Genomic DNA, 57,671 nt, shown 5'->3' on the forward strand with positions numbered 1-57,671 from the left:
ATGTAAGGTACAAAACGTATTACGATAGCATCAAAGATATTTTTAATGAAGATTGAAAATGGCCGAATAGAATTTATAAATTTTAATATAAACTCATTTTACCTGTGGCTAAAGAACAAAAAGTAAATCTTCATCAGCTCAAAAACTAACCAAATATTTACCTAAAATTTAAAAAGATGAGTAAACACCTAACATTTAAAGCCATGCTATTATTAACCTGCTTATCCGCAATATGGCTATCTTGCAAAAAAGATCGGGAATCAGTTGTGACAGAGCGCGTAAAGGCCTGGGAGACTTTAATAGATGGTAATTCTTTTGCCAGTTACGGTAATTTTGAAGCAAAATGGAATTATAACTATCCTTGGGGAACTGATCATAATGGCTCTGCTCGCATGGCAGGTAGCAGTACAAACCATAGCCAGATTGCACTAAGTAGTGGAGAAATGACAATCACTGCCACTCGATTAGCAAGTTCACCAGGCAACAGTACAGCAAATGGCTTTACCAATGTAGCCATCTGGTATAATTCAGGCGCATGCCATGCTAAACAACAGGTATTAATTAATGATCAGTTTCCAAGCTATACCATCTCTGGAGATTTTGCCGTTCCTACAGCGAGAGGAACCTGGCCTGCTTTCTGGATTACGGGAGTAAATTCATGGCCACCAGAAAGTGATATCATGGAATTTAAAGGAAATTCTACCAATTGGCAAAATACTTACGATGGTGCTTGGGAAAATAAACTGACAAATGTATCCAACGCCGGATCTTATCATAATTATAAATGCTGGTACAATAAAATAAGTGCGACTGATGTAGAATGTCATTATTATATTGACAACAACTGGGTCGCCAGACATGTCTTAAGTAATGCGGTTAACAAACCTATGTGGCTCATTATTAATATGCAAATGGAGGGTGACAGTGGTTCGCCAGGTCCGACCGGGAATACCTTATACCGTATTAAGAATGTATATATGGGCAGGGAAAGAGCCTTTTAAGAAAATAAAATATGGAGGTATCCTTAAGCTACCTCCATTTCAATAAATAATAAAGACTTCAGAAATGAAACCCATCATTTGCTGTATGCTTTGCTGCATAATATTTCTGCAATGCAAGAAAGATGTAATTGCACTGCCCCTACAAGATTTTAACCTTGTCCTGGAGAAAATTAATTTATTAAGGCAATCGGGCTGTACCTGTGGAGGTGATTACATGCCGCCTGTGGCTCCCTTATCTTTAAACAGTCAACTGGAGAGTGCGGCCATGGCACATGCAAAGGATATGGATCAACGAAATTATTTCGAACATATATCGCCTGAAGGTATTACTCCTCAAGAACGTGCCTTTAAAGCGGGCTATAAGGGTAATGTTGAAGGTGAAAACTTAGGCAAAGGATATGTTAATGCAGACGAAGTAATTAACGCCTGGAAAAAAAGCGCGAGCCATTGCAAAGCGATGATGGATGCCAATAGTAATGAAGCTGGTATTGGCTTCAGCGAGAATTACTGGGCGATATCATTTGGCGCTTCATTATAAAATTTAAGCTATTTTATCTGTTTGATGAATTACAATATCTGTTGTTAGTTCACTTGATTTGGCCACAAAATCTAAAAGATATTCTTGTTGATTATGGAAATCCAAGCCGGCCTCATCAGCCCACTCTTCATGGAAAATAAATAGATTACGACTAGTATCTTCATGTAAATCATACTGCACGCAGGCGATCTCTTTTCTTGATTGTACAACCATATTAAGCAGTATCTTGCTTAATTCTTCTTTTGTTTCCGGTTTGCTTTTAATAATAGCAGTCAGGTAAATGCTCATATATTTCAGTATTTAAAAATAAGTGTGCTAAATGTAACCTAAAAATTCTGATCTCTACATCATTTTCACCTTATCAAAGCATGATTTATCATTAAAACAAAAAAGCCTTAACTTTTTCAAGTTAAGGCTTTTTTTGCGGAATGGACGGGACTCGAACCCGCGACCTCCTGCGTGACAGGCAGGCATTCTAACCAGCTGAACTACCACTCCTTTTGTTTACTTTTTAAAAGTTTAAACCTCTTTCCCCTTTCGAGGTTGCAAATATAGAGACAAATTCTTTAATTGCAAACTTTATTTTAAAATAATCGTAACCAATTAACCTACAGCACCTTCCTGCATTTTTTCTGCATTCTCGGCAAATTGCAGCGCATCAATAATTTCCTGAATATCTCCGTCCATAATAGAAGGGAGGTTATACATGGTTAAACCAATCCGGTGCTCGGTAACCCTACCCTGTGGATAGTTATACGTTCTGATTTTAGCAGAACGGTCACCTGTTGAAACCATTGTTTTACGTTTCGCCGCTATATCACCATTCTTTTTCTGTAATTCAATATCATACAACTTACTTCTAAGCATTTCCATCGCAATTACGCGGTTACCTAACTGCGAACGTTCCTGTTGACAAACGACTACAATACCTGAAGGCTTGTGCGTTAACTGAACTTTCGTTTCTACCTTATTTACGTTTTGTCCACCGGCACCACCAGAACGGGAGGTTTGTAATTCAATATCTGCCGGGTTAATATATAAATCAATCTCTTCTGCTTCAGGTAAAACAGCAACAGATGCTGCAGAGGTATGAACCCGGCCTTGTGTTTCGGTATCAGGAACACGTTGTACACGGTGTACACCACTTTCATACTTCAGCTGGCCATACACATCATCACCATTTACTTTCAAAATCACCTCTTTGTACCCACCGGCAGTACCTTCTGTTACATCAACGGTTTCCACTTTCCAGCCTTTGGTTTCGAAATAGCGGGTATACATCCGGTATAAATCACCGGCAAAAAGGGCAGCTTCATCACCACCGGTACCACCACGAATCTCAAAAACAGCATTTTTAGCATCTTCAGGATCTTTAGGAATCAGCATTAAACGGATATTGCTTTCCATTTCTTCCTGCTGCTTCAACAACATATCCAGCTCTTCCTTTGCCATTTCACGCATTTCAGCATCCTTCTCAACGGACAAGATCTCTTTGTTGGCATCAATATTACTCATCACATTTTTGTAGATTTTATATTCATCTACAATCTTGCCCAAGTCTTTATATTCTTTATTTAAAGCCGCAAAACGTTTCATATCCTGAATCACATCCGGATTACTTAACGATTCCTCTACGTCTTCCCAACGCAGCTTTATAGCTTCTAATTTATCTAACATATTTATTCTTGTTGAAATTCCCCGAACCCGGTATAAATCCAAAAATTCAGGAAATGCAAAAATAAGGAAAAAAGCTGAATTAGCCTTGAAACCTAAAGCTTCAACTCAATTAAAGGTTTTCAAAAAGAAAGATTCTTATCGTTTACCTGTAAAATATTCAAGCTTAAGGTCTATCCCATCAAAAACAGCGTAAGAATTATAGTTAATCCACTCGCCAATATTTACATAACGACTTTCGTTTCCCAGATCTAAATCCAGTGGTAAATGCCTGTGGCCAAAAATAAAGTAATCGAAGTGCTTTTTCTGCAATTGTTCTTTCGCATAAATGGCTAACCATTCCTTGTCTTCGCCCATAAAAACCTCTTTCTCGGTTTGTGCTGCTCTGCTGCCCTGGCTCCATGCACTGGCCATACCAATACCTAAATTCGGATGTAAACGGGCAAAGAGCCACTGACAAAGCCTGCTTCTGAAAATTTTCCTTAAAAATTTATACTTCGCATCTCCGGGGCCTAAACCATCACCATGGTGCAGATAAAACCTTTTTTCATTACGTTCAATGACCAGCTCATCGCTGATAATTTCCATTCCGATTTCCTTTGTGAAATAATCGCGCACCCACATATCATGATTACCTTTAAAGAAATAAATTTTAATCCCCTTATCTGCCATTGCAGCCAGCTTTCCCTGAATACGAATGAACCCCTTTGGAATCACCTTCGCATATTCAAACCAGAAATCAAAAATGTCGCCCATTAAAAATAATTCGCCGCAATCAGGCTCGATAAAATTTAACCAGCTTACAATACGTGCTTCCCGGGCACGGCTTTCAGCATAATCTGGAGTACCCAAATGAAAATCAGATGCGAAATAAATTTTTTTATCCATGTCTGAGCCAAAGGTAAAGGAAAAAGAGGTGAAAGTTCAAAGCAGGAGGTTCAAAAGAAAAAACTTAAGAACTAAAGCAGAAAGGATTATAAAGAGACCTGAGTCATGGATGTTTAACGATAGACGACAAATGATCAATATATCCAAAAATCTCTGAAATCATCCCGCAGAAAATCAGTGAAATCCTGCAATCTGTGTAATCATACTGAAGGCAAAAACATATATTAGTAAATAAATTGTTGGTACTATGAAAAATAAACTTTTATTAGGCTTATTTGCGCTAAGCCTTTTAGCTTGTAATCAAGGTAAAAAACCAATAGATAAAATAACACGAATGAAATATCCGGATACCAGAAAAGATAGCACAACCGATCAATACTTTGGTAAAACCATTGCCGATCCTTATCGATGGCTTGAAAATGATACATCTGCGGAAACCAAAGCCTGGGTTATTGCAGAAAATAAAGTAACCCAAAATTACCTGAATCAAATTCCTTATCGTGCTGACATTAAAAAGCGGCTCACCGAAATCTGGAACTATCCAAAGGAAAGTGCACCAATGAAAGTTGGAGAATACTATTTCTTTGGGAAAAACAATGGTTTGCAAAATCAAAGTGTTTGGTACATCAAAAAAGGCCTGGAAGGAAAAGAGGAAGTATTTCTTGACCCGAACAAACTTACAACAGATGGCACAGCTGCAGTTTCTTTACTCGGATTCTCACATGATAAAAAATATGTTGCCTATTCTATAGCGCAGGCCGGATCAGACTGGAGCAGTATTTACGTAATGGATATCGCCACTAAAGCTAAATTAAGTGACGAACTGAAATGGACCAAATTTTCGGGTGCGGCCTGGAAAGGTGATGGATTTTATTACAGCAGATTCGATGCACCTGCAAAAGGGACAGATTTATCCGCCACAAATAAGTTTCAGAAGATTTACTACCACAAACTGGGTGCGCAACAAAAAGATGATCAGTTAATTTTTGAAGATAAAACCAACCCAAACTTATATTTCGGTGCAGATGTAACAGAAGATGAGCGCTTCTTAATTATCTCTGCAAGTGCCGGAACATCCGGAAATGCATTGTATTATCAGGATTTAAAGGAAGTAAACAATAAAATATTGCCATTGGTTAAGGGTTACGACCATAACCATGACATTATTGATAATAACGGAGATCAGCTATTGCTCTATACGGATTTAGACGCAGAACATAAGCGGGTGGTATTAATTGATCCTAAAAATCCCGATCCTAAAAACTGGAAAAAGATTATTCCTGAGTCAGAGCTTCCACTGGAAGCAGTATCAAGCGGCGGTGGTTTTCTATGGGCTTCTTATCTGAAAGATGCCAGCACCCACATTGTTCAGTTTGCTTTAAACGGCGCTAAAATTGGCGAAGTTAAACTTCCGGAAATTGGCACCGCTGTTGGTTTTGGTGGCTATAAAGAAGATAAAGAATTCTTTTATACCTTCACTAACTTTACAACACCGGGAACCATTTACCGCTATGACATTGCAAAAGCGACATCTTCACTTTACAAAAAATCCGAACTAAAATTAAACACCGACAATTATGAAACCAGTCAGGTTTTCTATCCCTCAAAAGACGGCACAAAAGTTCCGATGTTTATCGTCCATAAAAAGGGAATTAAGCTTGATGGCAATAACCCCGTTTACCTGTATGCCTATGGTGGTTTTCAGGTGAGTTTAACGCCATCTTTCAGCTTATCACGGATGTTGTTTTTAGAGAAAGGCGGGATTTATGTACAACCCAGTTTACGCGGCGGAAGTGAATACGGAGAAGCATGGCATAGAAACGGTATGTTAGCCAAAAAACAAAATGTGTTTGACGATTTTATTGCCGCAGCAGAATACCTGGTCAAAGAAAAATATACCAATCCGGCCAAAATCGCGATTTCTGGCGGTTCAAATGGCGGCTTGCTGGTTGGCGCCTGTATGACACAAAGGCCAGAACTTTTTAAAGTTGCACTACCAGCTGTTGGTGTTTTAGATATGCTACGCTACCACAAATTTACTGTGGGTTGGGGATGGGCAGTAGAATACGGCACCAGCGATAAGAAAGAAGATTTTGATTATTTGATTAAGTATTCGCCACTACACAACGTGAAACCAGGTGTAAACTATCCGGCAACACTCATCACTACAGCAGACCATGATGACCGCGTTGTACCTGCACATTCATTTAAATTTGCGGCAACCTTGCAGGAAAAATATAAAGGTGAAAACCCAATACTGATCAGAATTGAAACCAAAGCTGGCCATGGCGCAGGAAAACCAACCACTAAGTTGATTGGGGAAGCTGCTGATGTGTGGAGCTTTGTTTTTCAGAATTTAGGAATGAACTGGTAATGATCCTTACCACAGCAGTGCAATACGCATCGGATATCCTGATGTAAACTGTGCTGTTGTGGCAACGTTATTTTATGACATTAACCTGGGGAAACCAGCTATATACTCAACACCCAGACAACCTTTTCTAATCACCATTTCAACCCTATCTTCGGGCTTTATACGCTTTAACTTAAGGTATAGGTAATAAAAGCCAGAGACTTCCTTCTTACCCAGGTTATCAAATATTACAAAATAACTTGTCCTTCTTCCTACAGTTCGCATTGACTTTTCTATAATCTGCGTTTCTATACTGTGCTTTTCTTTTAACCATAATCGGTTTATAAAAAGCATCAATATATCAATGAACCAGAATTTCAATAAAATTGTTAAAAAAATAACCTGACAAATATAGCCCCAAATGGTACCCGCTAAACTGGTATCCCTGGTAAATCCTAATCCGAAACAGAAATAAGCGATTAAAATTGGAACGATGAAGAGGTAAGTCAAAATATTGATCTTCATACTGAATTTAGGTTCTCTCAATATAATATGCAAATCCAACACTAAAAGAGATAACAACGGGATTAACAATATCCATCTCCAGGCGCTATGACCTGAATAAAGACCATAGATGCACAAAGGAGTAAATGTGGCAGGCATTTGCCAGCTTCTGCTGCAAAACAGAAAAAGGAAGAACCATAGCGCAGCAAAAGGTAAAGCAATGAAAAAATAATCGAGCATCGTTAATCAAAGTTTTAGGAAAGATATCATTTATTTTGAATTTTAACACCTCTGAAAACTTACTTCATTGAATACCAGATTTTAGACCTGTCGATAGCAGTGATACCGATCTATGAATAATCAATTAACAACCTTATAAAGTAAAGCCACTCCATTTCCCTACTAAACCTATAGACCAATTATAATTTGCTTTAAACTAAACAAAACCCTTAACTTTTGTTTTTAATTCATTCAAAGCATATAAAATACTGAATACAAAAAGATTACAGAATTATCTAGAATATTTCTAAATAGGGATGTTCATAAAAGTTTATTTTGTAACTTTGCGTAAATTTTTTTTGAATGATCTCTACTGATATAGCCATAATTGGCGCTGGTCCGGTTGGTTTATTTGCCATTTTTGAAGCCGGTTTATTAAAAATGCGTTGCCATTTAATTGACTACTTACCACAGGTTGGTGGTCAGCTTTCTGAAATTTATCCTAAAAAGCCAATTTATGACATCCCGGGTTATCCCTCGGTTCTGGCTCAGGAATTAATTGATAATTTGATGGAACAGGCCAAACCTTTTCATCCTACTTTTACTCTGGGTGAACGTATAGAAGGTTTGGAAAAGCGTGGCGAAGCTGATTTCGTTTTAACGACTAACATGGGTACTGTTATTGAATCCAAAGTGGTTGTTATTGCAGGTGGTTTAGGTTGTTTTGAGCCCCGCAAACCTGCCGTAGAAAATTTAGAGAATTTTGAAAACGGTAAAGGTGTTAACTATATGATCCTTGATCCGGAGAAATACCGCAATCAGAAAATGGTAATTGCCGGTGGTGGCGATTCGGCCTTAGACTGGACGATCTATCTGGCTGAAGTTTGTTCAGAACTGACCCTGGTTCACCGAAGCGAAAGTTTCCGTGGCGCACCAGATTCAGTCGCCAAAGTGATGTCTCTTGCTGAAAGTGGAAAAATTAACCTGATCCTGAATAGCAATTTACAGGCTGTACAGGGAACGGATAAATTAGAACAGGTGGAGATTGTTCAGAACCGCACAATGGAAAAAACTGTAGTAGCCGCCGACCATTTAATTCCTTTGTTTGGTTTAAGTCCGAAGTTAGGCCCGATTGAAGGATGGAACCTAAACATTAGTAAAAGTGCTATTGAGGTAAATGTAGACGATTATTCAACCAACATTCCTGGTATTTATGCCATTGGCGATATTAACACTTACACCAACAAACTAAAATTAATCCTGAGTGGTTTCCATGAGGCTGCATTGATGAGCCACAGTGCTTATTCATACATGAACCCAGGCGTGAAATACACGATGAAATATACTACTGTAAACGGCGTTTCAGAATTTTAAGGATTTTTTAATTTGTGTTCATAAGCTCTGTAGTTTTAGTTAAGTTTGCGTTAATAAGTGAGCGAAATGGAAAACAACATAACAATATACATGCAGGAGCCGGATGGCTCTGTTACAGAACATGAAGCACCAACTGATATGGGCTTAAGTTTAATGGAATTTTTGAAAGCTTCAGAATATGATATTCTGGCAACTTGTGGTGGTATGGCTTTATGTGCGACCTGCTGCGTAGATGTTTTAGAAGGCGAAGAAAAGCTTAATGAAATGACTGATGACGAATATGCAATGCTGGATACTTTACCAGATTTATTGCCAAATTCGAGATTAGCCTGTCAGTTACAGTTAAACAACAACATGGATGGTTTGAAGGTGAAACTTCATGGTGTGAGCTAGAAAAGCTTATTAAAATATTAGGGGCGATATGTTAAGTATCGCCCTTTTTTGTTGGTTTCAATTTAGATTATAAATTTTAAAAAACCTGAGGTTTGTGCAGCAATATGCAATTAATTTATCGCTACCGTTTTTCTTTCTACATTCCAGCCATATACTTCTACAGCCAAATTATCCTGCGCTCCGGTATATTCTACTGTAATGGTTTTATGCTCGCCCGGAAGAATGCTCACATAATTATCATCATAAAATGCCGGGAGAATGCGTTTACCACTCTGCTTATCGATTAGTGCAATTCGATTAAAAAAGGCAACCGGATTATCATTTTTATTGCTCAACGTTACCTCAACTTTGTTGTTTGACTTTTTCGCGGCCATGACATCTAATGGAGTAGCTTTCAATTTTTGCAAGCCACTGTATTCGCCGTTTTTGTCTGCCAGCCAGTAAATATTTTCACTTAAGATACGCTGTTTCTGATCCAGGATTCTAAGCGAAACAAATACACCTTCTTTCTGATCCAGTTTCTTTAAAAAATCATTTAAAGAGAAAAACTTACGAACTGATGAAGCACCGATGCTGTTAAAAGCCTGCGTGATGAAGTGCTCTTTTCCGTCCATATCATATGCTTTTGCCTGAACCATTAAATTATTCAGACCTGTAAAGCCATTATTAACCAAGGTAACCATGCTATCAACAGGATTCATCATTACGTGTAATGGCTCACTTCCTTTTCTTAAACCATATAAACAGGCATTTGGATCAAGATAATAATCATACATCTGGCCACGAAGCGCTGTCCATGGATTTTGTGTTTTCCAGATAATTGACCCGGTATACCAATCCCACATCTTGTTAGAAAATCCTTCCATTAAGGCACGGTATTGATCATAATTAACCAACTGTGCTTTCATGGCGAAATCTTTTACATCTTTAGCCTTTCCGTATGGATTGATGTATTGTTCATAAGCAATGTATTTATGGTAATCCCAAACCGAATCTGGCTTGTTCTTAAATTGTGGTGCTACCATATTTTTTGCGGGGATAAACCTTTCTAATGATTCATAATCGCCCACACCCACTGATCCCACTTCAGAATTATATGGAAATGTTTTAGTACTCCAAAAGCTTTTCGGATCCTGGATGCCGTATGGTCCATCTCCATTCCCACCCAAGTCATTAAACGACATTTCATCACTATTAGAAAAATCGAAAAATAGGCGGGTGCCATCTAAACGAGGTAAAATATCGTTTTTAACCGGGTTTAAAATATCTTCTGGCGGCGTGATTTCGTTTCCACCGCACCAAAATGCTAAGGAAGCGTGGTTGCGAATCATTTTCACCTGATCTTCAATCGCATCTAATACCAACGGATGATTATCCGGATAGTTTCTCCGCGTCCATTGGTCTTCTTTTTTCATCGGATCAACCCAACGGCCATTACAATCGCCACTGAACCAGAAATCCTGGAAAACCAACAATCCATATTTATCACATGCGTTATAAAATTCTGGTCGTTCGAGGATCGCACCTCCCCAAATCCGGATCAAATTCAGATTCATATCTTTATGGTACCTGATTTCAGCATCATAACGGACATCACTAAAACGAAGCATGGCATCAGAAATAATCCAGTTGCCGCCTTTAATAAAGATTTTCTGGCCATTTACATAGGCACCCATACTTTTGGTATGTGCATTCCAGATGTTATCAATCTGCCTGATTCCTACCTTTAAACTTTCCTGATCATAAACCTGGTTTGCGGAAAGGAACTGAATTTTAAGATCGTAAAGATTTTGTGCGCCATAACCACTTGGCCACCAAAGCTTCGGGTTTTCTATAGACAAATCTGCAAAGTTTACGGTTGTACTTTTACTAGCCGGCAATGAGATAGATTTGCTAATGGTTTTACCCGCAACCTGGTATTGCAAAACGCCGGTGACTACTTTATTGGTTGGGTTATCTATCTCTACCGATACTTTTAGTGTGGCTGGTTTTTGAGTACCTGCTGGCAATCTTTTACCCGGAACCAAAGTAACGATATGCGGATTTTTAATATTAATCGCCTTGGTTTTCTCAATGGTTACCTTATCCCAAATTCCGGTATTTCGATCACGAATGGGTTGAATCCAATCCCACCCAGCGGTGTACTGTGTGGTTAATCCTTTTGCAATGGTACCATCACCACCTTGTCCGCCGTTGGGGTTTCCTGGAAAATCAGGTGGATAAACCAACACGGCCAATCTGTTTTTTCCTGTTGACGATAAGAATTTTGTGATGTTGTATTCTGCCCGGATGTGCATCCCCTCGTGTGTTTTAGGGTTTAGTTTTTTACCGTTCAGATAAAACTCCGCCTTGTAATTTATTCCGCGAAACTGCAGCCACACTTGTTCATTAGCTACAGCCTTTTCCGAAAAATCTTTAACAAACCAATACGTGTAATGATCATTTCCGGTTTTATAAACATCCTCAATTCTTTCATTGTTCATGCCATAAAATGGATCGGGCACTTTTTTATTATTTAATAAAGTAGTTAGTACTGTTCCCGGAACTGTAGCAGGCATCCAGCTGTTAAGCGAAAAATTTGTGTCCGACAATTGCTGACCGCTCACTTTAACTTCTTTAATGTTATTGCACAACCAGCCAGTGTTTAATTCGTAGCGTTGTTGTGCCTGAGCACAAAAATTGGCAACAAACAAAAAAAATAAAAGCACTCTTCTCATATCCTGTATACTATTGAATGTTTGATTGTAGGATGAACATCGGCATATTGCTAACATTCATCCAACTAATAATTTATTTTCCCGAAACCGGTCTGTCACTTGCTGATATACCCCATAATTTAGAGGGTTGATTTCCCATATAAATTGTCATGTAACCACCCTCTACAATGGTTTTATGTAGGATAAATGATTTGGTATATGGCTTCCCATTTAATAGGATTCGCTGAATATATTTGTTTTCGCTGCTGTTATCAATTACGTTTATATCAAACGTTTTTTTGTTGGGCAAATTAATCGTGGCATTCTTAACCAGAGGCGTACCAAAAACATAGGCACCATTGGCCGGATTTACCGGATAAAATCCTAGGGCAGAAAATACGTACCAGGCACTCATTTGTCCAACATCTTCATTACCACATAATCCATCTGGTTTGGAAGTATAGAAGTCGTGATCAATTTTACGGATTAAATCTGCGGTTTTCCATGGCTGACCAGCATAAGCATATAAATATGGAATATGGTGCCCAGGCTCATTACCTTGTGCATAATTACCAATCAATCCGGAAATGTCTGGCGAGCTTTCCTTGCCTAAATCAGCAGGAACAATAAACAGGGAATCCAGTTTGTTTACAAAAGGCTTATCGCCACCGAAAAGATAAATTAAACCTTCTACATCCTGTGGCACCAACCAGGTATATTGCCATGCATTTCCTTCCGTGTAATCATCCTCACGGTGTTTGGCTGCAACCGGACTAAATGGTGATTTCCATTTCCCATCAGCCAATTTACCCCTCATAAACTGCACATCCTGATCAAAGTATTGCGCATACAAACCAGCTCTTTTACTGAAATACTGATAATCATCCGTTTTGCCTAACGATTTTGCAAACATGGCAATACAATAATCATCAATGGCATATTCTAATGCTTTGGCAACAGATTCATTTACTTTATCTGCCGGGATATATTTCAATTTCTGAATGTAATCAATGCCATCAGTTTTCTGCATGGCAGATTGTTTCACAGCTTCGTAAGCCAGATTGACATCAAAACCACGGTAACCTTTTAAATAAGCATCAACCACTACCGGTACGGCATGGTAACCCACCATGGTATTGGTTTCATTGCCCATTAAATGCCAAACAGGCAACTTTCCTTGTTCTTTGTAAATGGCCAGCATGGTGTTCACCACATCATTCACTTTATCCTGATGAAGGATAGTATAAAGTGGATTGGCTGCCCGATAGGTATCCCAAAGCGAAAAGGTAGTCAGGTTGTTGAAACCAGCCGCATGATGAATTTTCTTATCTGTACCTAAATAATCTTTATTCACATCATTAAACAATGATGGTGCAACCATCGTATGATAAAGTGCGGTATAAAAGACTTTTTTAGTGTTTGCTGAAGCATCAATTTTTACTTTTGACAATTCTTTTTCCCACTTTGCATCAGCTGCTTTTACGGTAGATGCAAAATCCCACCCTGTCAATTCAGTTTTTAAATTTAATAGCGCATTCTCCGTACTTACCGGCGATAAGGCTACTTTAATCTGCAATTGATTTTGCTTAACTGATGCAAAATCAATTACCGCCTTAATTTTTTCACCACTTACATCAGTCCCTTTTGCAAGTTTATCATCGCTATAGATAGAAAACTTCTGTAAAGGTTGAGAAAGCTTAATCACGAAATACAACCGCTGATCGTTGGCCCAGCCTTTAGAGTTTCTATGTCCTACAATTGTAGTGGCATCCAGTTGTTTAAATGAAGCGTTAACAGGCTTATCCCACCCAATCCCTTCAATCAAATCAATAATAACATGAGGGGTTGCTGTTTTTTTAGGAAAGGTATATTGATGGAAACCAACACGTTCGGTGGCCGTTAATTCTGCTTTAATTTTGTACTTATCCAGCAATACGCTATAATAACCTGCTTTTGCCACTTCATTTTCATGTGAAAACGTGGAAAGATATCCTTTATCTTCCTCACCCTTTTTACCTTTTTGCAGAATGGTTTCTCCGGAGGCTGGCATAATGGAAATATCTCCAAGATCACCAATTCCGGTACCACTTAAGTGGGTATGTGAAAACCCCGTGATGGTATTGCTCACATAGTTATAGCCACTGCACCAATCCCAACCTTCAAAAACATTATCTGGCCCCAGCTGTACTGCCCCAAACGGGACATTGGCACCAACAAAAACGTGACCATGCTTAGCAGAACCAATAATGGGATCAACAAACTGTGTTAAATGGGCAGTTTTCTGGGCATGCACATTTGCAGATAAAAGGAGTGCGGTAAATAAAACAGGTGTAAGTTTCTTAAAATTCATGGTTTATTATTCGGTATTTGATAAATCGTTTTACTAAATTAGATAATAATAGCTCGTTATGTTAAAATATTTTTCAATAATGACAGGATTAATCTAGTGAGGCCGTTTCTTTAATGGGTTTACCAATTACTTTGTAATTCCCATCGCCCTTTAAAATCGCTAACATCTGGGGCTGATTACCAAACAAAGCCTTAGCCGCCATCAACTCCTTATCATATTGAAAACTTTGCTCGATTCTCCCCCTTTCATAAAAATAGCGGCTCACAATTTGTGTTTCCAAAACTCTTTTGATCTCTGATTTATGCGTGGCTACGTCTGTTTTTTTAGAGATGGTCAGTTTATACTTCAAATTTTCAAGGTCAGCTTTAACTTCTGCCGATTTATTTTCCTTCTCAGCTTCCTGCCGTAAATCAGACAGCAACCTTTCGGTTTTGCTTTGATAGGTCAGGTCTTTATCTGCTAAGGTATTCACAAAAGCAGTATAATCGGCATCAGATAGCTGAAAAGTTTTTGCAGATTCGAGCTTGGGGTTAGTTTTCCGGTATTGATTGGCATAGTTGAAAAATAAATTTTTACTAATCATGGAGATGGTTACCGGGCTTAGTTTATCGGCATTAACCACCACATCCGGATAGATGCCATTACCACTGTATACATTTCTGCCGGCTTTGGTTTGAAACATCATCATGGTTGAATCAGCAAAACGCTCTGCCACGCCATCGGCATTTTTATGCGTATAATCCAGTTTTTGAATACACCTGCCGGATGGGGTATAATATTTAGCAACCGTTACTTTTACCAGACTGTTGTAGGGCAGATTAAAGGTTTGTTGAACCAGGCCCTTTCCATAACTCCGCTGCCCCACCACAATTGCCCGATCAAGATCCTGCAGCGAACCGGCTACAATTTCTGATGCAGATGCAGAGTTTGCATTGACCAGCACTACTAATGGAACATCAAGAGCAACCGGAGGATATTGGGTTTTATAGGCAATTGTTTTTTCAAGATTTTTGCCCTTCTGGGTAACAATGAGCTGATCTTTTTGCACGAACAGGTTCACAATCTTAACGGCTTCCTGTAATATTCCGCCACCATTATTCCGGAGGTCAAGAATAATTCCCTTTGGATTTTCCTTATTGATATTCAAAAGGGCATCCTTTACTTCCTGACCAGAATTTTCTAAAAACTTATCCAGTTTGATATACCCCACACCATCGCCTACCATACCTGAATAGGATACATTTGGCTGTTTGATTTCCTCGCGAATAATTTTCTTCTGGAGTTCCTTACCTTCCCTAAACAAAACCAGGTCTACCGGAGTACCTTTAGGCCCGCGCAATAACTGGCTGATTTCAGCCCTTTCCTTCCCCTTAACTTCAACTCCGTTTATTTTTACGATCTGATCACCGGCCTTTACTTCACCTTTATTAGCCGGGTAGCCTTCGCTTACTTCATTCACGAAAAGTTTGCCCGCAATCAAAACGGTACTGGCACCAATGCCGCCATATTGGGTACTGACATATTTAAGCTTATAATCTTCAATTTCAGATTCCGGCACATATTCAGTATAAGGATCAAGGCTATCCAGCATGGCATCAATACCGGTTTTCATCAGTTGTGGTGCATTGGTATCGTCAACATAATTGATATTGATTTCCTTATAAAGGGACGCGAAAATATCGAGATTTTTAGAAACCAGGAATAAGTCTTCTTTAAATGAAAATGATAAAATCGCCATACAACACCCTGCGGCTAAAAAAGCATATTTTATTTTTTTCATCCTTGCTAATATTATAATGGTGACACGAATAAAGATTGCTAAACAGAGATTTGACTGTATCTTAATACAACATGAAGTGCATTGAAAAACAATTCCTGACCGTACAGGTGTAAATGTACAAAAAGAGATAAATATTAAAAATACTTATTCAGGTCCAGCGTAAATAAAGCGTTACGAAATGAAAGGTAAATTTTTAAAGAAGGATTACAATCTGTTTCCTTTAGTATCAGCAAGGGCTTTCTGAATGGTAAATTCAATGTAAGTGCGGTCGCGTTTTACCAGGCGCATTAAATCCTGCACCAGTTCATCTTCCTTGCCAGGTGTAAATTCCAATGGCTCATTAGCTAAGTCGCGGTACTTTCTCAAGAACTTTGTTTTTACTTTAAATGCGGTTTCAGCGGTAAGTTGAAAATTAGCCATAGCAGATTTTATTTGATGCAAAAGTAAAAAATATTTGCGCACTATAATATCTTTTTACCAATGAGTAATAAAAAAAGAGAGCTATACAATATCTGGCATGATAATTTTGTTAAAAATTCGTTATTTATCCAATAAAAAACACGCAAAAATTTAAAGACAATGAAAAAATTTATTCTCCCTATTGTTTTCCTGACCCTGGGTTGGGCAACATCGCAAGCACAAACATTTAATCTTGGTGTTAAAGCCGGTGTAAATTTAGCCAAACTTAATGCTGATTTTGCCAGTGAAGAAAATCGCTTAGGCTATCAGGTAGGTGCCTGGGCCCGTATTGGCGGCGCAAGTTTTTATGTACAGCCCGAAGCTTATATTGGTAGTAAAGGCAATAAATTCATCAGCTTTACCAATAATAACAATAATGAAGTAACTGCAGAAGGTAAAGTGAGATTTACTACACTGGATGTGCCAGTTTTATTAGGCACCAAGTTTGGGGCTAAAAACCTAAATTTCAGGGTGATGGCCGGACCTGTAATTTCATTTATTTTGGATGAAAACTCGAGTTTTAGCTCGGCTTACCAGCAAGCTACTGATTTTGACAACTATAAAAATCAGGCCCTTGGCTTACAGGCGGGTGCCGGTGTTGATATAGGTGCCATTTCAGTTGATTTACGTTATGAAGCAGGTCTTTCCAACATTAGTAAAAGTGAAAAATACAGCCAGAAACCGAACTTATTTCAGTTGAGTTTAGGATTTAAGATCTTGTAATCTATTTATTTAAACCTCAACAGGCAACCCGTTATGTTGCTCGTTGAGGTTTAATGTCGGCGCAGTTAAATTATTGATTAGCCGTATTATCTATTAATGGCCTTGTTGCGGCTGTTGCCGATGTTATGGTGATATCACCTCTTGCACCAACAGTGTACGTTCTGCCTCCAAGGAAAGGTACAACTCCATTAGTTGTGCCGTTTCGGGAAATGATATTGATTCCTGATGCTGAATATCTTACATATAACTCATAACTCCCGATAGGAACAGGCACAAATACTGAACCTGCTTTATAAGCTATACCAGTTGCGACAACCGTTTCTAAACCCGATACAGCATTTTTAATAACCAGGGTCATGGGGGAGTTCCCGTTTGGAATAGCATTTACAAAACGAACATAAGCGACCATGTTGCTTGCATTGTTAGGTGGTAAAACATCTTCCAGAATAAATGATTCTGCCGTTTTTGTCGCGCTATTATAAATGCCACCGGTGTAAAGAGAATAATATTTTCCTTTTTCCAGATTGGAATTAACTTCTGATATGGTAACATTGGCATTAGCTGTGGCAGTAGAAGGGATTATTCCGTTTATCTTATAAGTTGCTGGATTAATAACACTGTAATTTGAAGCTGGGTAAACAGCGCCATATGCCGTTCCCGCTGTACTTTCCGAACCGGTATTGCTCAGGATCCCGGAAACCTTTACACCATTGGCATAAAAGTTTACAGAAGGGGAACCGGCTGTAAAATTAAAATATTTGATTCGCGCAACTTCAGTAGCTTCAATTGGTATATCAATTACCTGTATGCTATTGTCTTTTTTACAAGAGAAACTTATGAACGGAATTAGCAGAACCGCTAAATGACCTATATTTTTTATTTTCATGATTAGCTGATTAAGGTTGAATAATCCAGGTTTCTTTGGTATGATAATCAGTGGCTAAACCACCTATAACACTCAATGCCTGCCTGTTCCATACGTATTCAGAATTATAACGGGGCCTGATTCTATATGCTGGTTTACCAACATTTTCCGAATATAGTGTTACCGGAAAAACATAGCCTAAATAGATCTGTTTTCCGGTTAAGGGATCGGTGTCTGTATAATGATATCTTCTTAGATCCATCCAGGTTTCCAAATGACCCCATCCCCATTGCGCAATATATTTCTGACACATAATTTGTGTTAGTGTTAAATCGGCAGCATTTGCAGGAACAATAGATGGCGTATTCATATATGCGGCTTTCTCGGTGCTGGTAATTTGTGTTGGAGATTGATTATCCTCAAGATTCCTTGCATTAACGAAATCTATATGGGATGAGATACCATTCTTTAACGCCGCCAGGGCAGTTACTTTGTCTCCTTTTTTAAATGCAGCTTCTGCTTTAATGAACTGAAGTTGAGCATAGGTCATCACAGGTAATTTACATTTATCAGAGAAAATATACCTTCCCTGGGTATTTGCTGCCGGTGCTGAAATGGAAGCAAGATTCCACAAGTTATTGGGTAGCTGGCTGGATGTAAAAGCACCGGTTCCTGCTCCTGTCACAATACCTCTGTATACACCATCAGGAGAAGGCGAAAGCATTCTGCTCATCCTTGGATCCACTACACCCGCAAACTGGGTTCCGTTCATCAGGTTCACAATGAAAGAGGTTTGTCTGTATGTTTGCATATTGCCCCTGGTTGGTCCTAAAAAGTTTCTGTCATCATTACCGGTAATGCCGGGATATCCCATTAAAGCATCATCATTATTACTGGCGAATGACTTATCAACAGCGGCGATGACATCATCTGGTTTATAGCTGGATTTATTGCTGAAATGATTCAAGTTTAGCGCAAGCATGGCATAGGCCAGTTTTGTCCACTTCGCTCTGTCGCCTTTGTAAAGAATATCGGTTTTTCCCAAAAACGCAGCATCTACTGCTCCATCCGTTCTTGCCAAATTTGCGATGGCAGCATTCAGTAAACGCTGAACTTCCTGATAAGCATATTCCTGACTATCATAGTCAAAAACATTTCTGGTAGGATCTATAGCCTGTTTAATGATAATCTCACCATGAATATCGGTCAGGGTTTGCCAGCCCCAGGCTTTTAAAATCTGCCCGACACCTAATAAATCCCAACGTTGTTCAGCCTCTGCCTTGGTATTCATATCAATCAGATTCTGACCAAAGCTCCAATATACATCCCGCCACAATTGTGCACCATTATCTGACACCGGGTCATAGCCCTGGAGATCCCATGTAGTACCAGAAGTTGTTGAAGTCCAGTTTTGTGTATATCTTCCAATAAACCGTCCGTCATACTGTGGAGCTGTTACCATCCAGTGAATCATTGGTGACAGATACAAATTTGCTGTTACAGTTTGCGGAGCATTGGGGTTGGTATTTACATCCAGGTATTTTTTACAGCTACTAACTGAAAGTAGAATTCCGGTTAGCAATACTAAATATATCTTTTTCATATTTTCTATATTATAATCCAATCTTAATTCCAAAGTTTAAACCAATTGGCATTGGAAAGTTACCATAATCAATACCTGATGCCCCGGAACCACCAACAGCTGCAGTATTGCCATTAACTACAGGATCAAGGCCTGTATAATTTGTGATTAAGAATAAATCCGTCCCTGTGGCAAAAACACTTGCGCTTTTGATAAAATTTTGCTTTTTAAATAAGGTTTGTGGTAACTTATAACTGAAGGTGACATCTCTTAGCCTTATCCAATTGATATCTTTTTCAATAAATAATTCCTCACTTGCATTAGAATAAAAAGAGTTTTGATAATAGGGCACAAATGCAATATTATTCACTGTTGGATTGGCTGTATTTTCTCTACCATCCTGCAATACGCCCGGAATGATTCTTGGGGTCAGTCTGTTTAATGTAGTATTGCTTAAACCAATCGTTGTTAGAAAGTGCTGGGTAGCATTTAATACATCGCCGCCTTTTCTGATATCAAGTAAGAAGGATAGCGACATGTTTTTATAGGTGAACGTATTTGTTAAGCCGATGGTAAAGTCTGGCTGCCTGTCATAACCACCTTCAACAAAAACGGTAGAACGCACCGGAATTCCGGTAGTTGGATTTATTAACAATTGCCCCTGGTTATTCCGAAGGTAAAATAGTCCCGTTAATGATCTTGTTGAATTTCCCGGGGTATTCCCGTTACGCACGTTCGCATATAGCCATGTATCAGAAACGTAAGATTCTGGTAATTCATTCGGAAGTGAAAGTACTTTTCCACGCGCAGATTCAAAGTTTGCCAAAACATCCCAATTAAAATTGCTGGTTTTTACTGGCGTTCCTCGTAATGTAAGTTCTATACCTTGATTTCTCGTTGATCCACCGTTAAGATTTAAGAGTATAAAGCCCGTGGCATAACTGCTTCTGATATCGTTTACGATCTGATCAGTTGTTTCTTTACGATACACCGTCACATCCAGGCCTAAACGGTTATTCAGAAATCCCAGCTCTGCTCCAAATTCATATGATTTTGCAAATTCGGGTTTAAGCCCCGGATTAGGACCTGTGAAGCCATAACCATAGCCCCCGTTAGAGGTTGTCTTATTTTCCAGGCTCGGAACATAAGCATATGGTCTTGCGTCTTTACCAACATTAGCATAAGCAGCTCTCAACTTTCCATAATAGAAAATATTTTTAAGCCCCTTAAAAGCCGGAACATCAGTAAAAACAAAACTACCCTGAACTGATGGGTACCAGAAGGAATAACGATCTATAGGAATAGTGGAAGTACGGTCATTTCTAACAGTTCCGGTCAGGAATAAATAATTTTTATAATCAAAAGTTGCCCTGGCAAAAAAGCTCACTAAACGACGTTGTGTAATTGTTGTTCTTACCAATTTAGTTCCCACATTATTTAAAGAGTTAAAATTAGGATCTAAGAAGCCTTCTCCATAACCCGCATCTACATTAGATTTCAGGTTTTGCAATGAATTGCCCAAAGTTGCATCAAAGGAAATATCGCCGGTTAGCTTTTGTTTATTTAAATTAATCAGGTTTTGAAGGTTGATATTCCTTGTTACGTCATTGGCTACATCTATCGTTCCGCCTCTGCTAAAGCCTGAAGCACTTTCCGGATGACGTACAATTAAGTTTTGGTTGGTATAAGAATCCATACCAATATTGGTTTTAATGTTCGCCCACGAAAATGGGGTTATGGTTAAGCCAAGGTTTGAAATAATCCTGCTGGTTTTAGAATTAATAATATTTTTATTCACATTGAAATAGGGATTATCAATTTCAGCATTGCCAGCAGATCCGTAAGCCAATAACCTTCTTGTGCCTGCCGGTGTAAGGTAGTTAGAAGCCTGATCAGTTTGCGGCCAGGCCAGCAGGCCAAGTAAAGGCCCGATACTCCCTTTTAAGGGTTGGTCATTTACCGCATAACTGTAATTCATAGATAAATCTGTCTTTAACCAGCTATTTACAGTGCCTTGTGATGCTCCTGTTAAGTTAATTCTCTGATAAGCGGAATTTGGCACCACACCTTCCTGATCTGTATATGCACTTGAAATCCGGTAATTCATTTTTTCAGAGCCACCCTCAAATGATAAATTATGCCTTTGCGTAAACCCAGTTTGAAAGAAATCCTTTACATTATCATAAAACTGCGTTCCTTCAGCGTAAGCCGGACCGAAATATTGATAGATATTATTTAATGTAGATACTGATCCAGGAGCGCCACTCCCACCTAATCCATATTCTTTCTGAATTTCAGGATAAGCTCTCGTTGTCTCCACCCTGAAACTATTACTATAATTGATTGCACCACTACCAGCCTTTGCCCTCTTTGTAGTAATGACAATTGCACCGTTAGCCGCATCAATTCCATAAAGCGCAGCAGCTTCAGGACCTTTTAAAACCACTAAACTTTCAATGTCTTCCGGATTGATATCTGCAGAACGATTAGTAAAATCAACCCCTCTGTTACTAAATGATGTGTTTGAACTTGCATCTGAAACAAAGGCTGAAGTACTTAACGTTTTGTTATCAATTGGTAAACCGTCAACAATCATTAATGGTTGATTATTCCCGCTGATAGAACTTACTCCGCGAATGGTTATGGAGGATGATGCCCCCGGAACACCTGAAGAGCTTGTTACCTCAACACCCGCAACACGTCCCTGTAAAGCATTGATAAAATTTTCGCGTTGCGTTTCGGCTATTACAGCACCTGAAACAGTTTGTTGGGATGTACCTAATTCGCGTTTTTTCACTGTATTACCCAAAGCAGTTACCACAACTTCATCAAGACCCTTAGCATCAGAAACTAAAGAAACATTGATGATTTTGTTTGTACCGACATTTCGTTCAACGGCCTTATATCCGATATAGGAAAATGCAAGAACATCGGTTTCCAACGCTTTAATCGTGTAATTCCCGTCGCCATTGGTTTGTGCAACGGTTGTGGTTCCTTTTACCCGGATGGAAACACCGGGGATTGGACCATCTGTAGAGGAGACTTTACCCGTGATGGTAATTTGTTGTGCAATGGCATGTGCCAGCAACAAAAAAGTACCCATAATGGTGAGTAGTAGTTTTTTTTTCATAAACTGCCTGGTTTGAAATGAAATGAGTTTAGTTTGATATAGTTGTTTGCCAATATTTTCAAACACGCATAATCACGCATATTTTTCCAATATTTAGCTAATATCATAAATGTTTTTCATTTAAAAAACAAATAGTCAAGATTTTAACATTCTAATCCCAATATATTATTGCAACAAACCGCAAAAACACGCAATACAAATAAATCTTATATTTACTTCCGTAAAAAATACCTCAGTATGCTTAAAAAAGAACGCCACGATTTTATTATGCGCCAGATCAACCTGCATAACCGTGTACTTACTTCCGATCTGGTTCAATTGCTTAACGTATCTGAAGATACCATCAGGCGAGACCTACAGGAACTTTCAGATGAAGGCTTGCTTTTTAAAGTTCATGGTGGCGCACTATCTAAATCTTACCATAGTTCTTTCGATGACAGTACGGTTTATGCCAGAGACAGTAAAATCATTATTGCTAAAAAAGCAACCGGGCTGATCACAGACGGAATGGTGGTTTTAACCGGCGGCGGCACCACCATTTTAGAGTTTGTAAAGCAGCTTCCGCAAAACATAGCGGCTACTTTTTTTACCATCAGCCCCCTGGTGGCGATAGAGTTGGCTAAATACGACAATATAGAAGTGATACTGATTGGTGGTTTATTTTCTAAAAATTCGCAGGTTACTTATGGCGGACAGGTGATTACCCAACTTGCTGAACTCAAAGCAGACTTATGCCTGATGGGTACGAGTGCCATTCATCCCGAAGAGGGACTGACAGACACTTACTGGGAAATTAACCAGCTTAAAAAAGCCATGCTGGCATCCTCAAAAAAGACTGCAGTATTGTGTATTTCAGAGAAACTGGACATTGCGCTGCGTTTAAGGGTATGCCCGATTGAAAGCATCAGCTACCTTATTACCGAACTGGATCAGGATCATGAGTCATTAACAAGATACCAGAACAGAGAAGTGCATATTTTATAGAAATGGAGCCCCGAAGATTCTGAGCCCCATTTGTGTTAAAAACCTGGATCTGCAGGTGTATTCGGATTGTTATCTCTTTCCTGGAAGGGATAAGGAAAAAAGTTACGCTTCCGGTTCGCGACTGGCTGGTTAAATCTCCTCATATCTTCAATTTTTAAGCCTGAAGCATATAATTCAATGGAACGGTGTTTATAAATTAAATCCATCAACTGCTGTTGTGTATAAGTTCCGCTCAGCGATGGCAATGCTGCCGTTACACCAAAAACATCTGTCGTTTTGGTAACGACTTTATTCAGTTCGGCCAAAGCATTTGACAAATCCGGCTGCCGGGCGTAGGCCTCTGCCTTAATTAATGTCATTTCTCCAGGCAGATAAATTGGAAAAGGCGTTGTTGTACTGGCTGCAAAGCCATTCATCCGGATGGTTGCCACCTGACTTCCAGCAAAAATAGTATAGAATGGGATTCTTTTATCTCCGGCATCAGGCACATCAGCACCTGTCAGACCCAAATTTACATTGGATGGCTGAAAAACATTATTCGAAGAAATAATGGTAAATAAAATATTTGGTGATGTGGCATCAAAGTTAAAAGAAGATGCTTTTGTTAAATCTACTTCATTTGCTTCCGATAAAGCCAGTGAATAATTACCGGAAAACAAGGCATATCTTGCCTTTAATGCATGCAAGGTATTTACGATATTGATATTGGGTACATTTGAATTAAAGCCGCTTGAAATTGGATTAGCGGTTATGGTGTTTAAAGCGTTATCTATTACAGCAATGGCTTTAGTGAAACCAGTTGCCCTTGTAATAAATGCGACATTTTTCCCTGTTCCATCGGGTATTTTTTCCCAGTATTGAGATAAATTGCCAATAGCAAGTGCCTTAAAAATGCTCGAGTAGGCAATCAGGCCGGATGCATATCCTTTATCACCAAGGTTGCCTGCATTGGTAATCACTAAATCAGCGTCATAAACAATCTTATTTGCGCTTGTCCACAGGTTAAATAAAATGGTATTCGTACCATCCACAGCTGCTCCGCCTGTACTTAACTGTAATTCAGGAATATTTCCAGAGTTCAGTAAGGAAAGTTCATTGGTAACAAAACCATTGGCGGCAACAGCATTAAACATCACCCCTGTTCTGTTTAAGCTATAAACCCTTTGCAAACCAATGGCCACAGCCGTCAGACCTTGCTGATTAGTGAGTGCTACAGCTGTTTTTGCCCTGGATGGATCCTGATACTCTTTGGTACAGGAAGCTAAACCCATTGCCCAAGTGAAAGCAAGGCAAGTGATATATTTTGAGGTAGTGAATTTTAAACTTTTCATAAATTTTTCCTTTGCCGATTAAAATTTAACTTGTAAACCTAAACTAAAGGTTCTTGGAATGGGAACCGATCCAAAATCGATATTTCTTAAAATAGTAGACTGACCGCCTGAGTTCACTTCAGGATCATATCCTTTGTAATGATCCCATGAAACCAGGTTTCTTCCGCTTAAAGTAATGGTCAGATCGCGCAGGTATTTAACTTTACCTACATTATAGCTTAAAGAAACTTCTCTTAACTTCACAAAAGATCCATCATCAATCCGCCATTCTTCCGTAGCGTACACACCGGCCACATAACCTCTCGGCAACTGGCCGAGTTGTTCCGCTTCTGCCACTTTACCACTTCCTACACCCTGGCGTGTTCTCCAGTCGGCATTCCAAACGTCACCCCCCTGAACAGCATCTAACTGCACATGAAGATTAAACTTTTTATAAGAGAAATCATTCACAAAGGAAGCCGTGTAATCAGGATTCGGGTTACCCAGCACTTTACGCAAGGTTGTTCCGGTAGGCAAACCATCGGTGCCACGCTGCGGTGTAAAGGTGGTTGCCGAATTCTGTATTCCACGCTCCAGCTGCGGAATTCCGGCAGCGTTGGTTAATAAGCTGCCATCCGGATTCCGGGCAAAGAAAGTTCCATAAAACACACCGATTGCTTCACCATCAATAATGGCCACGGGCGCACCAGGATTGGTTGAGAATAACCTTAAACCACCAACATTAAGTGCCTGGTTTCTGTTTCTATTAAAAACTACGGTGGTATTCCAGCTAAAATCTTTTGATTTTATTGGCGTTCCATTCAACACCAGTTCAATTCCCTTATTCCTCAGCGATCCGATGTTATCCAGAAAACTAGAAAATCCGGTAGATGGAGCGGTAACGCTGGCGATTAACAAATCACTTACCTTTTTATTGTACCAGTTAAACTGCAACCCAAGTCTGTTTTTAAAAAAAGATAAGTCGGTACCCAACTCCAGTTCACGCTGACGCTCTGGTTTAACATTTTCATTAGCCAAAGTCGCGCTCGAAAACAAGGATGCCCGACCTAAAAAAGACTGTGTTGAATAGGCATTGATCCTGTCGTAAGCACCAATACCTGTTAAATTACCCGATTCTCCATAGGCAGCCCGGATTTTAAAAGTATCCCACCAGGAGGAAACACCCAGATTTTTCCAGTAATCAGCTGATGACAACACATAACTTGCGTTGCCTTTGAAATAAGTTTGTGTCCGGTTATCGGCACCAAATACGGTAGATTGATCAACACGAACAGCTCCTGTTAAGAAAAAGTGATCCCTGTATTTAAAAGTCTGCTGTAAATATCCTCCTGTTACAGAAAGCTGTGTTCTGCCATCCACACTAGGCAGTTGGGTTGCCGCAGCATTAACCGTTTCAATTAAAGGAGCTAAACCCCTACCATTTACCAATTGATATCGCGTTTGCTCATACTGAAAGGAATATCCCAATTGAGTTGTTGAAGCAATTTTATCACTGATTTTAGCCTGATAAGTGGCATTGATATCATTGTTAAACTGAAAGGCATTATTACTCGCCGCACTGGCATAACCGTTTAGCGTACCATCCAGTGTTGCGCCGCCACCATAAAAATCGGGGTTTACGTTATAAGCAAACGGCGGAATATAAGTAGAACCATTTGAACCAGAGTTATCTACACCAACCAGGAAATTTAACGTTAGGTTTTTTACCGGATTAAGTTTCAGATTGGCACTTGAAATGATTCTGTTGGTTTCCTGGCGTTGCTTAATATCTTCAATTACGGAAACCGGATTTACCCGGCCACGCTCTCCAACCGCCAGCAGATTGCCATTGGCATCTCTTGCAAAAATATCATGGAAGTTACCAATAATGGTCACCGAATTCATCGGAGAAAAAAAAGAGTTACCGTCGGGTTTCTCCTTGGCCGCACTCCTGATGTAATTCATACCTACACTTAACGATGCCCAATCGGTGATCTTCTGATCTACGTTTGCCCGCAGGTTGTACCTTGAAAAATCGGTGTTTTTAATGATCCCCTGATTGGTGAAATAACTTGCTGAAGTATAAAACTTAGTATTATCTGTTCCTCCGCTGATAGAAACTGTATTGTCGGTGCCGTATCCGGTCTGGAAAATATAATCCTGATAATTATATCGGGTAACCGGGGTCGTGTTTGTTAATAAGGCTGCCGTAGTAGCCGGAGGCGTTACCACCGTTTGAATGACATCCTGTGTGAATGAATTTACTGAACCACCAAATTTAACCGGCGACTGGTTCACGTCAATCTGTTTCCGCAGTTCACTCATGGTTAGGCTGGTATTAAAAGTAACCTGCGCTTTCCCGCTTGCACCCCTTTTGGTGAAAATCTGAATTACGCCTGAGTTGGCTCTTGAACCATAAATTGCCGCAGCGGCAGCACCGTTTAAAACTTCAATCCGGTCAATATCCGCTGGATTAATATCGACCATTCTGTTTTGGCCTATGCTTCCCACTACGTTTCCGCCATCATAATTTGACGAAGTATTGGTCACTCTGGTAGTGGAGTTGTTCACGATTACACCATCAATAATATATAGCGGTTCTGAAGATGAGTTCACGGAACTAATTCCCCTTAACCTCACTGACATTCCACCAGCAGGGTCTCCCGAATTCTGACTGATTTGTGCACCTGCGGTCTTCCCTTGTAAAGAAGACAGTACATTGCCGCTCGGCGCTTTATTTAAGTCATCACCTTTTACCGTACTAACATAACTGCCCAGTTCCTTTCTGGTTGTTCCGGCAGAGGTACCGGTAACAATAACTTCATCCAAACCAACGGCATCTCCGCTTAATACGCCATTTAACTGGATGGTATTATTTTCACCAAGTGTGAGGGATTGTACAGCAGATTTATAACCTACAAAAGAGAAAGATAGCTGATAACTCCCTGGTGCCAGGTCTACGGAAAAAGTATAGGCTCCGCTCCCGTTTGTACTTGTGGCCAGGTTAGTATTTTGTATTTTAACCACCGCCCCGGGAATGGGGGTGTTATTGGCACCATCAGTTACTTTTCCACTAATGGTATACCGTTTGTTTTGCGCCCGTACCGGATCGGTACAATAGAGCAGGAGAAATGGAATCATCAAAATCATAAATAACTTCGATAACCATTGAAGGTAAATTTTTTCCATAAAATTAGGTTAGGGTCTGGATTTTAAACAAATTTAGTAAAATCACTTACAAAGCCAATTTTTATTCCTTGTAATCAGTCTTCCTGAAGAAATCAATTAAATCCAGCTATTGGGGTAAACTGATTTTACCCATGCACACGGAAGGAACTCCTTTTCTGTGGCCAAAATCAATAGGTTTACCACTAAGCGTTTCATTTGCCAGAACGGCAAACAATACGGCTTCCTTTGCATCTGGATTTATATTTAAATCGGCAGTGGTTCCAAAACTGAAATCAGGCAATTTATCACGTAATAAATTAACCAGCAATGGGTTATGCATCCCGCCACCGCTCATTAAAACCTTTGCCTTTACCTCCCTGACAAAACACTTTTGAATCGCATGAGCAATGGTTTCGGCAGAAAAGTGACAGAGTGTAGCCATTACATCTTCTTTTTTAAGATTTGCAGTTCCGGAGGCTTTTTGTGCATTCAGCAGATAATCCAGGTTAAACAACTCTGGTCCGGTGGTTTTAGGGAAAGTGGCCTCAAAAAATTCATTGTTCAGCAAGGCGGAAAGCAAATCCTGGTTTAAATTCCCCGATAAACTTATTGCAGCATGTTGATCATAAAACCGATTGAAATGCTGTTGCATAAACTGATCCATCAGGGTATTACCCGGCCCCACATCGGTAGAAAAAACTTCATCTGCCTGCAAGCTTCCCGGGAGGTAGGTGAAATTGGCAATGCCCCCGATATTCAGCATGATTCGGTCTTCTGCCTTTTTAGAAAAGATTAAATAATCGCCATATACCGCCAATGGAGCTCCCTCACCCCCTGCCGCCAGGTGTTTCTGCCTGAAATCAGATAAGGTAATAATCCCGGTTTTTACGGCAATATGATCACCATCACCAATCTGTAAGGTACCGTTTGGATAATCATTCATTTGATGCAATGATTTTGGTGCATGAAAAATGGTTTGTCCGTGACTGGCGATGAAATCGATCTCTTCATTTTGATAACCCCATTCCTTCAACGCATCATTAATCAACCCGGCATGGGTATCGGCAATCAACTCATTCATCAGGCAAACCAACTGCAGATCCACTTCCTTTTTAGAAAATACCGCCTTAACCTTTGCCCGGAAATCAGGTGTAAAATCTCCGGTTTTAAATTCCAACACCTCAATATCCGTATCCGCACCGCTTCCACTTACTTTACAAAGTGCAATATCCAAACCATCCATAGAGGTACCGCTCATTAAACCAATAATCAGTCTTTCGGCTTTATTTGCTTTCAGATAGAGGTTTTGAATTTGATTATTCATATTCAGGCTTGATTGTTAAAATTGATAGCGCTTAGTTTTTGTACATCGGGCATTTAATCAATAAAAGTAAATAACCTTTATTAAAAACTGCACATAACTCGCTATCTTTACTGCTCCGTACATTAAAAACCATATAAAAAAAATGGCTAGATTAAATCTACTGGAGGAGACACGTTTCGAGAAACTACCCGTAAGCGTGTTCGAAAATCCAAAAATTGCTTCAGTTAATGTGGCGCACCGAATCGCCAACCTCATTAAATCCAAACAAGCAAGCAACACACCTGCAGTACTGGGCTTAGCAACAGGTGTTACCCCAATTGCAGTTTATGCCGAACTGGTCAGACTGCATCAAGAAGAGGGTTTAAGTTTTAAAAATGTGATTACTTTTAACCTGGATGAGTACTATCCAATGGCGCCAACTGCAGCGCAGAGTTATGTTACGTTTATGAATGAGAATCTTTTCGATCACATCGATATCGACAAGAACAATGTTCATATTCCTGACGGTACCCTGGCACTGGAAGATATTCCGGCCTTTTGCCTGGATTATGAAAAGAAAATTGGTGATTTAGGCGGTTTGGATATCCAGATACTTGGAATTGGCCGTACTGGCCACATTGGATTTAACGAACCCGGATCGGCACCAAATTCAGGTACCCGATTGGTGACTTTGGATGATCTGACACGCAGAGATGCTGCACGTGATTTCGGTGGAAAAACCTTTGTACCCACCAAAGCCATTACCATGGGTATCGGCACCATTTTTAAAGCAAGGGAAATTATCCTGATGGCATGGAGCCGTAAAAAAGCATCCATCATTAAAAAAGCTGTAGAAGGAGAAATCTCTGGCGAGGTTCCGGCAACCTATCTGCAATTGTCGGATCATGTTGAGTTTATCCTGGATACCCCTGCGGCCTCAGAATTGACTCGTTTTGATACGCCATGGTTGGTTAAAGATTGCATCTGGACTGACGCATTGATCCGTAAAGCTGTAATCTGGTTGGCCAATACCTTAGGTAAACCGGTATTAAAGTTAACAGAAGATGATTACAACAATAATGGTATGGCGCAACTGGCTACTGAAAAGGGTCCGGTTTACAACATCAACATTCATATTTTCAATAAATTACAACATACCATTACCGGCTGGCCAGGCGGAAAGCCTAATGCTGATGATTCTCAACGTCCGGAAAGAGCTGAACCAGCGAAAAAACGGGTGATTATATTTTCTCCGCATCCTGATGATGACGTAATTTCGATGGGTGGTACCTTCATCCGGTTAGTTGATCAGCAACATGATGTGCATGTAGCTTATCAAACTTCTGGAAATACCGCCGTTTGGGATGATGATGCCTTGCGTTTTGTAGAATTTAATGTAGATTTTACAGAGAAAATGGGCATGGATAACACTCACCTGAAAGATCTTTACCATAAAATGAGGACTTTCATTGAGGCTAAACAACCCAACCAGGTAGATACTCCTGAAATTCAAACCGTTAAAGGATTAATTAGAAAAGGTGAAGCCATTGCCGGTGCGCGTTATTGTGGTTTGGAAGATGATCACATTCATTTCCAGGCACTTCCTTTTTATGAAAGCGGAAAGAACCAGAAAAATCCGGTTACCGACGCAGATATTGATTTAACCATTCAACTTTTACAAAAGGTAAAACCACAGCAGGTTTTTGCTGCCGGTGATTTTGAAGATCCGCATGGAACGCACATTGTTTGCTTCAATATTATTCTTGCGGCTTTAACCCGCCTTCGTGAAACGGAAGAATGGGCTAAAGATTGCTGGTTATGGATGTATCGTGGTGCATGGCATGAATTTGAAACCCATGAAATTGAAATGGCTGTACCCATTTCTCCTCAGGAATTGGAGCGCAAAAGGAATGCGATCTTTAAGCACCAGAGTCAGAAAGACCGGGCTGTTTTTCCGGGCGACGATTCAAGGGAATTCTGGCAACGTGCAGAAGACCGCAACCGTGAAACGGCTAAAGCCTATGATGAACTCGGCCTGGCTGAATATGAAGCCATGGAAGCTTTCGTCAGGTGGAAGTTTCAGGACTAAATAAATTAAGATTTAAGAGGCTGTCTCATAAATACAAAATGTCTTCCTGAGGCTGTCGAAGGACTTTTAAAAAAGCCGTTCAGCGCGTTTCTACAAGTTCAACGTGACAAGATTCAAAGATAAATTGATTTATGACACAGCCCCTTTTTGTTTATTAAACTAAATTGAAAAGAAGTTCTTCCAAACCCACATCCCGCCCATACTTCGCAAGTTGGCACTAACGGTAAATTTCATCATTACCCGCATAGTCCAGCCATTTAAAACCTGCAACATTTTGGGAAGCTTCGCCGGAAGAGGTAGCATAGAGGGCAAATAGAGATCCTACAAATCCGCCTGCCACTTTAGTACTCAGATACTTCCCGTCAACATCACCCAATAGCAGTTTCCATTTATTAGGTTGTGTAGCATATTGAAAATTACATTTATCGCCATTTGTTTCAATCTGCAGGTATACTTTATTATTTCCACTGATTTCAACCTGTTTAATTAGCGTTGCCTTTTTTTGATCCTGGTCGCCTTTTAAAACCTGCAATACTGATTTGCCATCTACAACTGATCGGCATAAATAGTAAAAATGATATTCATTCTGAAAAATCATTATCCCGGCTTTTTCGTTAGCTGTTTTGGCTTTAAATACCATCTCCGTACTGGCTTTGGCTTTGATGTGTTGCAATCGTTTACCAATAAAGGCAGGATTAGCTTTTCCCATACAGGTTTCGGGCAGTAGATTCATCGTTAAACCATCAGTTTTACTAAGCTTAAACCAGCTTGTATCTAAAGTTCTTAGAAAAAGTAAGGCAGGATCAAGCTTGTCTTTAAATTCTATTCTGTAAGAGAAATTGCCACTTTGAGGTCTTGCGTCTTTTTGCTTGACTTCTTTGAAGCCAGCCGAATAACTATATTTTATTTCCTTGTTATCCGGATTAATGACAGGCCATCCGTTTTCCCATTTTACAGGTGCAATAAAAGTTTCCCGCCCGGTATTGTAATAATCGCCCTCATATGGCCGGACCGCTAAGAAAACAGCATAGGTATTTCCATCCGGACCTTCTACAAGTTCTGCATGACCAGCCGAAGTAACAGGATTTTTCCTGTTCGGATCTAAGTTCCGCTGTGTTAAAATCGGATTATTTTCATAAGGCAGATATGGCCCCGATACGGATCTACCTCTTAATACCACTTGTGAATGATTTACTGATGTTCCTCCCTCCGCAGCACAGAGGTAATACCATTCTCCTCTTTTAAAAATATGTGGTCCTTCAATCCAAACCGGTTTTTTACTGATATCAACACCGCCATTAACCAGTTGTATTTCTTCACCCCGAACGCTTAAGGTTTCAGGATCAAATTCATACATCCTGATTGTTCTGTGGCCACTGTACAAAGGTTTATTATCCGGCGCATCACTGTTGTAAATAATATAAGCTTTATCACGATCGAAAAATAAAGATGGATCGATTCCCTTCACCTGAGGCAGCCAAACAGGATCGCTCCATGGCCCCGCAGGGTTTTTAGCCGTGACCACAAAATTACCCTTTCCATCTATCAAAGTGCAGGTAACGTAAAATAATCCATTATGATAATGAATTGCTGGCGCGAATAATCCCCTGGAAACACGATTGTCCATAAAATTCATCTGACCAGGGCGATCGATTACATTTCCAATCTGCTTCCAGTTTTTTAAATCCTGACTATGAAACACAGGAATACCTGGAAAATACGAGAAAGTTGAGTTGACCAGATAGTAATCTGATCCAACTCTAGTTACACTGGGATCGGGATAAAAACCTGATAATATGGGGTTGTTAAACTTAATTTGTGCAACGCCCCGGAACGTTATGCCTATTAAAAAAAGGAAAATCAGCTTTCTCATATTTATTTATACCTGGTTAAATTGTTGAAGATATACATAATGGCATGAAAATGCAACCGATTGCAATATGATTTTTTTTCTTATTTTGCCTCTACAATTTATGGCATGTTAAAAGTACGGTATAAGGTGCTTTTTACATAAATTCACAGTTGTAACCAATATTTTAATTTTACCTGTTAAATAAAGCACAAAAATTTTTACTGAACAAGCAGCAATACCAATTATATTAAACCAAAATCAAAACGATAGAAATGAAAATGATTGAAACCATGCGTTGGTATGGACCAGATGACATTGTAAGTTTAACAGACATTAAACAGGCGGGCTGCAGTGGTGTGGTTACGGCACTACACCACATTCCGGTAGGTGAAATCTGGACTGTTGAAGAAATTCAGAAAAGAAAGGCTGAAATTGAAGAGACCGGTATGACCTGGAGTGTTGTGGAGAGCTTACCGGTACATGAAGACATTAAAAAAAGAGCCGGGAAGTACCAAACCTGGATCAACAATTATAAAATAAGCCTGGAGAACCTTTCCTCCTGCGGCATCAGGGTGATTACCTATAATTTTATGCCGGTATTGGACTGGATGCGCACCAACCTCAGGTACGAAACTGAAACCGGGGCCCTGGCTTTACGATTTGAAAAATCAGCATTCATCGCTTTCGATTTATTTTTACTGAAAAGGCCAAATGCAACTGCAGATTATACTGAAGATGAAATAAAAAAGGCTACTCATTATTTCGACAAATTAACCGATACACAAAAAAATGAACTCACTGCAAATTGTTTGCAGGGCTTACCAGGCAGCAAGGATCATTTCACACCTGAACAAGTTTTAGCATTATTAGATGGCTTTAAAGGAATTACCTCCGATATCTTAAAACAAAACCTGGTTCAGTTTCTGAAAGAGATTACGCCGGTTGCAGACGAACACGGTATGCAAATGGCCATCCACCCGGATGATCCTCCTTATCCCATTTTAGGTTTACCCAGAATTATGAGTACAGAAAAAGATGCACAATACCTGATCGACCAGGTACCGGCTAAATCAAATGGGCTTTGTTTCTGCAGTGGTTCATTTGGTGCAAGACCAGATAATGATCTCCCGGGGATGATCAAAAGATTAGGTTCAAGAATCCATTTTCTCCATTTAAGAAGTACAAAAAGGGATGAAGACGGTAATTTTTATGAAGCCAATCACCTGGAGGGCGATGCCGATATGTTTACAGTCGTTCGTGAAGCAGTAAAACTGATGCATGCTGAAAACAGAACAATACCAATGCGTCCGGATCATGGACACCAGATGCTTGATGACCTTAGCAAACAACCTTATCCAGGATATTCTGCCATAGGTAGGCTCAAAGGCCTGGCCGAAATCAGAGGCCTTGAAATGGGCATCAGCAAAAGCTTATTCAATTAAGCATCAGGAAGGCAATTTAGTACTAGATTGCCTTTCTACCACCGTTGGATTTAACACAATATGCGCTGTATTTTCATAAGGATTTTCCTGATGAATCATCTTTAGAAACATTTTTGCACATTCCTGTCCCATTTGCGAGGCATGCTGATCAATGGTAGATAAGTTTGGCGTGATATAGGCCGAAAATGCTTCATTCGCAAAACCAATCACCCCGATTTCAGGCGGTGTCTGATCAATCTCCTTCAGTTTTTTAATTACACCCAATGCCGTAAAATCATCTCCGGCAACAATGGCATCCGGTCTATTTTCAAACCGCATTAATTTTCCGGCACCAAACCTGCCGTCTTTAATGGATAATCCGCCAAAATGAATATACTCTTCCAAAACAGGCAGATGATTGTCCTGTAATGCCGCTTTATACCCCTTCAGCCTGTCGTTAAAAATTTTAATCTGATGAATAGTGGTTATGAAAGCAATGTTCCGGTATCCCTGATCAATTAAATGCTGGGTGGCCATATAACCCGCCCTAAAATCATCAAGGGTAATAGTAGGCACATTCAAATCTTCGTTTACACGGTCGAAAAGAATCAGGGGCTTGTTTTGTTTTACAATTTCCTTAAAGTGAGATACATCACTCGTTTCCAGAGACAATGAAGCCATAATGCCATCTACCTGAGCCTCAAGCAATGTTTTTACGCCATTAATTTCATTTTCAATCGATTCATTTGATTGATAAATGATTACCCGGTAACCACTGTCTTTTAAGCCGTCCTCAATACAGTGGATAATGGAGGCAAAAAAATGAGCCTGCACACTAGGCACAATGACACCAATAATATGTGTTTTGCCTGATTTTAGTGCCGAAGCCAGCTTATTAGGACTATAATTCAGCTTTTCTGCCGTTTCAATTACGGCCTTACGGGTGGCTTCACTTATTGCCGGAAAACCACTTAAAGCCCTCGAAACCGTAGAAACAGTAATGTTTAAAGCTTTGGCAATATCGTATATAGTTGTTTTCTTACTCAATTTTTAATGTAATGAGGGCTACCAATTTATCATATTCTATTTTTCAACCGATTGTTCCGCCAATTTAACAATTAAACCTTAATGATGATATTCTTTTTATACATGAAATACAGGAGTACATAGAAACCAAGCACATAACTTATGGCCCAGGCCAATGATGCATTAACAGGCGAAAAGAAAGGCGTATAAAACGTAGCATACATCTTTTCAAGTAATGGTGATTGAGTACCGTCAGCATTTGGCAGTTTAATAAAATTTAACATACGTGGCATCAGGCCTGCCAGAAAAAAGACAGTAATGGCATTTACGCCGTAAACAACAAAAGGCTGTGTAATTCTTTTATAACCCTGAACATCAATCAGCCAGTAACAAAGTGCAAATCCGATAGATGCTAAACCACCGGCATACAATACATATGAACTGGTCCACAAGGCTTTGTTAATGGGAAACTGTAAATCCCACAGTAACCCTAAAATAACCGCAGCTATACCTGCAGTGAATAACCAGGCTACCTTTGTAGGTTGATCCGTATCTTTTCCACGCATCCATACCCCTGCCAGAATGCCAAACAAACAGGTACCTATAGCCGGTAATGTACTTAATATACCTTCAGGATCCCAGGTTTTTGATGATGACCAGGTATGCGCTTCGGTTAAAATCCCTCTATCAATCCATGCAGCCAGGTTGGTTTCTTTCTCAAGATTTGCATAGCCTATGCCAGGCACGGGCACAAAAGTCATGAGTGCCCAGTAAATGGCTAAAATGGAAATTAATAATTTGAATATGCCCCGGGTGGAAACTTTTAGAAAAATGATGCTACTTACGACAAATACAATCCCAATGCGCTGTAAAACACCCAGCAGCCTGACGGTTTGAAAAGCTTCTAAAAGACTTTTACCATCAGTCATAACGGCCATCATTTTGCCGAATATGGCCAAGAAAAATCCAAGCAGATAGAGAATAACACCTCTTTTGATTGCCTTATTGATGGTTTTGTAGTGTGTGCTTGGATCTGCCTTACTACTGCTCATCGCAAATGCAATGGAGACACCAACAATCCAGAGAAAAAAAGGAAAAATTAAATCTGTTGGTGTACAACCATTCCATTCTGCATGTTCTAAAGGTGCATAAATGTGGCCCCAGCTACCCGGATTATTCACTAAAATCATCGCGGCAACAGTTAATCCCCTGAAGAAATCAAGTGATAGCAGGCGTTGTTTAGGCTTGGTCATGAATTAGAATTAGGTTTAGCAAACTAATTTAATACTTTGCTTTTACATCGCGAAATAAATGATCACGTTCTACGCGGCTTAATGCGAGATTATGTAATGGCAAATTACGTGGTTTAAAAAATTAACCAACCTCTTTCTAAACTGGTAAAGCCTATTGGGTAAACCTTAAGACTTCGCAAGCCGAAAATTCAACTTACGAAGCTTAAAGTGATAGCGCACAATTTTAAAAATCATCAGCCTTTTTGTGCTAAAACCAATCAGGTTAATGCTGAATTATTTTTTCATCGGCTCTATTAAGGCTATGGTTCCATCCGGGTTATGCGTAAGTGCTGTCACCTTTATATTTCTGAGATGCGTTTTATTTGAAAGCTGGGTGTCATGGTAAAAGATATACCATTTCCCTTTCACTTCAACAATAGAATGATGTGTTGTCCATCCCTGAACCGGATTCATAAAAGTACCCTGATACTTAAATGGCCCGAAAGGACTATCGCCAATGGCCGAAGCTAAAAAGTGTGTATCACCGGTAGAATATGTAAAATAATATTTTCCATTATACTTGTGCATCCATGCGCCCTCAAAGAAACGCCTGTCATGGTCTTTGGTGAGCAATGGTTTACCATTTTGATCGAGTATCACTACATCTTTCACCGCACCATCAAAAGTTAACATATCTTTACTCAGCTTTGCTATTTTCGCCGTTAATGCAGGCTCGTTTTCCTTTTGAGAATCGGTCTTTGAACCATTTGCATCGTATTTGCTATTGTTCCAGCGTTGTAGCTGACCACCCCAGATACCTCCGAAGTACATATAACTTGAACCATCTGTATCAGTAAATACGGCAGGATCAATACTGAAACTTCCTTCTATTGGTTTTGGTTCTGCCTTAAACGGACCTGCCGGATCTTTAGCCGTGGCCACCCCTATACGGAACACATCCTGTTTATCTTTTACCGGAAAATACAGGTAGTAAGTACCGTCTTTAAAGGCTGCATCAGGTGCCCAGAGCTGGCGGCCTGCCCATGGAATATCCTTTATACTTAAACCTACGCCATGATCTGTTACCTTTCCATTTATGCTGTCCATACTCAGGATATGGTAATCATTCATGGCAAAATGATCGCCATTATCGTTTTCAGGTACTCCGGCATCGATATCATGCGATGGATAAATGTATATTTTCCCATTAAAAACATGTGCCGAAGGATCTGCCGTGTAAATTTCACTGATTAAAGGCTGCGAAAGATACTTGGATTTTTTACTGGTATCAGCTGTTTCTGAAGTGTTTTTCTTTGCATTTTGCTGGCAGGAACTGGTTACTGCAAGTGCCATAACTAAGGCCAGTCCAGATAATTTTTTAATGTTTCTCATCATTTTAAGATTTATAAATGGTTAAGTTTATTTTGATTTACTTATAAAAGTTTCCGGTGGACCAAGAAAACTTGGCTTCAGGCCACCCAGGTCGAGTACCAGTTTCTGTAATACCACTCCCGGGTTTATCATCCAGTATTTAAGGGTATGCCTGCCGCTTTTTTTGAAATTCACGGCTGTTTTGAAGATCTTGATATTATCGGCTACTGATCGTCGCCAGGCGGGATCTGTTTGATATCCGGCACTGATATTGACGATCACTGGTGGTTCATCATCAATGGAAACGGCAAATTTTAATCCATCACTATTGGTAAAATCAATGGTAGGTGAAATATAAGTATGAAGGTTAAATGTACCTGCGCGGTTAAGATAAAGATCATACGCCAGATGCGGGGTATTGGCATCCAGGTTTTGAGCAGGTGATGTAACCGGAACCGGAAGCACTCCTCCTGTGGTTTTTCCGTAGTTCGGGATGGTTTTCCAAAATATCGGGCGGTTGCTCATTGCCCTGCTGTAATTTGGTGCTTCCATAGAAATATAACCGTCGCGTTCTGCAAAAGCATTTACAATTTGATTCGTATATGTTGCATGATTTAACGATAAAGGAACACTTAATTTTGTTCCATCACTTCCGGTTATCATAAGGTTTGCCTGTGTTTTCCCTTTTGGTGCCCTGCCCCAGTCAATACTGATCCAGATTCTCTTCTCCTCATTTAAGATTCCTTTTGCCGTGCTCAGTTTAACATGCGACGGAGCCTTTATCTGATAGTGTACAGAACCATTACCCTTGTTAAATAATTCAATATAATGTGATGAATTGATATCATGATCAAAAGTTGGAACAGCAACATTTACTTTTTCATTGCTTACCCAGGAAGAATCACTCCCTTCAATGGCCAGCCCCATTTGTGGCTTAGTTTGCGCCGAGCCGGAAGTCTGCCTTATCGTTTTTGGAATAGCATTCTTTTCAGGTTGCTGCCAGGAGGTATAGCCAATATGGGTTTGATCCATCATGTGGTTCCATTTTCCATTGGCCATGGTTTTGTTATAATATTGGGTGATTTCTTCATCACGTTTATACCATGCTGCAACCTGATCAGCCATTGCATTTGTGGCGAAACGACCTTGTTTGGCATAAAGCTTATTCTTGGCCACATGATAATAAAGGTTGTAAAGGTTCGCGCTGGCCTCTACCGGATGCATGACCAGCTGATAATAAGCATCCTTTTGCTCGGCCGGGATCCGATCAAAAATGAATCTGGCCTTTTGCTCCAGTTTCTGGTAATCTGCAACTACATTTTCAAATTCATTGTAATTGGTTAAGCTGTAGGTACGGTCATTCAGCAATTCTGGCTTTACCCGACCGTTATATTTGGAGTAAAGGTCAAGTATTTCAGCAATTTCCACAGCATAGGTTTTATCAAATTGTTGTGCAGACCAATCGATGGTATATTGCTTCAGTTTTTCTGCGGGGATGGCATCTGGTGCCCATGCATAATCCAGGAAGAATGAAATGGGGAATTCCATTGGTTTCAAATCACCTACATTTACAATCCAGATCTGACTCGCATTATACTCGTAAGCGAGATTCATCTGCTCCCAGATTTTTTGGATGGGATTGGTATTGATCCACTTATAATTTCGTGGATCGCCCACATAATCAAAGTGATAATAAATGCCATAACCACCTTTTCTGGGTGCCTCATTAAGCTTGGGCAGTTTCCTGATATTGCCCCAGTTATCGTCACAAAGCAGTAAGGTAACATCATCAGGCACCCGCATGCCCTTATCATAATAGGCCTGTACTTCTTTATAGAGTGCCCATAATTGAGGTGTTTCAGAAGCGGGTTTTTTCGTTACTTTTTCAATGATTTCACGCTGGTCTTTCACGATTTTTTCCAGTAATGCGGTAGCCGTTCCGGCTGTCATCGGTTCATCTCCGTCACCACGCATACCGACTGTTATGATCTGCTCCTTATCAGCCACACGCTTCAAACCACTTTCCCAAAAGGCCCGCAGCTGTTCGGGATTCTGATCATAATTCCATTTGCCACCTTTATATCTTTTCCATTCATCATGTGCCCTGGCCAAAGGTTCATGGTGCGAAGTCCCGATTACTACACCATATTCATCAGCCAAAACCGGATTCATGGGATCATCATCGTTAAAAGCGCTGCCCCACATGGCTGGCCAAAGGTAATTGCCTTTTAAACGCAGAATCAATTCAAATACTTTACTATAAAATTTGCTGTTGAAGCCCCCAAATTCCTTTTTGCTCCAGCCCGAAAGTGCCGGAGCTTCATCATTAAGAAATATGCCACGGTACTTTACAGCAGGCGAAGCAATAATATGCCTGCCTGAAATGGCAAAAAGCGCTTCACTTTTTTTAACCGGAACATCTGCCCAGTAGTACCATGGTGAAACACCCATCTGCCCGGATAATTCATATATCCCATAAATGGTTCCACGTTTATCACTGCCAGCAATCACCAGTGCTGAATCTATTCCCGGCGCAGGATTCATCACCACTTCAATCAAGGTGCTTTCCCACTTACCTGCCACACCGGCTACATTAATTTTACCATCCTGAATTAACTGATCAATAATATTGCTCTTTCCTATGGTACCTATAATAATGGCGGTATTGGCTGTTTTATCGCTTAGAAAAGCTGGCTTTAAGCCGGTAACTTTTTCAACATCCACCTGAAGATTAGTAGCGGCCCGGATAACGCCAGGCCATTCATTTCCACTTACCAGAATAGAAGATACCATGCCTTTGCCTGCCAGTGCAAAACTTCCCTTAACATAGCTTTTTGAAATGAATGGATCAACACCTGCAGCCTGACTGATGGCTTTGCAACCGAGGAATATCATAATAAGAACTAGTTTCTTCATCTGGTTAATCTTTAAAGTTAATGACTTCCTGATAGGCCTTTTTAGGCTGGAAATGCCCATCGAAAAGCAACGGATAATTTTTTCTTCCAGCTACCGGATAATTATCCAGCCATGAATAGCGGTCGGAGATATTCCAGAATGTGACATTGGTAATGACATTTTTATATTGGCGGAAAATTTTAAAAACCATCGCATATTTATCCCGTTGTGCTTTTTCCAGTTCGGGCGTAAACACGTCCGATTCGCCTGGTCTGCGGGCACGTTTATTTTTTTCCCATGGATAAATGGAAATATCGAGTTCCGTAAGCTGGATGTTAAGTCCGAGTGATGAATAGCTTTCTATGGCTGTCCTAAGTTCATCTTCGCCAGGCTCCTGCACAGACCAGTGTGCCTGTAAACCTATGCCATCAATTGGTACACCTTTATCTTTTAAACTTTTTAGTAGTTTATAAATTCTTTCCCGTTTTTCAGGCCTTTCGGTATTATAATCATTGTAAAAAAGTTTAGCGTCAGGATCGGCCTCGTGTGCATATTCAAATGCCTTTACAATAAATTCTTCACCACAGATCTGGAACCATTTAGATTTTCTTAAATATTCTTTTGGATCATCATCTATGGCTTCATTAACAACATCCCAAGCATAAATTTTTCCCTTATATCGACTTACGACCGCAGTAATGTGTGTTTTTAATCTTTGCAGCAATACTGTTTTGGTCACTTCTTTACCTTCATGATCTTTGAAAAGCCAATCTGGAGCTTGCTCATGCCAGCATAAATTATGGCCGCGAACTTTAATGCCGTTTCTTTGTGCGAAATTGATGATAGAATCAGCTTCTTTCCAGTAAAAAACACCCTCTCTGGGCTGCAGAGAAGCCATTTTCATTGCATTTTCTGCAGTAATGCTATTGAACTGTTTTTTGATCAGCGGCACCGCGTTTCCGGCAAGGTCTTTCATGCCTAACGCCACACCAATTGAAAAATAAGATTGATAGAAGTCTTTTAAGCCACGCTGATCTGAGGAATAATTAACCATGTTTTGCGGCGATTTGCAGGAGTTCAGCATCATTATTAACGGAAAATAAATCCATAATACTGATCCCATAAATCTTAAGAATTTACACTTCCTGCTCATGCTATACCTGGTTTGATAAAATTATACCCGTACTAAAGTATAACTATTTACCTCAAACAGCAATCGGTTGCACATATTTACTGTTTTCTTGATCAAATGAGCAACTCCCCCATCCAGCCAGAACCATTTCAACTTCCCAACTCATCAGCTAAGCCGCTATCCGCACACCTTACCAACTCCGCTATTCCTTTGCCAAAGGAACCTCCACACCTACGGGTCCGCTGGGCTCACTTTCGTTCTTGAGGCGGTCTAAGGCCGTTACCAGATAGCTATAACGCTTTCCATTTTCTATACCGGTATCTATAAACGAGACATAATCTTCAAAACTGATTCTGATGATGTTTTTCGGATCAAGAACAGAGATCTTTTCTCCTTCTGCAAAGCGATAAATCACATAACCTGATGCCGTTTCCCCGTCTTTAGCCTTTAATGGTTTCTCCCATTTTAAATGAACACCATCTTTAAGTGCATCGGCTGATAATTGTTGTGGCTGATTGGGCGGTACTTCATCCAGCCAGGGCATTTGCGGCGGTAAAGCCTGGTATTTATAATAATTATTTTTTAGTGAGTCGGCCAAAGATCTTGCCACTGTACTTAATGATTTGGAACTAAAATACACACTGCCCTGAATGCGGCTGTTCTCTCTTAAATACCGGATCTGATTGGGTATTTCAGCAGGGTTACTCCAGGCTTTCTCTGCACGTGAATTTACCAGATAGGCAGCCTGCCCGATGTATACATGCCTGCCATAGCTATTGTTGCTCCACCAATCAACCAGTGTACCGAAAGGTGCAACCCTCCTGGTAAAAGAGAAATAAATCTGCGGATTGATATAATCTACCCAGCCTTCTTTTACCCATTTCCGGCTATCGGCAAAAAGTTCCGCATAATTGGATAAGCCACTGGTAGCAGAACCTTCCGGATCTTCGTTTTTATTCCGCCAGATTCCAAAAGGGCTGACGCCGAATTTTACCCATTTTTTATAATGATGAACACTGTCATCTATTTCTTTAATCAAGAGGTTAACATTATTCCTTCTCCAGTCTCTGATATCAGTAAAGTCTTCTTTGTATTTATTGAATGTTTCCGAATCATTAATGGTTTGTCCTTCAAGTTTATAGGGATAAAAATAATCATCAAAATGGATCCCATCCACATCATACTCCTTTACTACATCTAAAATAACCTGAACAATATATGCCCTGACATCAGGTATTCCCGGATCAAAATGCTTTTTACCACCATAAGTAAAAAACCAATCGGGGTGTTTTCTGATGGCATGATTTTCACTGAACACAGTGCTGCTACTCATGCTGGCTCGGTAAGGATTAAACCATGCATGCAGTTCCATCCCCCTGATATGAGATTCTTTAATGGCGAAAGCTAAAGGATCATATCCAGGTGCCGGAGCCAAACCTTGCCTTCCCATTAACCACTGGCTCCAGGGCTCCCTTGATTTGGCATAAAAAGCATCGCCGGCAGGCCGTACCTGTAAAATAATGGCATTCATGCCCTGTGATTTATGGCGTTCAAGAATACCGATCAGCTCCTGCTTTTGCTGGTCAACGCTTAATCCTGGCCTTGAGGGCCAGTCGATATTGGTCACCGTGGCAACCCAAACGCCCCTGAACTCTCTTTTTGGTGCAATTTTTGATGGTGGTTGAGCATTTAATATATATGGTAGTGTAGTTACAATTAAAAGTGCGTATAGAAAGTTTTTAAGCATTATTCTGTCTTATTTTTTATTCAGGATGTTTTATTTGTGTGTGTAATACAAATGAATCTTAGCAATTAAACGATTTTTTTTAAAAACTCTTATAAATTTTATTAATAATTCTATTTTGCGCCCTGCTAAATTAATTGTACCCCTTATACCTATGGGAGAACAAAAGTATATTAATTTAAGAAGATACAGCATTATTAAGAATGGAACCACAAAAGATTAATAAGGGAGATAGGAATAAAATCTACTTTCTGATCATTGTTATTGCGGCACTTGTCGGAACAAACGCTTATTTATTTTTTAAAGACAGACAACAGAGCAAAAAGTTTGTAACAGTAAGTACAGAAAAAGATAAACTTCGTTTAGAAGTGGAGAAAATTGAAGTAGAGCTTGACAAAGTAAATGCACTGAATCTTGATTTAAATGAAAAACTCGTAGAAGAGCAGCAACTGGCCAGAAAGAAAATTGAAGAACTTAAACTTGCTTTAGAAAAAGGAGAGATTACCCAGGGCGAACTGGATAAAGCCAATACCCAGATTAGTGAGCTGAAGGTTTTTGTGAAGAATTATAATGATCAGATTATCCAGCTTCAGAAAGACAATATTTTCCTGAAAAACAGCCGAGACAGCCTGGAGAATACCTTAAGAAACATCAGCAATAGAGCTTCAGGCTTAGAAGATGAAAATGCCAGTCTTAGTGCCAAGGTTAAAACTGCAGCGGCATTAAAGCTGCAGAATGCAGAAATCTTTGCTTTTAGGACAAAATCGAGCGGAAAAAAAGTTCAGGTTAGCAAATCTTCAGCTGCAGAAAAGTTAAGCGTTCGCTTTACTATTATCCCAAATGAGCTTGCAGAAAAGGGCCACCACAACATCTACCTGCGGGTATTTGACCCTGCAGGGAATTTACTGGCTGATGACGGAGATCGTTTTGAGGCCGATGGCCAGGAGATGCAGTTTAGTCATTCCATCTATATAGACTACAATAATGACAACAGCTCTTACGTGATCGATTGGAAGAATCCAAAATCATTCATGAAAGGAATTTATACTGTTATTTTATATACTAATGGCAATACAATGGGGAAAGCCCAGGTAGAATTAAGATAAGGCCTTTATGCCAGTGGATATGTAAGATAAAACGTAGTACCCACATCAGGCACTGAAGTAAAACTTATCTCGCCACCCGCATTTTCTACAGCCTGCTTGACAAAAGCAAGCCCCAAACCAGTTCCGGAAGTTTTAGTGGTAAAATTTGGTACAAAAATTTTATCGTGTAATACCAGTGGAATTCCTTTTCCGTTGTCTTTGATTTCTACAAAAGCATGCGATTTATCGTTGTATAAAACCACCGTTACGCAACAGTGTTCATTGCCTTCAATCGCCTCAATGGCATTTTTAAACAAGTTATTAAAACTCCTCAATAACTGGTCATGATCTGCCAGGATATAAATCTGCTGACTGGATTTATTCAGCAGGTTTATTTCTGCATTACCGGTATTTTTGTACACTTCTCTGGCCTGCTCCAGTACCGGCAGAATCTCTATTTTCTCCAGATTGGTATCAGGCATTTTGGCAAAATTTGAGAATTCAGAGGCTATTTTAGAAAGGCTGTCTATCTGTTCAATGAATGATTTACTAAACTTTTTAAACTTAACCTCAAAATTGGGATCATTTTCCCGCCAGGATTTCTCCAGCAGCTGAACACCCAGTTTTAGCGGAGTGAGCGGGTTTTTAATTTCATGTGCCACCTGCTTGGCCATCTCCCGCCAGGCACTTTCCCTTTCAGAGCGGGCAAGCTTCACCGCGCTGGCCTCAAGCGCCGCAATCATGCTGTTATACTCTTTAATCAGCGATCCGATTTCATCATGTCTCCGCCATACAATAGGCTCGTTACGTTGTCCGATCCTGGTTCGGCTAATGCTTTCCTGGATAAAAGTTAACGGACTCGTAATCTGATTGGCCAGGAATACGGCTAAAACGCCCACCGCAACAAACACGAGTGCATAAATATTGATCAGGTTACTGACGAAAAGTGCAATCTTATCAGAATATTCCTCTTCATTGGAATAATTAGGTAAACCAATGTAAGCGATGGTTTCATTCTGTGCATTGCGAATAGGCGCATATGCAGCTGCGTAAGTCAGGTTGCCCACCTTTTCTTCCGGGTTAATATATTCTGACCGTTTGAGCTGGGTAAGATAGGTATATGCCAGTGGCCCCATCTTTTTACCAATCACCTTATAATTGTATAACTTGGGATAGGTTGTCATGATCAGGTTGCCTTTTGTATCATAAAGATTCAGGTCGGCATTATTGATATCTGCAAAGTTGTTAAAATCTGCAACGGCATTTTCGTCATCATTAATCCCCCCGCTAAATACCTGTTTCTCAAAATTTTGCTGTACTTTTCTGATCTTATCTTTAATGGCGGCATTTTGCTGTCCCCTGTATTCATTGTCCATGTAATAATAAGTTACCCAGCCTACAATGAGTAAGGTAGCTACAACAGAGAGCACAATGGATACCTGAATACGGGTTTTGTACAATATTTTGTTGGCATTAATCATGAGTGAGCGGTTAATGCTAAACCAGCCTACCCGTTCATCATCCAGGTTTTTAATGAGCCACACCAACCCGTAAAGTAATAAGGAGAAAATGATAAAAACGAGAAAGAAGAAAGACAAAGCCGCCAAACGCTCCACATAACCCACCTTTTCCTTGCTGATGACCACCATTTTATTATCCGAAGGCTTGTAAATCAGGTGACTGTATGGAAGTGCGCTATCACTACTGCTTACAAAATCATCCTTTTTGCCCTTAAAATTATGCCCGTCTAATGGATAGGTATAGTTTCCAGATTGATTTAAAAGACGGTTATTGTTATAGAAGGCGATGGAATAACCCCTGAAGTCTTCATCTCTGATCAACTTCTGATCGCCAAGTAAGTCAGGTAATTTATTATTATAATTATACGGTTTCGAACGGAGTTCAACAACCAGCGTACCCAATAACGACCCATGGTCTATCACAGATATAATACCGAAATAGTCCTGATAACCAAAGGTATTGTTCACCTGGTAAAAATAATTACCTCCGTTAATTTTAACGGACCCTGATTCAACCAGTTCTTTATATTTTGAAAAAGGCTGGCTTCTCACATTATCAATGCTCTGTCCGTTTCTGTTATAAGGATAAATCTGATAATCATAACGGGATAAGTACCCGTCCATGTAATTTTTAATGTGGTTTTTTAATACGGTATAATTGGTAACGGCGCCTTGTTTAAAATAACGCACCAAAAACTCATCATTAAGCAATTGTGATTCGAATACACCTAGCGAGATAATGGCATTAGGATCTTCTGACGACTGAATTTTGCGGGCCAGCGGTTCACGGAGGCTGCGTTCTTTTATATCCTTATATTTAATGTATTTAATGGATGTATTGAAAGCCAGGCAGAAAAAAACAATGGCAAATAAACCAACCGAGAACCTGATTCCCTGTACATAGATTCCTCTTGCGATGATAAACAGAATAAGTGCAAAAACAATAAAAAAGGCAGTAAAATCTGTTAAGGCTTTGTATACAAACAGTGCGGCAAAGGCGGTCAAAAAGATAATCAGCCTTTCTTTGTTCGTAACCTTCAAAGATAACGTTATTGTAGCAGTGATTACCGTAATCAGATAGATCTGAAACCATACCAAACACAGGATCACAATACTGACCCAGCTTGAGCCGCTTAACTTTAAAATGTTAATAATCTCGAAATTGATTTTGGAATTATAAATAAGCCCGAAAAAGACCTCATCACTATAATAAGCTATAATGCCGATGAAAATCAGTAAAATCGCATGGATGAGGATACCCAGTACTTTACTCCTTTTGATCCATCCGGCAAACTGGTATTCCTCTTTGTGGTTGTATACAAACAGTAAAAACCAGGTTAAAGAAAATACATTCAGCATGAAATCACCAAGAGAAGGCATGAGAAAACTATCTCCATAAATTCGCGGATCAAACAGTGATAGCGAAAAATGGTGGTTAAACCAACCGTAATATAAATCTGAAAACCGGAACAAAGCAAAGAACGCCAGTAACAGAAAAGTACCTGAAACAAGATAGCCCTTTTTGGCAATCAGTGCGCTTAATGAATTAAAAAACATGCAGATACACAGCATGCCGCCAATAAACAGCCAGAGCTGTGTAACCGAATAATAATCGTTGCTATATCCTGGTTTTATCTTTAGTCCGAACAAAAATTTGTTATCCAGGCTTTTGATGACATAAACATCCTTATCAGTAAAAGAAGCCAGCGTTAGTATTTTCGAATTCGTCAGAGACGGATCAATGTCATTTTTAAAATATGGTGTTTCCCTAAACGGGTATTGAGATTGGATGCTAATCAGAAAAACAAAACAAAAGCTGCCTTCTGAATGCTTAATTACTTCATACCATCCATTATAAAAGAACAATACGGATTTTCCTTCTTTTACCCTGGAAAGATCGAAATCTGTTACTTTATAGGAACTCCAGAATTTAAGTTGGTTATGTTGAAAAGTTAAAAGGTTGATTCCTTTATTTTTCCTGTAAGTATTTAAAAAATCAATGGCACCTTTCGGGTTATGATGCAGTTGCTTCGCTTTCTGTACTTCTTTTTTATTGGAAAGAAAATCTTCTACATTCTTTTCCTTAATCAGCAGGTTAGTTTGAACTTCCCTGGCATATCTTTCCAGCAGCTCAGATTTGGTAGTAAATTTGCTTAATGTGATAGAGGTTGTAATCAGGCAACAGGCTAATACAAACAGCAGAAATCTAATTTTTACACCAAAGCTCAATGTCATTAATTTTGATAAAGGTAAATATAGATAAAAACAGCACCACAAATATTTTGTTTATGGTGCTGTTTAGAAATATCAGGCAATAGTTGCGCTACTGGTTTGCACTTCCCGGCTTACCTTTTTTACCAATCCTTGTAAAACATTACCCGGGCCTGCTTCTACAAATTCTGTAGCCTGGTCTGCCAGCATATGTTCAACAGTTTGCGTCCACCGTACAGCACCTGTTAACTGCTTAATCAAATTTTCCTTAATCTTTACCGGATCAGTATAGGGCTTAGCATCAACATTCTGATAAACCGGACAAACCGGAGCAGAAATATTGGTGGCTTCAATGGCGGCCTGCAGTTCAATTTTAGCAGGCTCCATTAAAGGAGAGTGGAATGCTCCGCCAACATTAAGTTTGAGAGCTCTTTTTGCACCGACTTCCGTTAATTTAGCACAAGCCAGGTCAATTCCTTCAATGCTGCCCGAAATAACCAGCTGGCCCGGGCAGTTATAATTTGCCGGAACAACAACTGCATCGATTTCAGCACAGATTTTTTCAACTACATCATCGGCCAAGCCTAAAATTGCAGCCATAGTAGAGGGTTGGGCCTCGCAGGCCTTCTGCATAGCATTTGCACGGGCTATAACCAATTTAAAGCCATCTTCAAAAGACAGTGCATCTGCAGCAACCAATGCAGAAAATTCACCTAAGGAGTGACCGGCCACCATATCTGGTTTAAAATCATCACCTAAAACCTTTGCTAAAATAACAGAATGCAAGAAGATTGCAGGTTGTGTTACATTGGTTTGTTTAAGTTCTTCATCCGTTCCGCCGAACATGATATCGCTGATGCGGAAACCGATAATTTCATTTGCTTTCTCAAATAATTCAGCAGCTTTCGGGTGATTATAAAGGTCTTTACCCATGCCTACGAATTGTGCCCCTTGTCCGGGAAAAATATATGCTTTCATTATAATTTAGGTTTGGCGGCTCGCGTTTCAGCGTGGAGCGGCTCACTTCAACGCCTTACTTGATACCAACTACTTAATACTTTTAACTTGATACCTCTTATTAATCTAAACTCGCCGTAATCAGCCTTAAAAATTCAGACCTTGTTTTATCGTTACTTAAAAATGTACCGGTAAAAGCAGAAGTGGTGGTAACGGAGTTTTGTTTTTGAACACCACGCATAGACATGCATAAATGCTTACATTCCATTACTACTGCAACTCCCATAGGGTTTAATGTATTTTGAATACAGTCTCTGATTTCATTGGTTAAACGTTCCTGAACCTGTAAACGGCGGGCAAAAGCATCCACAATTCGTGGAATTTTACTTAAACCCACAATATGCCCGTTGGGAATGTAAGCAATATGGGCTTTTCCAAAAAATGGCAGCATGTGGTGCTCGCACATGGAATATACCTCAATATCTTTTACCACAACCATCTGGCTGTATTCCTCTTTAAACATTGCAGATTTTAAAATCTCATCCGGCTTTAAATCATAACCATGGGTTAAGTATTGTAAGGCTTTGGCCACGCGCTCTGGCGTTTTCACCAAACCTTCACGCTCAGGGTCTTCACCCAGCTGACTTAAAATATCTTTATAATGGGAGGCTACAGCTTCAATTTTATCATCGTTATAGCGATCTATTTTTACATAGCCATCTATCGATTCTCCTTTTAATACATCTTTAGTGCTCATTAATATGGGGTTTTAACCAAAGTATTCAACAAAGTTATTTTCGGTTTCGTAGATTTTAACGCAATGTAAAATCGCACCGCTTTCAGCAATCGGAGCCAGTAGCTGATTCCAGATTTCTATGGCCAAATTTTCTGTTGAAGCCAGCTTGCCTTTCATAAAGTCTACATCAAGGTTAAGGTTTTTATGGTCAACCTTATCTACAACATAATTGTTCATCACATCTTTCAACCACTTTAAATCTACCAGGAAACCCGTTTCCGGATTAACTTCACCTTTCACTGTAACATATAACCAATAATTATGACCATGCCAGTTCGGGTTTGCACACTTGCCATAAACTTCATTATTTTTGTCATCATCCCAATCGGTTCTTGCCAATTTATGGGCCGCATTGAATGATGCTTTTCTCGTTATATAAATCATTACTATTGAATAAACCGCAAATATAATGATAATGCCTTAAGCCTAAACATCAAAGCTTAAAGAAACCGGTGTTTAATCAAACTATCTGCTAAATTTACCTTATGAAAACTTTAATTGTTGCCGCTACCAGAGCCGAACTTGCTTTTTTTTACGAGCACTATCATCTGCCCGAAAAAGATTTTGTAGAAAGCAGGCATTTTGATGTACTCATCACCGGTGTGGGGATGGTGGCAACAGCCTTTGCGCTTGGCCAGCATTTAACCAAAACGTATCAACTTGTACTTAATTTCGGAATTGCCGGTTGCTTTGACCGGAATATAGAATTAGGCACCCTGTTAAATATTACCGAAGATTACTTTGCCGAGCTTGGGGCAGAAAACGGAGATGAATTTCTCTCCATAACTGATTTAGGCTTTGGAGAAAGCCATTTTATAGCCAGAAACAAAGAAAATATTGATTTGCGTTCAGCAACAGGAATAACGGTAAACTGTGTAACAGGAAGTGAAAAAAGCATTAAAAATTTAACGGAAAGATTAAATCCCACTACGGAGAGCATGGAAGGTGCAGCAGTTTTCTACGCCTGTAAGCAGGCTGATATGGATTGTATTCAAATCCGAAGCGTATCAAATTATGTTGAACCACGTAATAAAGAAAACTGGAAAATGGGTTTGGCCATTAAAAATTTAAATAGCTGGGCCATCTCCTTTACTGAGGAAATGAACTCATGATGACGTTTTAGTATTTTACAATCTTTATTTTTGAATTTATGAAACTTACACTCGGATTTTCTCCCTGCCCTAACGATACATTTATATTTGATGCACTTATACACCACAAAATAGATACAGAAGGATTAACATTTGAAGTAAGTTATGATGATGTGGAAACCTTAAATCAGAAAGCTATGAAAGGCCAGCTGGACATCACCAAACTAAGCTTTCATGCCTTTGCTTATGCAGCCAGTCAATATGCATTGCTTGATGCAGGCAGCGCTTTGGGGTTTGGCGTTGGCCCTTTGTTAATTAGCCGTAAGTTTGATCAGCAAACACTAGCCGAAAGATTGAAAACTGATCCCGGGTCTCTTCGCATCGGAATTCCGGGGAAATACACTACAGCTAACTTTTTACTCGGCATCGCCTATCCTGAACTTCAGAATAAGCAGGAAATGGTTTTCTCCGAAATTGAAACCGCTTTGCTCGAAGATGAGATTGACTTAGGCCTGATTATCCACGAAAACAGATTCACTTACCAAAATAAAGGCTTAACCAAAATAGTAGACCTGGGCGATTACTGGGAGAAATTAACAGGTTGCGCCATTCCGTTAGGCGGAATTGTAATTAACAGAACCTTAGACCGTGAGGTGCAATTAAAAGTAAACCGACTGATTCGCCAGTCTGTAGAATATGCTTTCGCCCATCCAAAATCTGGAATTGATTTTATCCGTGAACATGCACAAGCCATGGATGAGGCGGTGATGTATAAACACATTGAACTTTACGTAAATAAGTACAGTATTAACCTGGGAGAAGAAGGACGAAAAGCGGTGGACACCTTATTTAAGCTTGCTCAGGAAAGGAATATTATTCCAGCGATACAGGAAAATTTATACTTATAAAACAGTGAAAGGCTCCATCTATCGAACATGCAGCCTTTCTGTAATACATTCCTTTAAGAGATCCTGAAACAAGTTCAGGAAGACGATTTTAAATTATATTTTTATCATTTTTAGCTCACCAGCAACTTATAACCTTTACCGTGAACATTAATAATCTCTACGTTTGAATCTCCTCTGAGGTATTTCCGCAATTTGCTTAAAAACACATCCATACTTCGCCCGTTAAAGTAATTATCATCATGCCAGATACTTAACAGGGCTTCTTCTCTGGTTAAAACGGTATTTTTCTTTAGGCACAGCAAGCGCAACAATTCTGCTTCTTTAGTTGAAAGCTTTTGTTGTTGTTCGTGATGGGTGATAATTTGTGTGGTATAATCAAAATGATATTCGCCAATGGTAAATTGCGTTTCTGGTACTTCTTCAGTTTGGCCACCCTTGCTCGCCACCCTTTTAAACATGGCATTAATCCGGAGTAGCAGTTCTTCAATACGGAATGGCTTGGTAATATAATCATCACCACCTAAATCATAGGCAGCCGACTTATCTTCGAGCATGGTTTTAGCGGTAGCAAAGATAATGGGAACATGTGCATTCACTTTCCTGACATCCTTACCCAAGGTAAATCCGTCTTTTTTTGGCATCATCACATCGAAAATACAAAGGTCAAAGTTTTGCTTGTTAAAAGCCTTTAAACCTTCCTCGCCATCATTGCATAACACCACATCAAACTTGCCTTTTAACTGCAAATAATCTTGTAATAATAAACCTAAGTTTGGATCGTCCTCTACCAGAAGTATTTTTTTCATTTTCTTGATTTTATTCACGTATGCAGCTTGGCTACACTAAATGTTTGATTCTGAATATGCATGGTGGTTTAATGCTTACAGCGATTAACACCACAATTTTTGATAAATTTTGTAAGCAAAAGCAATTTGTATTGCCCAACAACACTTATCTGCCAATATATTTTGATTTATAAAGGTAAAGATATTTCAAATGTTGTTCCTTTATCCTTCTCGCTGCTCACTTTTATGGTACCATTTAACTTTTTAATAATATCCTGAACATAATTCAGGCCCAGGCCAAAACCTTTTACATCATGCAAATTACCAGTAGGCACACGGTAAAACTGGTCGAAAATTCTTTTAGATTGTTCCTTGGTCATCCCTATCCCCCGGTCAGAGATTTCGATAATCAAATGTTTATTGGTATTTCTGGTCGAAATAGTAATCTCAGGTACCTCTGCGCTATATTTATTGGCATTATCAATCAGATTATAGAGCACGTTGGAGAGGTGCAGTTCATCACCATAAATAACGGCATTTGCAGCTTCGGTATGAAGGTTGATGACGGCGTTACGCTTTTGAAGCTGCAGTTCCATACTGTCTAAAACAATAATAATCAGGTCATTCATATCCACCTCAGTGTTTTCCATTTTAAGCTCTCCTTTTTCCAATCTGGCGATACTTAAAACCCGTTCGATATGACTACCCAAACGCACATTTTCATCATATATAATATTGGCTAGCCTGCTCAATCTGCTTTTATCTTCAGTAACCTCCGGGTCTTTGAGTGCCTCACTGGCAATCATGATGGTGGCTACAGGCGTTTTAAACTCATGCGTCATATTGTTGATGAAATCAGTCTTCATCTCCGATATTTTTTTCTGTTTCAGAATGGCATAAAGCGTATAAGAAAATATAAATACCAGCACCAAAAGCAAACCCACTGATGAAGCCAGGGTTGCACTTAAGTTTGATACAATGGCAGAATTTTTATTGGGGAAGCTTACAATCAAAGTTCCGGGATCCCGGAACAAATCATTACCAAAAAGCGGAATTTTATAGGTATTCTCCGGTAAAAACTCTTTTTTAACATTAGCCGCTTCGATAAATAAAACAGAATCTTTTTTCGCGAGTGATATCTTATAAGAGGGTTTCTGGTTAATGTTATGTGTGAGCAGTTCTTCTTTCAGTAAGGTACCGAGTACCTCAAAATTAATGCGTTTGTATAAGGGCACATTGATTTCCTGTAACTCTTTGGAAACATCTTCTACCATGCTTAAGCGTGTGTAGGAGAAAGTATCCTTTCCAAGTGACGCAATTTTAAGCTCCAGCCGTTTTTTGGCAATTTCATCCTCCCGTTTGAATTTTTTCTCCAGATCATCCGAAATTTTTGGTAATCCAACCAGCAGTGGGTTTCCGGTCATTGGGTCGGCCACCAAATACCTGATCGTATCCGGAAGGTTTTGAGGGGTTCTGAAATTAAACGTTTTTGAACCAGGTGAAATGAGCTTGGTCCGCATGCTGTACCCCTTCAGGTTTAAGCTGTTCAGGTCCACCAGCGCATCTACTTCCACATCCAGGCGCGTACCGGTTAGAGATGCCTTTGGTGCTGAAAGCGATTTAAATTCATTTTCAGAAATCAGCTTTGGCCCGCGGTATGAAACTCTGATAATGCTGTCCTGCTGGTTCAGGTAGTTTTCAATCTGGCTTTCCCTTTCGGCCTGCCGCAGTTCAGATTCCTGCGCATACTGTTGCCTTAAATCTTTAATGTCAAGCGCCCTTTGCCTGGAATCCTGTAATTGCCTCAGTTTATTTTCAGCATCCTTTTTATTCAGGTGATCGGCTACATTTAAACGTTCTACTTTTTTAACCACATTGGCTAAAGTCTGGTTTATCTGTTCATCAAAAAGCTGAGATTTCAGTTGATAAGCTTCCCTGATGTAATACAACTGCATCACGAAAACACCCAGTAGTGCCACGGTCATTAAAACAGTTATAAACCAAAAGCTTCTTTTTTTCATGAATCGGTATTGCCTAACCTTTAAAAGAGATAACAGAAAGGGATTTTAAATTAATCAGATATCAAAAATAGTGATTAGGGAAATGAGAAGATTGTTTTTAACATATTTTAACAAGGGTTATGACACTGAAAATGAAGATTTAAGAAAGTAATCTCAAAAAAAATGCCGGGGCAAAAGCCCCGGCATGGTTCAAAATTGTTTGCTTAAAAAAGATTCTTTATTTAGAAAGGCAAATCATCATCTTCACCTGGCGCATTGCTCACATCAACCGGAGCTGCATATGCCGGGGCAGCAGCTGGCTGTGCACCAGCAGCAACCGCATTGATTCTCCAGATCACAAGGCTGTTAAAATAAGATGTTTTACCTGTTTTGTCTGTCCATGGGCGGCCACGTAAATTAAAGAAAACCTCAACCTCATCACCCGCTTTAAATGTATCTAATAATGCAGTTTTATCTTGTAAAGCCTCAAAACGGATATATTCTGGGTATGTTGGATTTTCTGCGTATTCTACTATTAAATCACGTTTTTTAAACGTTTCACTCACTTGCTGCGTTGCACCTACTTCGTGTACTTTTCCTTTAATTTCCATAACTAATACTAATAATGTACGTATAAAAGCCAAATCTCTATAATTTTATTGATAACTTCGCATATATTATGATGCAAGTTTTCCACAATAAAAGCAGGGTAATTATCACCTGCAATAAACGCCTTTCTCCTTATTTACAAGATGAAGTTACGGCCTTAGGTTACACGATAGAAAGGGCTTTCCAAACCGGCGTTGAGCTAAATATTACCCTTACAGAATGTATTAAACTCAATTTAAACCTGCGTTGCGCCAGTCAGATTTTATATTCAATTAAAAGTTTTAAGGCCATTACTCCTGACGATTTATACAAAGAAATTTCGGCTATAGCCTGGGAAGAATTAATAGATTTTTCCGGTTACTTTTCCGTAACTTCCAACGTAGATAATCCGAACATTACCACACCACTATTCGCCAACTTAAAAGTAAAGGATGCGATTGTAGATCGCATGAAAGAGAAAAAGGGGATCCGCCCTGATTCTGGTTCGGATGCGAATAAAGCAGTAGTACATTTATACTGGAAAGATGCTGATGCAGATGTATTTATGGATACTTCAGGTGAAACACTGGCCAAACATGGTTATCGCAAAATCCCGGGAAAAGCACCTATGCTGGAGGCTTTGGCATCAGGCGTAATCTATGCCACCAAATGGGATCGAAAATCGCCTTTTATTAACCCCATGTGTGGTTCTGGAACGCTGGCCATTGAAGCTGCACTGATTGCAACCAACCGGGCGCCGGGCTTATACCGGATGAATTATGGCTTTATGCATATTTTAGGCTATGAAGAAGAAGCTTTTTTCGCAGAACGGAGAATCCTGAAAGAACAGGTGATTAAAAATACCGACCTTAAAATTATCGCTTCCGATCTCTCTGAAGATGCTGTGGAAGTAACCCGCAGAAATGCAAAAACGGCCGGGGTTGATACCTTGATTGAGTTTGAAGTTTGTGATTTTGAGCTTACGCCCGTTCCTGAAGACGGCAAAGGCACCGTGGTTTTTAACCCGGAGTATGGCGAACGTTTAGGTGTGCACAGCAAACTGGAACTCACCTATAAACGTATGGGCGATTTTATGAAAACCAAATGCAAGGGATATTCCGGATATATTTTTACCGGCAATCCTGACCTTGCCAAAAAAATAGGTTTAAAAGCTTCACGGAAGCTAGAGTTTTATAACGGAAAGCTGGATTGCCGCCTGCTTGAATATGAATTATATGATGGTTCACGCCGGGCACCTCAAATTGAGCCAGAAGCCATTTCTTAAACCTTAATCTAGGTTTTACAGGATCAACAAACCGGCATGAACATTATGAAAAATGTTCGTGCCTGGCTCTTATTCGCCGGTTATTTTATAATGCTTAAGGCCCCCGAATAACGCTTTTATTTTCTTCACAAGCGCTTATGCAGCTGATAAGTCCAAAAATTTAATTTTAAAATCTTCTGACTTCAAGAAATAAATTCAATATATTAAACCTTTGTTTAACGCATTTGTTTCTTATATACCGTTAACGTAATTCCTTATAGTGCTAAAAATTAACAAATCTGAAATCTGTAAGGATACTAGGCTCGTATATATTGAAAAAATTAAAAAACAATCCTTTTTTATGGAAGATGTATTAGCTTTAAAAACAAAAAACGTTGCCGGAAATATTA

General features: G+C 39.6%; 42 protein-coding genes and 1 tRNA gene (1 of these 43 running past the window's edge). 14 read left to right on the top strand and 29 right to left on the bottom strand.

Features of this window, described 5'->3' with window-relative positions; all coding sequences use genetic code 11:
- Positions 1-176: 176 nt before the first annotated feature.
- Entirely contained in the window at positions 177-1,001 is an 825-nt protein-coding gene (locus tag OQ267_RS01590; RefSeq protein WP_265834641.1) for a glycoside hydrolase, read from the top strand.
- A 64-nt stretch (positions 1,002-1,065) separates the two neighbouring features.
- Entirely contained in the window at positions 1,066-1,539 is a 474-nt protein-coding gene (locus tag OQ267_RS01595; protein WP_265834642.1) for a CAP domain-containing protein, read from the top strand.
- A gap of 3 nt (positions 1,540-1,542) precedes the next feature.
- On the opposite strand, the gene OQ267_RS01600 is transcribed toward OQ267_RS01595, so the two are convergent.
- From OQ267_RS01600 to OQ267_RS01615, 4 genes are all read right to left on the bottom strand, one after another.
- A complete protein-coding gene (locus tag OQ267_RS01600; RefSeq protein WP_265834644.1) occupies positions 1,543-1,827 on the bottom strand; it encodes a putative quinol monooxygenase in 285 nt (94 codons plus the stop codon).
- Between the two features lie 136 nt (positions 1,828-1,963).
- Positions 1,964-2,037 (bottom strand) — tRNA-Asp (locus tag OQ267_RS01605).
- A gap of 105 nt (positions 2,038-2,142) precedes the next feature.
- On the bottom strand, positions 2,143-3,216 hold the full coding sequence (gene prfA / locus OQ267_RS01610) for a peptide chain release factor 1 (protein WP_088299822.1): 1,074 nt from the start codon (positions 3,214-3,216) through the stop codon (positions 2,143-2,145).
- Positions 3,217-3,351: 135 nt separating this feature from the next.
- Positions 3,352-4,101: a UDP-2,3-diacylglucosamine diphosphatase gene (locus OQ267_RS01615; protein WP_265834646.1), complete on the bottom strand. Its 750-nt coding sequence runs from the start codon at positions 4,099-4,101 to the stop codon at positions 3,352-3,354.
- A 247-nt stretch (positions 4,102-4,348) separates the two neighbouring features.
- On the opposite strand from OQ267_RS01615, the gene OQ267_RS01620 reads away from it, so the two are divergent.
- The gene (locus OQ267_RS01620) at positions 4,349-6,475 is read left to right on the top strand and encodes a prolyl oligopeptidase family serine peptidase (protein WP_265834647.1); all 2,127 of its coding nucleotides are present in this window, start codon (positions 4,349-4,351) and stop codon (positions 6,473-6,475) included.
- Positions 6,476-6,547: 72 nt separating this feature from the next.
- On the opposite strand, the gene OQ267_RS01625 is transcribed toward OQ267_RS01620, so the two are convergent.
- Positions 6,548-6,979, bottom strand: a complete 432-nt coding sequence (locus OQ267_RS01625; RefSeq protein ID WP_265834649.1) for a hypothetical protein — start codon at positions 6,977-6,979, stop codon at positions 6,548-6,550.
- A 561-nt stretch (positions 6,980-7,540) separates the two neighbouring features.
- On the opposite strand from OQ267_RS01625, the gene OQ267_RS01630 reads away from it, so the two are divergent.
- Positions 7,541-8,551, top strand: a complete 1,011-nt coding sequence (locus tag OQ267_RS01630) for an NAD(P)/FAD-dependent oxidoreductase (RefSeq protein WP_265834650.1) — start codon at positions 7,541-7,543, stop codon at positions 8,549-8,551.
- A gap of 66 nt (positions 8,552-8,617) precedes the next feature.
- Positions 8,618-8,944, top strand: a complete 327-nt coding sequence (locus OQ267_RS01635) for a 2Fe-2S iron-sulfur cluster-binding protein (protein ID WP_047799587.1) — start codon at positions 8,618-8,620, stop codon at positions 8,942-8,944.
- 110 nt (positions 8,945-9,054) lie between these two features.
- Here the strand turns inward: OQ267_RS01635 and OQ267_RS01640 are convergent, their stop codons facing one another.
- From OQ267_RS01640 to OQ267_RS01655, 4 genes are all read right to left on the bottom strand, one after another.
- On the bottom strand, positions 9,055-11,661 hold the full coding sequence (locus OQ267_RS01640) for a glycoside hydrolase family 2 protein (protein WP_265834652.1): 2,607 nt from the start codon (positions 11,659-11,661) through the stop codon (positions 9,055-9,057).
- A 73-nt stretch (positions 11,662-11,734) separates the two neighbouring features.
- Complete coding sequence (locus OQ267_RS01645; protein ID WP_265834653.1) at positions 11,735-13,990, bottom strand: GH92 family glycosyl hydrolase; 2,256 nt, start codon at positions 13,988-13,990, stop codon at positions 11,735-11,737.
- Between the two features lie 88 nt (positions 13,991-14,078).
- On the bottom strand, positions 14,079-15,770 hold the full coding sequence (locus OQ267_RS01650; protein WP_265834655.1) for a S41 family peptidase: 1,692 nt from the start codon (positions 15,768-15,770) through the stop codon (positions 14,079-14,081).
- Positions 15,771-15,974: 204 nt separating this feature from the next.
- The gene (locus OQ267_RS01655; protein ID WP_029281875.1) at positions 15,975-16,190 is read right to left on the bottom strand and encodes a hypothetical protein; all 216 of its coding nucleotides are present in this window, start codon (positions 16,188-16,190) and stop codon (positions 15,975-15,977) included.
- Positions 16,191-16,349: 159 nt separating this feature from the next.
- On the opposite strand from OQ267_RS01655, the gene OQ267_RS01660 reads away from it, so the two are divergent.
- Positions 16,350-16,952: a porin family protein gene (locus OQ267_RS01660; protein ID WP_088299831.1), complete on the top strand. Its 603-nt coding sequence runs from the start codon at positions 16,350-16,352 to the stop codon at positions 16,950-16,952.
- Between the two features lie 70 nt (positions 16,953-17,022).
- On the opposite strand, the gene OQ267_RS01665 is transcribed toward OQ267_RS01660, so the two are convergent.
- From OQ267_RS01665 to OQ267_RS01675, 3 genes are read right to left on the bottom strand one after another with little or no spacing between them, the layout of a single operon-like run.
- A complete protein-coding gene (locus tag OQ267_RS01665; protein ID WP_265834657.1) occupies positions 17,023-17,838 on the bottom strand; it encodes a hypothetical protein in 816 nt (271 codons plus the stop codon).
- Between the two features lie 10 nt (positions 17,839-17,848).
- On the bottom strand, positions 17,849-19,420 hold the full coding sequence (locus tag OQ267_RS01670) for a RagB/SusD family nutrient uptake outer membrane protein (protein ID WP_088299956.1): 1,572 nt from the start codon (positions 19,418-19,420) through the stop codon (positions 17,849-17,851).
- 10 nt (positions 19,421-19,430) lie between these two features.
- A complete protein-coding gene (locus tag OQ267_RS01675; RefSeq protein WP_088299957.1) occupies positions 19,431-22,529 on the bottom strand; it encodes a SusC/RagA family TonB-linked outer membrane protein in 3,099 nt (1,032 codons plus the stop codon).
- A gap of 237 nt (positions 22,530-22,766) precedes the next feature.
- Between OQ267_RS01675 and OQ267_RS01680 the strand changes: the two genes are divergently transcribed.
- A complete protein-coding gene (locus OQ267_RS01680) occupies positions 22,767-23,513 on the top strand; it encodes a DeoR/GlpR family DNA-binding transcription regulator (protein WP_265834658.1) in 747 nt (248 codons plus the stop codon).
- A 35-nt stretch (positions 23,514-23,548) separates the two neighbouring features.
- Here OQ267_RS01680 and OQ267_RS01685 read toward each other — a convergent pair whose 3' ends face one another.
- The 3 genes from OQ267_RS01685 to OQ267_RS01695 all read right to left on the bottom strand — a co-directional run bounded on the left by OQ267_RS01685 (position 23,549) and on the right by OQ267_RS01695 (position 29,315).
- Positions 23,549-24,844, bottom strand: coding sequence for a RagB/SusD family nutrient uptake outer membrane protein (locus tag OQ267_RS01685; RefSeq protein ID WP_265834660.1), 1,296 nt, complete (start codon positions 24,842-24,844; stop codon positions 23,549-23,551).
- Between the two features lie 18 nt (positions 24,845-24,862).
- The gene (locus OQ267_RS01690) at positions 24,863-28,012 is read right to left on the bottom strand and encodes a SusC/RagA family TonB-linked outer membrane protein (protein WP_265834662.1); all 3,150 of its coding nucleotides are present in this window, start codon (positions 28,010-28,012) and stop codon (positions 24,863-24,865) included.
- A gap of 106 nt (positions 28,013-28,118) precedes the next feature.
- Positions 28,119-29,315: an anhydro-N-acetylmuramic acid kinase gene (locus tag OQ267_RS01695; RefSeq protein ID WP_265834663.1), complete on the bottom strand. Its 1,197-nt coding sequence runs from the start codon at positions 29,313-29,315 to the stop codon at positions 28,119-28,121.
- Between the two features lie 142 nt (positions 29,316-29,457).
- On the opposite strand from OQ267_RS01695, the gene nagB reads away from it, so the two are divergent.
- A complete protein-coding gene (gene nagB, locus OQ267_RS01700) occupies positions 29,458-31,383 on the top strand; it encodes a glucosamine-6-phosphate deaminase (RefSeq protein WP_088299836.1) in 1,926 nt (641 codons plus the stop codon).
- Positions 31,384-31,600: 217 nt separating this feature from the next.
- Here nagB and OQ267_RS01705 read toward each other — a convergent pair whose 3' ends face one another.
- Positions 31,601-33,256 carry a glycoside hydrolase family 43 protein gene (locus tag OQ267_RS01705; RefSeq protein ID WP_265834664.1) on the bottom strand — a complete coding sequence of 552 codons (1,656 nt, stop codon included), beginning with the start codon at positions 33,254-33,256 and terminating at the stop codon, positions 31,601-31,603.
- Between the two features lie 251 nt (positions 33,257-33,507).
- On the opposite strand from OQ267_RS01705, the gene uxuA reads away from it, so the two are divergent.
- Complete coding sequence (uxuA, locus tag OQ267_RS01710; RefSeq protein ID WP_088299838.1) at positions 33,508-34,677, top strand: mannonate dehydratase; 1,170 nt, start codon at positions 33,508-33,510, stop codon at positions 34,675-34,677.
- A 3-nt stretch (positions 34,678-34,680) separates the two neighbouring features.
- Here uxuA and OQ267_RS01715 read toward each other — a convergent pair whose 3' ends face one another.
- From OQ267_RS01715 to OQ267_RS01740, 6 genes are all read right to left on the bottom strand, one after another.
- The gene (locus tag OQ267_RS01715; protein ID WP_265834665.1) at positions 34,681-35,703 is read right to left on the bottom strand and encodes a LacI family DNA-binding transcriptional regulator; all 1,023 of its coding nucleotides are present in this window, start codon (positions 35,701-35,703) and stop codon (positions 34,681-34,683) included.
- Positions 35,704-35,774: 71 nt separating this feature from the next.
- The gene (locus OQ267_RS01720; RefSeq protein ID WP_265834666.1) at positions 35,775-36,935 is read right to left on the bottom strand and encodes an acyltransferase family protein; all 1,161 of its coding nucleotides are present in this window, start codon (positions 36,933-36,935) and stop codon (positions 35,775-35,777) included.
- 273 nt (positions 36,936-37,208) lie between these two features.
- Positions 37,209-38,309 carry a glycoside hydrolase family 43 protein gene (locus tag OQ267_RS01725; protein WP_322974708.1) on the bottom strand — a complete coding sequence of 367 codons (1,101 nt, stop codon included), beginning with the start codon at positions 38,307-38,309 and terminating at the stop codon, positions 37,209-37,211.
- 24 nt (positions 38,310-38,333) lie between these two features.
- Entirely contained in the window at positions 38,334-41,201 is a 2,868-nt protein-coding gene (locus tag OQ267_RS01730) for a glycosyl hydrolase 115 family protein (RefSeq protein ID WP_265834667.1), read from the bottom strand.
- A gap of 4 nt (positions 41,202-41,205) precedes the next feature.
- The gene (locus tag OQ267_RS01735; RefSeq protein WP_265834668.1) at positions 41,206-42,303 is read right to left on the bottom strand and encodes an endo-1,4-beta-xylanase; all 1,098 of its coding nucleotides are present in this window, start codon (positions 42,301-42,303) and stop codon (positions 41,206-41,208) included.
- Positions 42,304-42,514: 211 nt separating this feature from the next.
- Positions 42,515-44,059, bottom strand: coding sequence for a glycoside hydrolase family 10 protein (locus tag OQ267_RS01740; RefSeq protein WP_088299843.1), 1,545 nt, complete (start codon positions 44,057-44,059; stop codon positions 42,515-42,517).
- A gap of 200 nt (positions 44,060-44,259) precedes the next feature.
- Between OQ267_RS01740 and OQ267_RS01745 the strand changes: the two genes are divergently transcribed.
- Positions 44,260-45,162 carry a hypothetical protein gene (locus tag OQ267_RS01745; RefSeq protein WP_088299844.1) on the top strand — a complete coding sequence of 301 codons (903 nt, stop codon included), beginning with the start codon at positions 44,260-44,262 and terminating at the stop codon, positions 45,160-45,162.
- Positions 45,163-45,167: 5 nt separating this feature from the next.
- Here OQ267_RS01745 and OQ267_RS01750 read toward each other — a convergent pair whose 3' ends face one another.
- The 4 genes from OQ267_RS01750 to OQ267_RS01765 form a co-directional block, all read right to left on the bottom strand.
- Positions 45,168-48,896, bottom strand: a complete 3,729-nt coding sequence (locus OQ267_RS01750; RefSeq protein ID WP_265834669.1) for a sensor histidine kinase — start codon at positions 48,894-48,896, stop codon at positions 45,168-45,170.
- 72 nt (positions 48,897-48,968) lie between these two features.
- Positions 48,969-49,850: an ACP S-malonyltransferase gene (gene fabD, locus OQ267_RS01755; RefSeq protein WP_265819299.1), complete on the bottom strand. Its 882-nt coding sequence runs from the start codon at positions 49,848-49,850 to the stop codon at positions 48,969-48,971.
- Positions 49,851-49,950: 100 nt separating this feature from the next.
- Positions 49,951-50,586: a GTP cyclohydrolase I FolE gene (folE, locus tag OQ267_RS01760; RefSeq protein ID WP_088299847.1), complete on the bottom strand. Its 636-nt coding sequence runs from the start codon at positions 50,584-50,586 to the stop codon at positions 49,951-49,953.
- Between the two features lie 12 nt (positions 50,587-50,598).
- Entirely contained in the window at positions 50,599-51,009 is a 411-nt protein-coding gene (locus OQ267_RS01765) for a 6-pyruvoyl trahydropterin synthase family protein (RefSeq protein ID WP_088299848.1), read from the bottom strand.
- Between the two features lie 101 nt (positions 51,010-51,110).
- Here OQ267_RS01765 and mqnB point away from each other — a divergent pair, with 101 nt between their 5' ends.
- Positions 51,111-51,737: a futalosine hydrolase gene (gene mqnB / locus OQ267_RS01770; RefSeq protein ID WP_088299849.1), complete on the top strand. Its 627-nt coding sequence runs from the start codon at positions 51,111-51,113 to the stop codon at positions 51,735-51,737.
- A 38-nt stretch (positions 51,738-51,775) separates the two neighbouring features.
- A complete protein-coding gene (locus OQ267_RS01775; protein WP_265834670.1) occupies positions 51,776-52,624 on the top strand; it encodes a menaquinone biosynthesis family protein in 849 nt (282 codons plus the stop codon).
- 110 nt (positions 52,625-52,734) lie between these two features.
- Here OQ267_RS01775 and OQ267_RS01780 read toward each other — a convergent pair whose 3' ends face one another.
- From OQ267_RS01780 to OQ267_RS01790, 3 genes are all read right to left on the bottom strand, one after another.
- Positions 52,735-53,430 carry a response regulator transcription factor gene (locus OQ267_RS01780; protein ID WP_265834671.1) on the bottom strand — a complete coding sequence of 232 codons (696 nt, stop codon included), beginning with the start codon at positions 53,428-53,430 and terminating at the stop codon, positions 52,735-52,737.
- Positions 53,431-53,597: 167 nt separating this feature from the next.
- Positions 53,598-55,430, bottom strand: coding sequence for a sensor histidine kinase (locus tag OQ267_RS01785; protein ID WP_265834672.1), 1,833 nt, complete (start codon positions 55,428-55,430; stop codon positions 53,598-53,600).
- Positions 55,431-55,651: 221 nt separating this feature from the next.
- Positions 55,652-56,020 carry a DUF3127 domain-containing protein gene (locus tag OQ267_RS01790; protein ID WP_088299852.1) on the bottom strand — a complete coding sequence of 123 codons (369 nt, stop codon included), beginning with the start codon at positions 56,018-56,020 and terminating at the stop codon, positions 55,652-55,654.
- Between the two features lie 71 nt (positions 56,021-56,091).
- Between OQ267_RS01790 and OQ267_RS01795 the strand changes: the two genes are divergently transcribed.
- Both OQ267_RS01795 and OQ267_RS01800 read left to right on the top strand, forming a co-directional pair.
- Complete coding sequence (locus tag OQ267_RS01795; protein ID WP_265834966.1) at positions 56,092-57,282, top strand: THUMP domain-containing class I SAM-dependent RNA methyltransferase; 1,191 nt, start codon at positions 56,092-56,094, stop codon at positions 57,280-57,282.
- Between the two features lie 340 nt (positions 57,283-57,622).
- On the top strand, positions 57,623-57,671 hold the beginning of the coding sequence (locus OQ267_RS01800; RefSeq protein WP_088299853.1) for a helix-turn-helix domain-containing protein. 233 nt of this gene lie beyond the right edge of the window; 49 of the gene's 282 nt are visible here — the first part of the coding sequence; the start codon lies at positions 57,623-57,625; its stop codon lies off the right edge, out of view.

This window comes from Pedobacter sp. MR22-3 (assembly GCF_026240075.1).
Lineage (GTDB): Bacteria > Bacteroidota > Bacteroidia > Sphingobacteriales > Sphingobacteriaceae > Pedobacter.

What these genes read in the sequence shown, in the direction of transcription:
- OQ267_RS01590 (WP_265834641.1), top strand. Translation starts at nt 177, where the DNA reads ATGAGTAAACACCTAACATTTAAAGCCATGCTATTATTAACCTGCTTA.
- OQ267_RS01595 (WP_265834642.1), top strand. Translation starts at nt 1,066, where the DNA reads ATGAAACCCATCATTTGCTGTATGCTTTGCTGCATAATATTTCTGCAA.
- OQ267_RS01600 (WP_265834644.1), bottom strand. Translation starts at nt 1,827, where the DNA reads ATGAGCATTTACCTGACTGCTATTATTAAAAGCAAACCGGAAACAAAA.
- prfA (WP_088299822.1), bottom strand. Translation starts at nt 3,216, where the DNA reads ATGTTAGATAAATTAGAAGCTATAAAGCTGCGTTGGGAAGACGTAGAG.
- OQ267_RS01615 (WP_265834646.1), bottom strand. Translation starts at nt 4,101, where the DNA reads ATGGATAAAAAAATTTATTTCGCATCTGATTTTCATTTGGGTACTCCA.
- OQ267_RS01620 (WP_265834647.1), top strand. Translation starts at nt 4,349, where the DNA reads ATGAAAAATAAACTTTTATTAGGCTTATTTGCGCTAAGCCTTTTAGCT.
- OQ267_RS01625 (WP_265834649.1), bottom strand. Translation starts at nt 6,979, where the DNA reads ATGAAGATCAATATTTTGACTTACCTCTTCATCGTTCCAATTTTAATC.
- OQ267_RS01630 (WP_265834650.1), top strand. Translation starts at nt 7,541, where the DNA reads ATGATCTCTACTGATATAGCCATAATTGGCGCTGGTCCGGTTGGTTTA.
- OQ267_RS01635 (WP_047799587.1), top strand. Translation starts at nt 8,618, where the DNA reads ATGGAAAACAACATAACAATATACATGCAGGAGCCGGATGGCTCTGTT.
- OQ267_RS01640 (WP_265834652.1), bottom strand. Translation starts at nt 11,661, where the DNA reads ATGAGAAGAGTGCTTTTATTTTTTTTGTTTGTTGCCAATTTTTGTGCT.
- OQ267_RS01645 (WP_265834653.1), bottom strand. Translation starts at nt 13,990, where the DNA reads ATGAATTTTAAGAAACTTACACCTGTTTTATTTACCGCACTCCTTTTA.
- OQ267_RS01650 (WP_265834655.1), bottom strand. Translation starts at nt 15,770, where the DNA reads ATGAAAAAAATAAAATATGCTTTTTTAGCCGCAGGGTGTTGTATGGCG.
- OQ267_RS01655 (WP_029281875.1), bottom strand. Translation starts at nt 16,190, where the DNA reads ATGGCTAATTTTCAACTTACCGCTGAAACCGCATTTAAAGTAAAAACA.
- OQ267_RS01660 (WP_088299831.1), top strand. Translation starts at nt 16,350, where the DNA reads ATGAAAAAATTTATTCTCCCTATTGTTTTCCTGACCCTGGGTTGGGCA.
- OQ267_RS01665 (WP_265834657.1), bottom strand. Translation starts at nt 17,838, where the DNA reads ATGAAAATAAAAAATATAGGTCATTTAGCGGTTCTGCTAATTCCGTTC.
- OQ267_RS01670 (WP_088299956.1), bottom strand. Translation starts at nt 19,420, where the DNA reads ATGAAAAAGATATATTTAGTATTGCTAACCGGAATTCTACTTTCAGTT.
- OQ267_RS01675 (WP_088299957.1), bottom strand. Translation starts at nt 22,529, where the DNA reads ATGAAAAAAAAACTACTACTCACCATTATGGGTACTTTTTTGTTGCTG.
- OQ267_RS01680 (WP_265834658.1), top strand. Translation starts at nt 22,767, where the DNA reads ATGCTTAAAAAAGAACGCCACGATTTTATTATGCGCCAGATCAACCTG.
- OQ267_RS01685 (WP_265834660.1), bottom strand. Translation starts at nt 24,844, where the DNA reads ATGAAAAGTTTAAAATTCACTACCTCAAAATATATCACTTGCCTTGCT.
- OQ267_RS01690 (WP_265834662.1), bottom strand. Translation starts at nt 28,012, where the DNA reads ATGGAAAAAATTTACCTTCAATGGTTATCGAAGTTATTTATGATTTTG.
- OQ267_RS01695 (WP_265834663.1), bottom strand. Translation starts at nt 29,315, where the DNA reads ATGAATAATCAAATTCAAAACCTCTATCTGAAAGCAAATAAAGCCGAA.
- nagB (WP_088299836.1), top strand. Translation starts at nt 29,458, where the DNA reads ATGGCTAGATTAAATCTACTGGAGGAGACACGTTTCGAGAAACTACCC.
- OQ267_RS01705 (WP_265834664.1), bottom strand. Translation starts at nt 33,256, where the DNA reads ATGAGAAAGCTGATTTTCCTTTTTTTAATAGGCATAACGTTCCGGGGC.
- uxuA (WP_088299838.1), top strand. Translation starts at nt 33,508, where the DNA reads ATGAAAATGATTGAAACCATGCGTTGGTATGGACCAGATGACATTGTA.
- OQ267_RS01720 (WP_265834666.1), bottom strand. Translation starts at nt 36,935, where the DNA reads ATGACCAAGCCTAAACAACGCCTGCTATCACTTGATTTCTTCAGGGGA.
- OQ267_RS01725 (WP_322974708.1), bottom strand. Translation starts at nt 38,309, where the DNA reads ATGATGAGAAACATTAAAAAATTATCTGGACTGGCCTTAGTTATGGCA.
- OQ267_RS01730 (WP_265834667.1), bottom strand. Translation starts at nt 41,201, where the DNA reads ATGAAGAAACTAGTTCTTATTATGATATTCCTCGGTTGCAAAGCCATC.
- OQ267_RS01735 (WP_265834668.1), bottom strand. Translation starts at nt 42,303, where the DNA reads ATGGGATCAGTATTATGGATTTATTTTCCGTTAATAATGATGCTGAAC.
- OQ267_RS01740 (WP_088299843.1), bottom strand. Translation starts at nt 44,059, where the DNA reads ATGCTTAAAAACTTTCTATACGCACTTTTAATTGTAACTACACTACCA.
- OQ267_RS01745 (WP_088299844.1), top strand. Translation starts at nt 44,260, where the DNA reads ATGGAACCACAAAAGATTAATAAGGGAGATAGGAATAAAATCTACTTT.
- OQ267_RS01750 (WP_265834669.1), bottom strand. Translation starts at nt 48,896, where the DNA reads ATGACATTGAGCTTTGGTGTAAAAATTAGATTTCTGCTGTTTGTATTA.
- fabD (WP_265819299.1), bottom strand. Translation starts at nt 49,850, where the DNA reads ATGAAAGCATATATTTTTCCCGGACAAGGGGCACAATTCGTAGGCATG.
- folE (WP_088299847.1), bottom strand. Translation starts at nt 50,586, where the DNA reads ATGAGCACTAAAGATGTATTAAAAGGAGAATCGATAGATGGCTATGTA.
- OQ267_RS01765 (WP_088299848.1), bottom strand. Translation starts at nt 51,009, where the DNA reads ATGATTTATATAACGAGAAAAGCATCATTCAATGCGGCCCATAAATTG.
- mqnB (WP_088299849.1), top strand. Translation starts at nt 51,111, where the DNA reads ATGAAAACTTTAATTGTTGCCGCTACCAGAGCCGAACTTGCTTTTTTT.
- OQ267_RS01775 (WP_265834670.1), top strand. Translation starts at nt 51,776, where the DNA reads ATGAAACTTACACTCGGATTTTCTCCCTGCCCTAACGATACATTTATA.
- OQ267_RS01780 (WP_265834671.1), bottom strand. Translation starts at nt 53,430, where the DNA reads ATGAAAAAAATACTTCTGGTAGAGGACGATCCAAACTTAGGTTTATTA.
- OQ267_RS01785 (WP_265834672.1), bottom strand. Translation starts at nt 55,430, where the DNA reads ATGAAAAAAAGAAGCTTTTGGTTTATAACTGTTTTAATGACCGTGGCA.
- OQ267_RS01790 (WP_088299852.1), bottom strand. Translation starts at nt 56,020, where the DNA reads ATGGAAATTAAAGGAAAAGTACACGAAGTAGGTGCAACGCAGCAAGTG.
- OQ267_RS01795 (WP_265834966.1), top strand. Translation starts at nt 56,092, where the DNA reads ATGCAAGTTTTCCACAATAAAAGCAGGGTAATTATCACCTGCAATAAA.